Raw genomic sequence first — 57,671 nt, forward strand, 5'->3', positions numbered from 1 at the left:
ATTTACGCAGCATATCTTACCTCCATTTTCCAAAATTAAAAAGACTCTCTAAATGATAACTATTATCAAATAATTATTCAAGTTATCCGTCTATGAAACTGAAAATAAGCTTTGCGATAGTTGTCGTTATTGGCCGGAAAGTCGATATATTCGAATAATCGCCGATATATTTCGAGTTACGCTGATATATTTGCAAAATCGCCGATATATTTCAAGTTGCGCTGATATATTCCGATAATCGCCGATATAAATTTCATGTACTATAACTACCGCCCTGCTTACACAAAAAAAGGCATCACCACAAGGTGATACCTTTTCTTCTATTACATCGCTTCCGAATCCCACTCATGCTCCTGCTGAACAAACACAATACCTAATTCGTGATGTCCACCAGCGTATAATGCCGTTTGAGCAAGGCGAAGTTCTCCATTTGTATCTAATACTTCTAATTTACAAAATGCTCCTGTCGTCTTCGTTTGAAGCGCATCATAAAATTCCTCAGCACTTCTTGGAATGACTCCATTTACTTTCGTAATCATTTCTCCAGGCAGTAAATTCAGCTCTGCTCCAATTGTATTTGGAATTGTATCTAGTACAACGAGTCCATCATTACGTGCAGCGAAGTACGCTGGTCTTGTTTCATCCGCAATTTTCTCTTGCATGGAAATTGTAAAACGTCCAAGCATTGCAACGCCCATTGCAATAATGGCAAGTACGTGCCACCAATAACTTGCGATTCCTAAAACAAGCACAAGTCCTGCTAATCCGTACACACGTCTTCCTGTAAATAATAAAGCTTCCGTCGGCTCATAACTTCTAATCCTTCTCATAAATCCAATTAAAAATGGAACGAGGAATAGAGAATATGTATGTGAACCGATTGAAACGACAGGCCACCATGAAATAAACTGCGTTACTGCGTCACCTGGCACAAGAATAAAAATAGGAATGATCCATAAACGCTTTGATTCGTGTAAACCAATCTTTAATCCGCGCTTACCCTTCCTAATCTTCGGCGTCGAATATCCTACTGCATTTTTAGAAATCAACAAGCCCTCTACAACGAGCATGATGCCTAGCAAAATAGCAAGGGATACGATTGTATTCTCTTCACCTTCTCCAAGCTGTAAGAAAGAAACTGGTAGCTTAGAAGATAATAGAACACATACAATCGCGATACTAAACGTATAAGCCGCTGATAAATATCGATACATAGCAGTTAATCCAAATAGTAACGTCCAAAGTAAAATGGCCCATAAGCTCGCCTTAGAAACAACAAGTCCGAGCCCAATCGTAATGATAGATACGATTAATCCGTATTTAACTCCCGCCAATAAAGATGTTCGCAGTTCAAACCAAATATCATAAACTTTAAAAGAAAAATCTTTTCGTTCTCGTAACATACGTAAGTATCCAACGAAGATACTACTTATAAAAAATACATAGACAGCAGGGTGTAAGAAAAAACGTCCAACTGCCCGCATTATTTCAAAAATCCATGCCTCCACGAACCCATTCACCACCATTTATATCATTCTTTCTTTTTATATTATCATAACTGGACAAACGTTTGTTTAACACAAAAAAATACAGGCAGCAAACTGCCTGTATTTCTTTTTATTTCGCCATTAATTTTAATGCTGACTGTAATTGTAGATCATTTTCTCCAGAACGGATTTTTTCAATAATTTTCGTTTGAATCGCCTCAGCTGTCTTTTTATCGAGCTGTCCTGTCGCTTCCATCTTATTCGCATTTTGGAATGCTTTCAGTGCTGATTCTGTCTCTTTACTAAAGTAGCCATCTTCACGTCCTGGTACATACCCTAAACTCTTAAGCATTTCTTGGGCATGTTTTACTTGTACATCATTTGCATTGTATGAAAGTGTCTTTTCAATTTGAATTGGTGTCGCATGATAATAATCTGGTTGTTTCACTTCTACAGTTGGCTTGATTCCTTTTTTATGAATCCAGTTTCCATCCGGTGTTAACCATTTGAACATCGTTAATTTGATGTTGCTGCCATCTTTAAATGGAACAGCTTGCTGAACAGTACCTTTGCCAAACGTTTTTTCACCAATTAAATCGTATCCTTCTCCCTCTTTTAGCGCACCCGCTAAAATCTCTGAAGCAGAAGCACTTCCATTATCAATTAATACTGAAATCGGATATGGCTTTCTCTCTTTTAGTTCCGTAGAGAATTTCTTCTTCTCACCATTTCTTTGCTCTACTTGTAGCATCGGCTTTTTATCCGTCATAATTTCTCCTAGTATCTCTTCTACACTATTTAAGTAGCCACCTGGATTACCACGTACGTCAATAACTAAGCCTTTTATGTTTTTCTTCTCTAACTCTTTTAACTGATCCTTAAATTCTTTCGCTGTATTTTCAGCAAAAGAAGTGATTTGCATATAACCGATATCTTTTCCACTCTCTTGTTTCACAGAGCTAAACACTGTGAAGATTGGAATTTTTTCACGCTTAATTTTAAATACAATCGGATCAGCTACTCCTGCACGCTTAATTTCAATCGCAACAGTCGTTCCTTTTTTACCACGAATCTTTAATACTGCTTCTTCACGTGATAAATCTTTCACACTATTTCCATCTACAGATAAAATTTGGTCATTCGGTTTAATTCCAATCTTTTCTGCTGGTGAGCCTTTAATTGGAGATACGATAATAAGCTTACCGTCCGTTTTGTTCACCTCAGCCCCAATCCCTTCTAACTCGGGATCAAGTGATTCACTAAACTGTTTAGCCGTTTCTTTATCCATATACGTGGAATAAGGGTCCTTCAGCGTAGACAACATGCCTTGTATTGCACCTTCGACTAATTTTTCATCTTTCACGTCTTCCACATAACGTGAATCAATTAGTGCATACGCCTCATTAATTTTTGCCAAATTCCCTTGCGCAGTGCTAGCGTTTCCATTCGAAATTGTTTGCGTTACTTCTGCTGGGTTAACCCCAAATAAAGACATACCCGCAAACATTCCGCCAGCACCAATTAAAAATGCAACAACCATTCCAATAATTGCAACTCTACGTTTCAATGCGGAATTCCCCTTTCCAAAACACACAGGTGGTGTAGCAAAAGGCATCACACAGTGTGTGATGCCTTTACCTATTTCTACTATATGATAAGCTTGTACGAATTATGTTTGCAACTTTTTATACTTTTAAGAAGCGACGAATTGACATTACACTTCCCCACATACCGATTAAAGCCCCGATTAACACTAGTAAACCAGCTAATTGGAATACGAATGGGCTGTATGGTAGAAGTTCGAAAATTGTTCCGCCAAGTTTTTCGTTAAACACACCTTGCAACGAATTATACGTAACTAGAATTAAGCCAATTGGAATAATTGATCCTAATACTCCTAGGAATAATCCCTCTAATAAGAACGGCCAACGAATAAACCAGTTTGTTGCACCTACAAGTTTCATAATTTCGATTTCTGTACTACGAGCATAAATTGTAATTTTAATTGTATTAGAGATTAAGAACATCGCTGTGAATAAAAGACCAGCAATTAACACAATCCCGATGTTACGACCAGTTTTTACAGTATCAAATAATCGTTCAACTTGCCCTTTTCCGTACTGAACATTACTTACAAACTGCATTTTTTCAATCTTTTTCGCAATTGTTGCTGTATCTGTTGGTTCTTTTGCTTTTACAACGAATACGTTTTTAAGTGGGTTATCTTGTTCAAATAACTCAAATGTCTTTCCGCTATCGCCTAAGCTTTTAATTAAACGTTTTAACTCTTCTTCTTTAGAAGAATATTTAATAGAGTCTACTTTTGCAATCTTACTCATATCATCTTCTAATTTCTTTTGATCAGCTTCTTTTGCTGCTGGATCAATGTGTACACGAATTTCTACATCTTGCTCTACTTTCGTCGCAAAATGGTTCATATTCATAATCGCTGTTAAAAAGACACCTACAAGTAATAATGTAACTGTTACTGCACTAACAGAAGCAAACGTCATCCATCCGTTACGTGATAGATTCTTTACACCTTCTCGCAAATGTCGACTAAGGGTCTTAGCCTTCATATCCGTATCCTCCCTCCATCTCATCTCGAACAATTTTTCCGCCTTCAATCGCGATTACACGATGACGGATTGTATTTACGATATCTGCGTTATGTGTCGCCATAACGATCGTTGTACCACGCTCATTAATGCGCGTGAAAATCTTCATAATATCAAGAGCTGTTTCAATATCTAAGTTACCTGTTGGCTCATCGGCAATTACAACCTTTGGTCTATTAACAATTGCTCTCGCAATCGCAACACGTTGCTGCTCCCCGCCTGAAAGTTCGCTTGGAAGTGCGTCTGCACGATCTTCAAGACCTACAAGACCTAACACTTCTGTTACACGCTCACGAATTGCATCTGGCTCTTCTTCAATTACTTCTAAGGCAAACGCAACATTCTCATATACCGTTAATTTAGGTAGTAATTTAAAATCTTGGAAAATCACGCCTAATTGACGACGGAAATATGGAACGTCTCTTTCTGCTAATGACTCGATAGTAAGACCATTTACATTAATTGATCCTGTAGATGGCTTCTCTTCACGATACATCATTTTAATAAATGTAGATTTTCCGGCTCCACTCGGTCCAACTACGTATACAAACTCGCCTTGTTTAATGTTAACTGTGAGACCAGCAATGGCTTTCATACCATTCGGGTACTCCTTATAAACATTCGTCATTTTTATCATTATTTATCACCCAATACTTAATGATTTTTTTCGAAATACTTTTCTGTACATTTGAAAATAAAAGCTAAACCTTTATTCTCTTTTAAACCACTCTTGTTGAAGGTAGTCTACTTATACTCTTTTTCTAAGCAATACTACTCTATGTAATATATTTCAGCAAAATTCTACAAACCTCATTGTAACATCAAACGGTTTCCAGTTTGGATACATTTTTGTTACAGTTATGTTACATTCCAAAAAAAGGGAAACGAGTTGATTATATGAATCAACTCGTCCATTTTACCCCTTTTTATTTATGTTCAGCTAACCACTCAGCTACTTTTTTCGCATCTTCACCTTGAATAAGTCCTGGCGACATTGAACCGCGACCTTTTTTAATAATTTCTTCGATATCTGCAGCGTCGTACTTCCCGCCTACTTTTCTTAAATCAGGTCCAGTTGCTCCTGATAAATCTGTTGCGTGACACCCAGCACAACTTCTTTGGAAAATTTGTTCTGCACTGTCTGTACTTGCAGACTGGTTCGAAGACTTACTCTCTTCTTTATTTCCACACGCTCCTAAAGCAAAAACGACTGATGTTCCTAGCGCAATAGCCAATAATTTCTTTTTCACTTCTATCGCTCCCCATTGTTGATATTCTTTTCATTCCTAACACACTCATTTTCATTATAAGCATTATCTTTATATAGAAAAACTAAGGTGTATTTCATATTCTTCAAAAATAAAGTGAGAACCCTAATGATATAAAGCTTTTATAAGTTGTTTCAATTCTGTGAACAACTTATAAACTTCTATAAAGGATTCTTTTTGAACGGGAATTTAGAAAAATTCTGTAGAAAGCCTTACTCTATTGCCAATCTGTTTTACTATTTTCTACTTTTTACAAAACAATATACAACATTGTATGCTACATATAATCCCATCAAAAAGAGAAGTTGTCGTTTCCAACTTCTCTTCCTCTGTACTTCATCCATATAAATAAAATAGCACTCTTTATGTCCTCTATATCCTCAACGTGCGCCAACAATTTTGTTGGCTTTTTTTCACTTAGCTTATTAGATGCGAGAACGTAAGTAAGCATCAATAAACGGATCAATTTCTCCATCCATAACTGCTTGCACATTACCGACCTCAGTATTTGTACGGTGGTCTTTCACAAGAGAATATGGGTGGAATACATAAGAACGGATTTGGCTACCCCATCCGATTTCTTTTTGTTCTCCGCGAATTTCATCTAACTCCGCTTGTTGCTCTTCTAATTTCTTTTGATATAATTTCGCTTTTAACATCTTCATCGCATGCTCACGGTTTTTAATTTGAGAACGCTCTGACTGACACGTTACAACCGTATTTGTCGGTGTATGCGTAATACGAACTGCTGAATCTGTCGTATTAACGTGCTGTCCACCCGCTCCACTTGCACGATACGTATCAATTTTCAAGTCTTCTGTACGCACTTCAATTTCAACTTCATCATTGAACTCAGGTACAACTTCACAAGATACGAACGATGTATGGCGGCGGCCTGAAGAATCGAATGGTGAAATACGTACAAGACGATGTACACCTTTCTCAGCTTTTAAGTAACCGTAAGCGTTATGACCTTTAATTAATAAAGTAACGCTCTTAATACCAGCTTCATCACCTGGTAAGTAATCAACAGTTTCTACTTTAAACCCACGTTTTTCAGCCCAACGTGTGTACATACGTAGTAACATAGAGCCCCAATCTTGTGACTCTGTTCCACCAGCACCTGGGTGTAATTCTAAAATGGCGTTATTTTTATCATAAGGATCGCTAAGTAGTAACTGCAGCTCATACTCATTCATTTCTTGAATTAAGCCTTTTACTTCTGATTCAAGTTCCTCATGTAAATCTTCATCATACTCTTCTTTTAAAAGCTCATGCGTAATTTCTAGGTTTTCGAACGTCTCATCTAGCTGACGGAACTTTCCAACCATATCTTTCAGTGCATTTGCTTCGTTAATTACAGCTTGTGCGCCTTGTTGGTCATCCCAAAATCCTGCGCCCATCATTTTCTCTTCTAATTCTGCAATTTGTTTCTCCTTAGTAGGGAGGTCAAAGAGACCCCCTAAAAGCCGCTAATCTCTTAGCCATTTTCTCTAATTCCTGTCTAATTTCTACTAATTCCATTTCCTTCACCTCTATGTAATTGCTGTTACTTTCGTATGAAAACAAGGGAAACTCTCTCCACTTATGACGGAGAGAGTTTAATCCTTCTTAATTATACATTTTTGATGTAAAAGTTTGCAAAGCAGCCTGGGCTACCGCCCTATATTACTTCCCAATGCCACAGCAGTTTTTATATTTTTTACCGCTACCACATTTACATAAATCGTTGCGGCCCACTTGGTCACCTTTTACAACTGGTTTTTTCTTCGCCTCTTCGCCATCGCTAGATGGGTGAACAGCTTCACCTTGAACAACTTCTTGACGCTCTAAGTTTTGTTCAATTTCAGCTTTCATAATGTAACGAGAAATTTCCTCTTCAATAGAAGCAATCATTGACTCGAACATTGCGAACCCTTCCATTTGATACTCACGAAGTGGATCAATTTGACCGTAAGCACGTAAATGAATACCTTCACGAAGGTGATCCATCGCATCGATATGCTCTGTCCATTTCGTATCTACAACACGGAATACAACAACTTTTTCGAACTCACGCATTTGCTCTTCTGGCATAAGCTTCTCTTTTTCGTTGTAACGCTCTATTAATTTCGCGATAATTGGCTCGCTCATTTCCTCTGGAGCAAGGCGACGTAATTCTTCTTCTTTCACATCTCCTTCTTGCAGAAGGTTTGTATTTAAGTAGTCAACAAGACCTTTAATGTTCCAATCTTCTTCAATTTCCTCTTGTGTATGAAGTGCAACCGCACGCTCTACTGTAGATTTCATCATACCTTCAATAATACCGCGTAAGTTCTCAGACTCCATTACCTCTTGACGCTGTTTGTAAATAACTTCACGTTGCTGACGAAGTACATCATCATATTGTAGTAACTGCTTACGTGCATCATAGTTATTTCCTTCTACACGTTTTTGCGCAGATTCTACTGCACGAGAAACCATTTTACTTTCGATTGGCTGAGAATCATCCATACCAAGGCGATCCATCATCGCTTTCATATTATCAGAACCGAAGCGACGCATTAGTTCATCTTCCATTGATAAGTAGAACTGCGTAACACCTGGGTCCCCTTGACGACCAGCACGACCACGTAACTGGTTATCAATACGACGACTTTCGTGACGCTCTGTACCGATAACGGCTAAACCAACGTTTTTCACATCGTCTCCAAGCTTAATATCTGTACCACGACCTGCCATGTTCGTCGCAATCGTTACAGCGCCTTTTATACCTGCTTCTGCAATGATATCCGCTTCACGCGCATGGTTTTTCGCATTTAAGATGTTATGACGTACACCTTTACGCGTTAACATTTTTGAAATAAGTTCTGACGTTTCGATTGCAACTGTACCGACAAGAACTGGTTGCCCTTGTTTATGACGATTTACAATATCCTCAACAACAGCATTAAATTTACCTTCCATTGATTTAAAGATTAAATCTGCACGGTCATCACGAATAATCGGTTTGTTCGTTGGAATTACGATAACGTTCATATTGTAAATGTTACGGAATTCCTCTTCCTCTGTTTTCGCTGTACCAGTCATACCAGATAACTTTTCGTACATACGGAAGTAGTTCTGGAATGTAATTGTCGCAAGCGTCATACTTTCATTTTGAATTTCTACGCCTTCTTTTGCCTCGATAGCTTGGTGTAACCCTTCGCTATAACGACGACCTTTCATAAGACGACCAGTAAATTGGTCTACAATTACGATTTCGCCTTCTTGTACAACATAATCTGTATCACGATGCATAACAACGTGCGCACGAAGTGCCTGATTAATATGGTGAAGAAGCGCTACATGTTTTAAATCAAATAAGTTTTCAATATGGAAAGCTTTCTCCGCTTTCGTAATACCATCTTCTGTTAACATTACATTTTTCGTCTTCACATCAAATGAATAATCTTTTTCATTTTCTAACGTACGAACGAATGCATTTGCAAACATGTACAGCTCTGTTGATTTTTGAGCTTGTCCAGAAATAATAAGTGGCGTACGCGCTTCATCGACTAAGATAGAATCGACTTCATCGATAATAGCAAAGTGCAGTGGGCGTTGAACGCACTGCTCTTTATATAAAACCATGTTGTCACGTAAGTAATCGAATCCAAGCTCATTATTTGTGCTATACGTAATATCAGCAGCATAAGCCTCTTGTTTCTCTTCGCGTGACATACTGTTTAAATTAATTCCTACTGTTAATCCTAGGAACTCATGAAGTTGTCCCATTTCGCTCGCATCACGTTGTGCTAAGTATTCATTGACTGTAACAACGTGAACACCTTTTCCTGTTAAAGCATTTAAATATACAGGTAATGTAGATGTTAACGTTTTACCTTCACCCGTTTTCATTTCAGAGATATTCCCTTCATGTAAGGCAATACCACCCATTAACTGTACACCATACGGACGCATTCCAAGAACACGAGTCGCAGCTTCACGAACAACCGCAAAAGCTTCAGGTAGTAGATCATCTACTGTTTCACCTTTTGTTAGACGTTCTTTAAATTCAAGCGTCTTCCCTTTTAATTGTTCATCAGTTAATGGCTTAATAGATGGCTCTAATGCATCAATTTGCTCAACTGTCTTCTGCATACGTTTAATTTGGCGTTGATTTACATCAAATACCTTTTTTAAAATACCGATCATAGGAAATACGCTCCTCTTTTTATTAAAATAAAACTTCCGATTGTTTTTTCTTTTTCTCTATTACAATCAGTCGTTATAAAAATCAAATGTATGTTATGCCAATTTTTCTCCTAATTAAAAAAACTAAAATGTATATACCTAATGATAATTGTAACACTTGTCTTATAACTATGACAACAATCGGCCGAATGTCTCGTTCTAAATTGAGAAAACTTTTTTAAAAAATCTATTTTCAGCAAAAAAAGCGCAGCCATTTCGGCTGCGCTTTTGAATTATTATTTAGTTTCAATTAAACCATATTTCCCATCTTTACGGCCATATACAACGTTAGTTTCATTTGTATCAGCATTTGTGAAGACGAAGAAATTATGTCCTAGCATATCCATTTGTAGGATTGCCTCTTCAACGTCCATCGGTTTTAAATCGAATCGTTTTGTACGTACAAGTTCTAGTTCATCCTCTTCTACCTCATCCAGAACAGCTACTGCTTCTGGAAGGATAAAGTTCGTTTTCATAGAACCTTTCTCACGTAACTTACGATTTACTTTTGTTTTATGTTTACGAATTTGTCGCTCAAGTTTATCAACTACTAAATCGATAGCAGCGTACATATCGCTATTAGTTTCTTCTGCACGAAGTAATAAATCAGTAAATGGAATTGTTACCTCGACACGTTGCTTGTCAGAGTATACTTTTAAATTAACTTTAATCTCTGGGAATGTATCAAAATAACGCTCTAACTTACTTAGTTTTTTCTCTACATATTCCTTTAATGCTGGAGTTACTTCAATATTTTCACCACGAATGTTGAATTTCATAGATGAATTCCTCCTTTCAAGCCTATGTACTATAATTTCGACACCGGCTTAAAAACTCCTTCTAACTTTTTTAAAAAAATTAGTGGAATTGCGATTTTTTTATCGTTTTTTGTTGAAATGAAAAGATGCATCGTTTCTATCTTTATTTTATCCTATTAACATCGTGAATAACGAATATAACTGTGGACAATTCGTTACAGAAAAGAAACAACTTTTTGACAACTCATTTTATAACAAAAACCCCTTGCAAAAAAACAAGAGGTTCTACCATATATATAACGTTGCCACAAGCGCAGCTTTCTCTTCCCAAAAACAATATACCTACAGTTTTACAACATTAGCTGCTTGCGGTCCACGTGCTCCCTCTACAATATCAAACTCAACTTGTTGCCCTTCTTCCAATGACTTATATCCATCTTGTTGAATAGCAGAAAAATGAACAAACACATCATCACCGTCTTCACGCTCAATAAACCCAAATCCCTTTTCTGCATTGAACCATTTTACTCTTCCTTGCATGTTCATTCCATTCCCTTCACTCTAAAAATCAGGGCATTTGCCCCATAATTTCACTATAACGAATGACAACTTACGAAGTCAAAGAAGACTTATCGTCTTTTTATTATCTCTTTCGACAGTTACAGATCAACTTCTACAGAGCGTCAAACTAGAAACTTCGCTTGCTCCTTTATCATAGAAAAGGCTTCCAATTTGTCTCACTGTAATTCCTGTCGTATATACATCATCAACAAGTAAAATATGTTGACCATGAAACATCTCTTCTCTCTGAAAATAAAAAGGATTACTTCCCGAAAGCCTTTCTTTACGCGACTTCTTACTTTGCTTTTCTGTTTCCTTCCTTCCTAATGATGAATAAAAATTTTTGACAGGCAAACAAGCTGCTAATAACTCTGCTTGATTAAAACCTCGTTCATATTCCCGTTCCCTACTAAGCGGAACAGCAATAACAGTTGAAACGTCCGTAAAATACTTTTGAAATAACTCCCGAAAAGATTGATAAAAAATACGAACTAACTCCGCATCACCTCGAAACTTAAATTGCGCTAGTATACCTTTCATATCATCATTGTACACGTACAACGAACGATTTTTAAAAGGACGATATCCTTCCTCATTCCTCCATCTTACACAGTCCATGCAAATGTCATTTTCTTTATATCGAGTAGGTAAGTCATCTAAAGGACGACCACAATCCATGCAAATTCCTCCTATAATATAGGAAAGTTTTTGCTCACATCTATCACATACATATTTTTTTGGGGACTTTACAAAAAAGGTGTACCAACTAACTGTTTCCACCATATACTCATCACAAAGTAAACAATGCATTAATCGATCAATCCTTGTTCTTTCGCATTTTTGTTCATACTTTGAATATGTTTTTTCGCGCGTACCATTGCCTCTGTCTTACCGTAATGAAAATACATAACCTCACCATATGGCTCTTCAAAACTACGCCCCGCTCGGCCTGCAATTTGTACGAGCGCACTCTCTGAAAAAATTTCTTCTTCAGCTCCTAACACAGCCACTTGTAAGTTCTTCACAGTTACTCCTCTTTCTAAAATTGTCGTTGTAACTAATAACGGAATGTCTCCCTTTCTGAAAGATGCTACTTTTTCTTTTCTCATCGAATCTTCTGCATGCACGCCATCGATTCTATTATCCAACCCTTTCAACAACTGACTTATTTCTTCTATATATCGCACATGAGGAACAAATAAAAAAATAGGATACTTTTTGATTAAGTTCATTTTTAACCATTGTAGTAACACGCGAGGAATTTTTTTATGATGGAGGCTTTTCTTCCAATTTCCGCACCAACTAAATAGAGGAACTGGTAACGGGTGACGATGGTATCTTCCCGAAACAATGATACCTTTTTGTTTCCCTCTTCTGAAATTACGCTTCCACTTTTCATCAGGGGTTGCAGTTAAATAAATACGCGCTGCTTTCTCTTTCATTGCTTGCCTAACTGCATACTGTAACATTTGATCTGCATGATACGGGAAGGCATCAATTTCATCTACAATCATCACATGAAACGCTCTATAGTAACGTAACAGTTGGTGAGTCGTTGCAACGACTAACGCTGCATCTTTTTTATGATCTACACTCCCTCCGTATAAAGCAGCTACAGTTATACTTGGAAACACTTCTTGTAATCTCGGCGCTAATTCCAGTACAACGTCAGTCCTTGGCGTTGCGATACAAACTCTTTCTCCTTTTTGGAGCGCCTCTTCTATACCGTAAAATAACATTTCTGTTTTTCCAGCCCCGCACACAGCCCAAATAAAAAAAGATTCTTTCTGCTTAATCGCTTCTATAACTCCTTGCGCCGCCAACTCCTGACCAATCGATAAAGCCCCATTCCACTGTAATGGATTTAGCTCCCTGTCTCCGTTTCTTTCATGAATCCCGCGAACAAGTACAGCACATTCACTAACTCTCCCCATCGTGATACACTTCCGGCAATACGCGCATGCTTTACCGCACCTTTTACATAAAAATGATGCAAATAGCCGCTGCTCTATATTTCCGCAGCGCTGACATATATATTTAGAAGTATTCTTCGTTATACCTTGTACACATACAACCTCTCCCCTCTTTTTCAAATCACTTAATTCTCTCCGTAAATCTGAAGAGAGTTCTTCTAATAGCAACTGTTTTCCAGCAAGCATTAGCAATCACCTCCAGCACTACTATAAGCCTTTCTTATAATCTCGTAAAAACGCAAAAAAGCCGATAACCTACTTATAAAATAGTAAGCTATCGACTTTATACACGTTTTTTATTCAATTATAATCCTATAATCTACCGTAACCTAAGAAATGTTTTTGGTTGTAAGAGCTATTTACGCTACCGTAAGTAACACCTGTTGATTCATCAGCAGCATGAATCATTTGACCGCCACCAATATAAATACCAACGTGAGATACGCCTGTTCTGTAAGTACCTTGTAAGAAGATAAGATCTCCTGGTTTTGCTTCAGATGCGCTAATCTTTTGTACAGAGTTCCATAAACCTCTAGTATCTTGACGACCTAAACCGTAAACATAAGAGATTAAACCACTGCAGTCAAATCCACCATTTGAAATTGACGCACTACCCCATACGTATTTTAAACCTACTAAGCCTTTAGCTTTTTCAACAACATCATTTGTTGGTGCTGGTGCTGGTTTTGGTGCTGGTTTTTTCGCTTCTTCTTTTTTAGGCTCTTCTTTTTTAGATTCTTCTTTTTTAGATTCTTCTTTTGGAGCTTGTACAGCATTGTTTGCTGGTGCTGCTGGCTCTGCTTGTGCTGGTTGAGCTGGAGCTTGTTGAGCCTGAGCTTGCTGAGCAGCTTGTTCTGCTTGTTTTTGAGCAGCAACTTCTTGTGCTGCTTTTTCTTGTGCTTCTTTTTCAGCAATTTGCTGTAATTTTAATGCCTGTTGTTCAAGCTCCTTCAATTGTTCTTCCGTACTTGTCATTGAAGTTACAACTGTATCCATTTTACCGCTTAAATCGTTTACTGCCGCTGCTTTTTTCGCTTTTTCAACATCAAGTTCTTTTTTAGCAGTTTCAATTTGAGCTTGTGCTTCTTTTAATTCTTTTTGCTTTGTTTTTACCGTTTCAACATCTTTTTTCACGTTCGCTTGATCTTCTTGTTGTGTTTTCATGATGTCTTCGTCAGACTCAAGAATTTTAGAAACTGAATTTAAACGATCAACTAAATCTGCAAGATTTTTAGAGTTTACAAGAACTTCTGTTACAACGTTTGTGTTTGGTTGCTCTTGAAGTGCAACTAAACGTTTTCTTAATAACTCCTCACGTTTTGCAATTTTCGTTTGTAATTCTGCAATATCTTTATTTTTCTTTTCGATTAATTGCTCAGTGTCCGCAACTTTTTTCGTTGTTTCATCAAGCTTTGCAGCATTCTCTTGAACAGACTTATCTAAACCTTGAATTGTTTTGTTTAAGTCATTCATTTGTTTTTGTAATTCATCACGTTCTTGTTGTTGTTTATGTAAAGTGTCATTTTGTGTATTAATTTGTGATTTCACGTCAGAAATTTTATCTTCAGCAAATACATTTGGTGTTAGTCCTGAAAACATTAACCCTGCCACTAATGCGCAAGATGCCATTTTTAGCTTTTTCATTTTATTTTTTACACCGCTTTCTTTTTTCTTTTTCCGTATATAACCTATAAAATTTATACCATAATTCGGGATTTTTTTTGCTAATGTTACGCTTTTGTAAAACAAATGTAATATTATATGTAACACCATCGCAAAATATGCATATTTTTGTATATATGTGTAGAGTTTTAAAAGGTTTTTATAAGCAAAGAAAAAAACGCAAGGTTTCCCTTACGTTTTATTAAATATACTAATACGGATGAAATCAAAACGTTATTTCATCCATTTCTCAGCCCAATTTTGGACTTCATCCATAACACTTTCTAACGCTTTTCCCTTGTCCGTTAAGCCGTACTCGATTCGAACTGGTACTTCTGGATAAACATTACGAACTACAATGCCTTCGCTTTCCAATTCCTTTAAACGCTCTGATAACATACGATCGCTCATATTCGGTATAATATCTGCGATTTCTCTAAAACGTTTTGACTCTTCCAGCAAAGATTTAATAATTAAGCCAGTCCATTTCTTACTAAGCAAAGTAAAAGCTGACTCAAACTTTGGACATAAACAAGAATTATGCTCCATATGTTTCACCTCTCCTCTATTATAATATAGTTTCTTGTAAAAAGTAAGTTATAAAACTTTCCTCATTATTTTATTTTACGTACATTTTACCATTTCCAAATATTAACTTGTCAACTTCACGTAAAATATCCGTAAAAAAACCCTCTTCCGAAAGAGAGCTTTTTATATCTTTATTACTTCGTATACCATCCAAGACCTAATGCACCTTCACCTAAATGCGTTCCAATTACAGCACCGAAATAACCTGTGCGGATTGTAACATGAGGATATTTTGCTTCTAATTCTGCCTTCCATTCATTCGCTTCCTCTTCACGTTGTGCATGAATGATAACTGCTTCCATAGGTACACCCTTACTTGCTTGCTCATCAAAAATTTCAATGATACGTTTTAACGCTTTTTTACGCGTACGAATCTTTTCAAACGGGATAATGATTTTGTCTCTAAAATATAAAACCGGCTTTACTTGTAACAGACTACCGATGAAAGCTTGCGCACTATTTAATCGGCCTCCACGTTGTAAATGGTGTAAATCATCTACTACAAAATAAGCGTCCATCGTTTTCTTCATTTCATCAAAACGGGCGATAATCTCTTTTGGATCCTTCCCTTCGCTTGCTAGCTTTGCACCTTCACGCACGTAGAATCCTTGTACTTCACAACTAATTTCAGAGTCGTACGTATATACATCAATACCCTCTACCATTTGACCAGCTGTCGTTGAAGTTTGATATGTACCACTAATCCCACTTGAAAGATGAATGCTAATAACTGCATCATAATCCTTAGATAATTCTTCATATAGCTCAACAAACTTTCCGATTGCTGGTTGAGAAGTTTTTGGAAGTTCTTCTTGCTCACGTACTTTTACATAAAAATCATCTGCTGAAATTTCAGCTTCTTCTTGATAAGATTCCGTTCCAAACACAACGTTTAATGGAATCATATATATATTGAGTTCATCACGAATATGCTTCGGTATATATGCTGTACTATCAGTAACAATAGCTGTTTTCATTTTCGTACCTGCCTTATAAAAAAGTTTTTATTTCCTAATTTTACACGAAAACTAAAAATGGTGCATCCATACATGAAAATGCGGGTTTGAAATTATACTCATCATCTCGACAAATTACAACAAAAAGGTAAAACACTCACCAAAAATTTCAGCTTATTTATAAAAAATGTTTGAATATAAAAACGCCCGCTTTTAAAATGTAAAGTACTAGTCATTTTGATGGATAGGAGCGTATACAAGTGTTATTACAATATTTAACAATAAAAGACTACGGTGAACACGAAATTGTTATTCAAAAATCAAGATTCATCTGTTATGTTAGTCGTGCTACAACCGAAGAAGAGGCTCAAGAATTCATACAAAAAATCAAAAAACAAAACTGGAATGCAACACATAATTGTTCTGCTTATTTAATTGGCGAACAAGATCAAATTCAAAAAGCAAATGATGATGGTGAACCTAGCGGTACAGCTGGCGTACCTATGTTAGAGGTACTAAAAAAACGCGGTTTAAAAGATACCGTCGTTGTCGTTACCCGCTATTTTGGTGGCATCAAACTGGGCGCTGGTGGATTAATTCGCGCATATGGAAAATGTACAAGCGAAGGCATTAATCATGTCGGTGTTGTCGAGCGAAAATTAATGCGTGTTATGCAGACCGAAATTGATTACACATTACTTGGTAAAATTGAAAATGAATTACGCAATTCAAAATATGCTATTAAAGATATACATTACCTCGAAAATGTCACATTTGATACGTATGTAGAAGAAGATGGAAAACAACCATTCACGGATTGGATGATTGAATTAACAAATGGGAAATGTACAATTACAGAAGGAGATATGTTGTACTTAGAACAAGATGTTATCTAAGAATAAATACTGTATCGCCTTTAAAGATTAATGTAGTGAATTACTTTCCTACAAATGAACTAAGGAGATTATATATGGAAGAACGTTATTATCATCTCCAAAATAGCAGAATAAAAAAGAAACGAAGAAGAAAGTTTTTCTACTTCCTTATTTTCTTATTTTTATTTGGTAGTGTAGGACTTTATATATTAAATTCCTACTCTTCTCTCATGGGGATGTATAGTGGTTTTACTCGTGAAAAATCGGATTTGAGAACCGAAGATGTAGAAATTACAAAGGAGCCTTTTACACTCCTTATTATGGGTATAGAAGATTATGCAACAGACGGCCAAAATGGTCGTACAGATTCATTAATGTTTGCGACAGTCAATCCGAAAACGCAAAAGATTTCGCTTATGAGTATTCCTCGGGATAGTCGCGTTCCAATCGTCGGAAAGAATAAAGAGGACAAAATTAACGCTGCGCATGCTTACGGCGGAGAAGAAATGGCAATCAAAACTGTCGAAGGTTTTCTAAAAGTGCCTGTCGACCATTATCTTAAAATTGATTTCCAAGGCTTTAAAGGTATTGTTGATGCTGTTGGCGGTGTTACTGTTGATGTCCCCTTCGATTTTTGGGAGCGTTCAGACGTGGATTACTACAAAAAAATCGAATTTAAGCAAGGACAACAAGAATTAAATGGTGAAGAAGCACTCGCTTACGTTCGTATGCGAAAGCAAGATCCGAATGGTGACTATGGCCGGGCTGCTAGACAAAGACAATTACTAGCTGCTGTTGCTCAAAAACTAAATTCCACCTCTACCGTATTTAAAATTAAAGATTTGACAGCAGTCGTTGGAAAATATATAAAAACTGACATTCCTATTTCAGATGGCCTTGCTCTTTACAAGAAGCTTTCTGGGTTTGATCCTTCCACAATACAAACACTCAAACTTGAAGGAGAAGACAAAAAAATAGGTGGTATTTATTACTTCCTTCCAGATCCAAACGGTGTTGAGGCAGTACGTAACGAAATTAAAAAAGAACTAGGAGAAAAGGTAACCACGCAAGAAAATTCAACAACAAAAACGGAATCCACTCCTTCTTCAAATTCGAACTCTAACGAGAAAGCGAAGAAAGAAACGAATCAGAATCAGAACAAAACACCAACTGATCCCCCTCCTTCTACGAATGCTCATGCAGAGTGGATTATGAGAAATCAGCAATAAAACAGCCAAATCGCATGCGATTTGGCTGTTTTTTTATTTATTAAAATGTTTTAAGATTGCTTCTACAATACGCTCTGATGCGCGGCCATCACCGTACGGATTAGATGCTTTTGACATCTTATCATGAGCTTCTTTGTCTGATAACAACTCATCAGCAAGACTAAAGATTGTCTCTTCGTCTGTTCCCGCTAATTTCAACGTACCTGCTTCAATACCTTCTGGACGCTCTGTTGTATCACGAAGAACAAGAACCGGTACACCTAATGACGGAGCTTCCTCTTGTACACCACCAGAATCAGTTAGCATTAAGTATGAACGAGCTGCAACATTGTGGAAATCAATTACATCTAGCGGCTCAATTAAATGAATGCGGCCATGATCGCCTAAAATATCATTTGCAGTTTCACGAACAACAGGGTTCATATGAACAGGATACACAACTTGTACGTCTTCATGCTTATCAACAAGACGCTTAATTGCACGGAACATATTACGCATTGGCTCTCCTAGGTTTTCACGACGGTGAGCTGTCATAAGTACAAGACGATCACTTCCAAGTTTCTCTAGTACAGGATGACTATATGTTTCTTTTACAGTCGTTTTTAGTGCGTCAATCGCTGTATTTCCTGTTATGAAAATACGTGATTCATCTTTATTTTCTTTCTGTAAGTTCGTTGCTGATTTTGCTGTAGGTGAGAAATGAAGATCTGCCATTACACCTGTTAATTGACGATTCATCTCTTCTGGGTATGGAGAATATTTATCCCATGTACGAAGTCCTGCCTCGACATGACCTACTGGAATTTGATTATAGAAAGCAGCTAAGCTTGCGATAAACGTTGTCGTCGTATCACCATGTACAAGTACGATATCCGGCTTTGCTTCTTTCATTACTTTATCCAAACCTTCTAAACCACGCGTTGTAATATCGATTAAAGTTTGGCGATCCTTCATAATATTCAAATCGAAATCTGGTGTAATTCCAAAGATACTTAATACTTGGTCTAACATTTGACGATGTTGTGCTGTTACAGTCACAATCGATTCAATTTTCTCTGGATGCTTTTGCAACTCTAATACAAGAGGTGCCATTTTAATTGCTTCTGGACGTGTCCCGAAAATTGTCATTACTTTTAAACGTTCAGTCATTTCATTGCCTCTTTTCTTTCACTAGTTACAAATCCTATTATGACATATAAGAATATACATGAATACATACCTTTTTAACGAATAACGGAAAAATCCCTCTTATGAATACTTTCTCTTCCAACAGAATAATAATCTATTCCTTGTTTCTTAACATCCTCATTAGTATAACAATTTCTTCCATCAAATAAAATAGGTTCTCTCATAAGTTGTACGTACTTTCCTAACGGATACGTTCGGATAGCCTCCCATTCTGTCACGATAAAAGCCGCACTCGCTCCTCTAATCGATTCATCTATACATTCGCTATATTGTATAGCCTCTCCAAAGATATTTTTCATATTTTGAATCGCCTTCGGGTCATATAGCACTATGTCTGCACCTATATTCATTAATTCTTGTATCATAATAAGGGACGGTGCGTCTCTTATATCATCTGTATTCGGTTTAAATGCTGCTCCCAGCACTGCAATTCGCTTCTTGTTCATATTTATTACTTTCTTCGCTTTCTCAATCAATAATAGCTGTTGTTTATTATTTACTTCAATGACGGCTTTTAACAAACGAAAATCATGTGCCACATTCCCTGCAATTTGCACAAGCGCTTTCGTATCTTTCGGAAAACACGATCCCCCGTAACCAATGCCCGCATTTAAAAAAGACGACCCAATTCTCTTATCCATTCCCATTCCTTTTGCAACATCTAATACATTAGCTCCTACCTTCTCACATATATTTGAAATTTCATTGATAAAACTAATTTTTGTCGCTAAAAAGGCATTCGATGCGTATTTAATCATCTCTGCACTTTTTATATCTGTAACATACGTTTGCAAATGTAATTTACTATATAAATTCTCAACTTTTCGCGCCGCTTCCTCATTATCAGCTCCAATTACGATACGATCTCCCTGAAAAAAATCGTAAATCCCTGAACCCTCCCGTAAAAATTCGGGATTCGATACAATATGTAATTCATGCCTATTTTGTAATGTCTCCTCAATCCATCCCCTCATAGCACCATTCGTCCCTACAGGAACAGTACTTTTTGTAACAACAATAATGTCTTTAGTCGCATATGCTCCAATATCAAAACATGCATTTTGAATATATGTTAAATCTGCTGTCCCATCTAATAACGATGGCGTTCCAACTGCAATAAATATAAATTCTGCATCATGAAATGCTTCTTCTTTACTTGTTGTAAAAGTTAAACGATTATTCTCAAACGCATCATATATTAATTCATATAAGCCAGCTTCATAAATAGGCAGATCCCCTTGTTTTATCCGTTCAATTTTCTCATCATTTATATCAAAACATGTAACCGAATGTCCCAATACTGCCAATCCTACTCCTGTAATCAATCCAACGTATCCGGTACCTATTATCGTAATTTTCATTTCCTTTTCGCACAGGAATATACAATAGAAAATATACGAATACATAGAATTCCCCCTGTGCTTCCCCCTCTCACATTAAAAATGAGAAAACTCTTTTACTTCTTTATTATATGAATTGCTTTCTTCATTCTTTTTTAAGTTTTTGTAAAATTACATATTGTCCATAAAACAAATAGAAATTTTACCGAGATTAAAGTTGCACATTCAGGCTTGAAAAATTCCCACATTTTAACACGGAACTTACTCATTTCTACGTGTAACACTTATAATATTGAAATAAAATTATTCGCTATTAAAGAGAAAGAGAAAATGTCATATTCCAAAGCCCAATACGATTAACCTTCTCAAACGATTCAACATTCTGTATACCATTGTCATATATTCTATCTGCTTCCATTTACCATAAAACGAAAAAAAGATTGAATTCTAATCTTTTTGTGATACCATATGTTATGAGCCTGTAAATAAACATCATAATTTTCAGATAAATATATTTAAAAAAATTACGTTAGACTATAAAAGGGTGGGGTATTAATGGACTCACAAGTGATTTATGCCATTTTGGCATCTTTCATCACTGTACTCGTCGTTACTCCTTTAGTTATTAAGTTAGCTTTTAAAATAGGAGCAACAGATAAGCCAAACGCGCGTAAAGTGCACCAAAAGATTATGCCTCGTCTTGGCGGGTTAGCAATATTTATTGGTGTGGCTGTTGGATTTGTTGTCGGTGGCTTATATGAACAAAGAATGTTATCGATAACGCTAGGTGCGATTATCATTGTAATCATCGGTATTTTAGATGATATGTACGAGTTATCTGCGAAGGTAAAATTCGGTGGACAACTATTAGTTGCCATTATGATTGTAAAAAGTGGATTATTAGTGCAAGTATTATATATTCCAATCCTCGGGGATACTGAACTTGGATGGCTTGCTTACCCAATTACAGTATTTTGGATTGTAGGTATTACAAATGCAATCAACTTAATTGACGGCTTAGATGGATTATCCGCTGGTATTTCATCTATCGTACTGGCAACGCTAGCATACATGGCCTTCACTAGCCCATGGGGTACTGGAACGGCTATCATTTTACCGCTAGCACTAATTGCACTTGCAAGTACAATTGGATTTTTATTCTACAACTTCCATCCAGCAAAAATTTTCATGGGAGATACAGGAGCACTATTTTTAGGATACTGTATTTCTGTTATATCGTTACTTGGATTATACAAAAGTGTAACGTTATTCAGCTTTATCGTTCCAGTTATCATTTTAGGCGTACCTGTATTTGATACGGCATTTGCAATTATCCGTCGTATCGTAAATAAAAAACCTATTTCAGCACCAGATAAATCGCATTTACATCACCGTTTACTTGCAATGGGCTTCTCACATCGCAAAACGGTACTAATTATATACGCGTTTGGTATCTTCTTTAGCGTAAATGCTATTATTTTTACTAGTGCAACATTATGGTTATCCATTATTCTTCTTTTCGTTTTAATCTTCTTTACAGAAATTATTGCTGAAGTAATTGGACTTGTACATGAACGTTACAAACCACTTATTTCCTTTTATAAAAAAGTGAAAAAACGCGAAGACTAATTGTAGTATAGCCTTTACTATTATGAAATATTCAAATAGCATCCTCTTTCTTATAAGAGGATGCTATTTTTTATTCATTATTTTACATTTCCAAAATATAGCTTGTTTGAGAGTTCCACTATTGGAGAAAGATATACATAATAAGAAAAGGATTATATTTTCTTTTTTACATCTTGATTGTCAAACTGAGGGTGAATGTTATGATCAAGCGAGTATTTCAATACATTATTTTATTTTTAACGATTACTATGTACGCGTCATCTCATGCAGGAGCGACTACCATTCCCCCTGCTGAACATCATCCAAATACCGAAACTACCTCTTCTACCAAAAAAATCGCGTACTTAACATTTGATGACGGACCAAACAAATATACTACGCAAATTTTAAACATCTTAAAAGAAAAGAAGGGAAAAGCAACTTTCTTTGTTATTGGTGGAAAAGTGCCACATTATAAAAAGACAATGCAACGATTAATTAAAGACGGACATTATATCGGGCTTCACAGTATGTCACATGATGTAAAACGCCTTTACACCGGTGATCCATCTGCTTTAATTACAGAGATGGAACAAACACAAAGCATCGTTCAGCAAGTTACAAAATTAAATTCACATCTCGTTCGTGTCCCGTATGGTAGCATGCCTTATTTAAAAAAAAATTACCGTGATGCACTTGTATCAGCCCAGTATAAAATGTGGGATTGGACAATCGATACATACGACTGGAAAAGCTATGATAACCCTTCTGCCATACTAGAAAGGGTACGTAATCAGAGCGATGAACAAGTCGAAGTAATTTTAATGCATGATTCGAGTGTAACCGTACAAATACTGCCACAAGTAATTGATTACTTACAGTCACAAGGATACAAGCTTCTTCCCTATAATCCATCTTCTCATCTCGAAGTAAACTTTTGGAAAGACACAAGATTGTAACAGCTTTAGTGCCTATGTGCTAAAGCTGTTTTATTTTTCTCTTCCCACCCTTCCCATTTTTGTGTAAAATTTTAAATAGTGATGAAGTTTCGAGGTGAATAGAAATGAAACGAATAGATCTCATTTTTAACGCAATACAAAAAAGCAATTATACAGAAGGTGTAACTGCATCAGAACTCGCTACCCTGTTGCAGCTAGATCGAGCCAATGTAAGTAGCGACTTAAACAAACTCGTAAAAGATAAACGTTTATTAAAAACAAATACGCGTCCTGTTCGTTTTTATATAGAAACGAACACTTCGTTGGAAACGCATTCAAAAGAAGCAACTTCATTAGATACATTTGCAGTTGAAAATACGAGCCTTAAAATCGCAATCGAAAAAGCGAAAGCTTCTATTCTCTATCCTCCAAACGGTATGCATACTTTACTGCTCGGAGAAACAGGCGTCGGAAAATCCATGTTTGCTTCTTTAATGCACGAATATGCAATTGAAGTTGAACAGCTTCCTAAAAATGCACCATTTATCGTCTTTAACTGTGCTGATTATGCAAATAACCCACAGCTACTACTCGGGCAATTATTTGGGATTAAAAAAGGAGCGTATACAGGGGCAAGTGATCAAAAAGGGTTAATTGAAAAAGCACATGAAGGGATCCTTTTCTTAGATGAGGTACATCGCCTTCCTCCAGAGGGACAAGAAATGCTTTTCACCTTTATTGACCGCGGAGTATATCGCCGCCTTGGAGAAACAGAAAACGAACGTAAAGCACAAGTATTGATCATTACTGCAACAACAGAAGAACCAAATTCATTTTTATTAAAAACATTTACAAGACGTATACCAATGACTGTCACGCTGCCACCACTTCGTGAGCGTACACATAAAGAACGTTTTGCTTTACTGCAACTATTTTTCACAAATGAAGCAATTCGCTTGCGAAAAGAAATTCACGTTAGCCCAAATGCAATGCGTGCTTTCGTCTTTTACAATTGTCCCAATAACATCGGCCAATTAAAAACGGATGTACAAATTGCCTGTGCGAAAGCCTATTCTGACTTCGTGACAAAGAAACGTGATTCTGTCTATGTTTCAAGCACAGACTTACCTTGGTATATGAAAGAAGGACTATTCATTGAAAGAAAGAGCCGTCATCTATACCAAATACCGAATGAAACATTTATATTTACAGGTGATGAAGGTTGGAGTAATCATAAAATAGAAAATGAAAAACAGTCTTCTATTTACGATTATATTGACTATAAATATGAAGAACTTCAAGCTCGTGGTATTGAAGAGGAAGAATTAGAATTACTAATAGAAAATGATATTCAAAGCTTTTTCGTACAATATTTTAACCAAATGTCAAAAAAGACAAGTCATGAAAATGTTTTTAAAATTGTAGATCGTAATATCGTTTCCGTTTGTGAAAAAATTGCTGAACTTGCTGAAAAACATTTATCCAAAACGTTCGATGAAAAAGTATTTCTCGCTTTAAGTTTACATGTACAGACAACTCTACAACGTTTACAGGCCGGAAAACAAATTCATCACCCGCAATTAAATCAAATTCGTACGAAATATAAAGAAGCTTTTTCCGTAGCTATGCAATGCATTCAACTACTGGAAGACGAATTACAAATAACAATGCCTATCGATGAAGCAGGCTTTTTAACAATGTTCTTCGTTGTTGATCCAATTCCTGCCTCACAAACAGAAGTAAAAGTATTAATATTAGCGCACGGCAACGGCATAGCAACAGAAATGGCAAACGTCGCAAATGAACTGCTCGGCATTGACGAAGTAACCGGTATCGATATGCCGTTACATGAATCGCCGAAAGATTTCTTAGAGCGTGTGAAAGTGTATATGAAAACACTCCAAAATGTAAACGGGCTTCTCTTACTCGTTGATATGGGATCTCTCGCTTATATTGGTGATATATTAGAAACTGAGTTCAAAATTCCAGTGCGTGTTCTTTCCATGACAAGCACTCCACATGCACTAGAAGCGGCTCGAAAAGCTCAGCTTGGCTACTCGTTAGATGCATTATATGAAACGGTGAAGAACTTAACACCGTTTTACTTAAACGTACAAGAAGAAAAGAAAAAACCACTATCACCAATGAAATCTGTTATTTTGACAGCTTGTTTAACTGGGGAAGGCAGTGCTTTAGCTATTCAAAAAATGTTGGAGAACTATTTGCGATTTGACAAAGACTTAATTGAAATCATTCCGATTAGTATCGTCCATGAAAAGGATTTAACGAAAATGATTGAGAACATAAAAAAAGAGCGGAATATCATTTGTATTGTTACGAATTTTGATGTGCAAGTGCCATGCTTAACGTATCATTTCCAAGACATTGTAAACTACACAGCGATTCAGCCAATTCAAGAATTAATTACGTACGAAGAAACATATGCAAAAATGGCTGATATTCTTGAACAACAAATGCAGCGTAACGACGGAGCATTACTTATCAAAACAATTCGTTACGCATTAAATACAATTCAAGAATTAATTTCCTTACAGCTAACTCCTGACAGTTTAATGGGTGTTATTCTGCATATGAGCTGTATGGTTGACCGTCTTCAAAAGGGAGAAAGCCTTCTCCCTCATCCAGATAAAGAGAAACGAAGACAAGATGAATACTGGATGTATATGAAAGTAAAAAAAGCATTGCAGCCAATTGAAAATACATTTGAAATACAAATACCTGATGACGAAGTGTTTTATGTTATGGACTTCTTCATTAAAAATCAGCCTGTAAAAAATTAATCGTGGCAGTTTTTTAGTATATCGATCTTAACTCAGATTTTATCGGCGATTTTCAAAATATATCAGCGCAACTCGAGTTTTATCAGCGATTTTCAAAATATATCAGCGCAACTCAGGTTTTATCGGCGATTTTCAAAATATATCAGCGCAACTCGAGTTTTATCAGCGATTTTTCTAATATATCGATTTACCGTCAATAATCGCTAAAATTCGCACCTTATAACAGAAAAGGCTGTTCAATATGAACAGCCTTTTTGCTACTTCTTTACTTTCCTAATTCTCCCCCTTATTTCACCCTTCTTATGGGACTTCGTATAAACATTTACATATACATTCGCCTGAATGATTTCTTGCAGTAAGCTATCAAACGCTCGCCCCTGTAAAGGCCCTTCAAAATCCCCCACATTAACTACACCAGTGACGACTCCTTCATTAACACTAATACCTTGCTTTAATGGACCAAATAAACTTAAAACAATTGGACCAATTTGATTTGCTTTCCCTAAATGAATTTGGCATGATGTAACTTTTTCGATGTTTTTCAATATGACCCGATATTGCAACTTCTTTAAATCCTCACTAAATATAAACTCTGCTACGCCATAAGCTTCTGTATTTACAGGAGGTATTTCCCTCTTACCTGTTAACCTCGCAAAGAAATGTGTTGTCATACGGGCATTCTCCTTATATAAATTTCCCAGCACTACTTCTACTACTTTATGGTTTATACATAATCATTTATGACTTTTTCAAGTGTTAATTACGAAGAAAAGATTCACATAATCTTTACATTAGAATCGTTCCTTTTGCTTTACTACCTCTTGTATAATGCACTTAGAAAAACATTCTAGGAGGTCGTTTTGGAAAATAACAAATACACTTTTCACACATTATTAGAGATTTTTCTCGTCTCATTTAAATTAGGACTTACTTCGTTTGGTGGCCCCGTCGCCCATCTCGGCTATTTCCACCACGAATATGTACAAAAAAGAAAATGGATGGATGAACGAATCTATGGAGATTTAGTAGCACTATGTCAATTCCTCCCTGGTCCTGCTAGCAGCCAAGTCGGTATGGGCGTTGGATTATTAAGAGGCGGGGTATTCGGAGCTATTATTTCATGGATTGGGTTCACTTTACCGTCTGTGCTTGTTTTAGTTTTCTTCGCCTCATTCCTTAATCAGTTCGACCTTGGAAGTGCTGGCTGGATTCATGGGCTAAAACTTGTAGCAGTCGCTATTGTCGCTCATGCAATATGGGGAATGGCGCAAAAATTAACGCCAGACCGAAATCGTGCGACGATTGCAATTGCAACTGCCTCAATCGCCCTATTATGGCCAAGTAGCTGGACACAAGTCACTCTCATTATCATATCTGGCTTTATCGGCTGGCTTTTATATCGCAACGAACCAATTAGTCAATCTCAACATATAAAAGTACCTATTTCAAAAAAGATAGCAGTTTCTTATCTCGTCTTATTCTTCGGACTATTACTACTGCTACCAATATTAAGACCGTTCTCTTATTACATCGCTTTATTTGATAGTTTCTATCGCTCTGGCGCACTTGTATTTGGAGGCGGACACGTCGTCCTCCCCCTTCTTGAAGGTGAGTTCGTACAAAACGGAATGATGACGAAAGAACAATTCCTAGCTGGATACGGATTAACACAAGCAATGCCAGGACCACTATTTACATTCGCCTCTTATATAGGAGCAGTGTTAAACGGGACGCTTGGTGCCATACTTGCAACAATTGCGATCTTTCTTCCTGCTTTCTTACTCGTTATTGGTGTTTTACCCTTTTGGGACAGTGTGAGAAAAATATCTTTCATACAAGGCGCACTACTTGGAGTCAATGCGGCCGTTGTCGGTATTTTAATTGCCGCTTTTTATGACCCTATTTGGACAAGCACGATTAAGAACGCTGTAGATTTTGTTTTTGCATCTCTTCTATTTTGCTTGCTCGCTTTTTGGAAAACACCACCTTGGGTTATCGTTATACTTGGAGCCTTTGGCGGATATATTCTATCCATTTTGTAAATAAAAAAAGACGGCATAATGTAGCCGTCTTTTTTCTATTAAAACTTTATAAGCTCTATTCCTTCAGGCAACTCACTCTCTGTTAAAATACGCAATTCTTTCACGCGATCCATTACGTAAGAAGAACGCTTCACAAGCTCTGGGTCAATATAAGCTGGATGAACCATAATTTCTACCGTTTGTTCACCTTGTACTCTTTCTTTTAACTTCACGAAGTAATCTTCCGTCACACCATCTGCGTAAAAATCACTGTAAAATACGTCAGAAAATGGGCGTACTGCTCGCTCTTCTTCACAACGACGAATTGGAACATTATATTTAACAGCTAACCTTTCAAGAACATCGTGCAAAATTGGCAATCCATGCACGTGATGATGACTATCTAAATGCGTTGGTTGTAATCCGTAAGATAGGAATTTCTCAATTTGAGCAGTCCACTCTCTCTCAACTTCCTCTGGATTTACTTTCCCTTCCCATACGACACTTTGTTTATGAAACAATCCATCGCTACTTACAAGTGACGGTACATCTCCAAGAAGCGGTTTCCCTGCCGTTAATACGAGATGTACTCCTACCCCTAACGTTTTATACTCTTTTGCTAAGCGTACCGCATGCTCTGTTCCTGGCATATTCATCATCATCGTCGTTGAATTTACAAGTCCATTTATATGTCCATCAATAATGCCGTAATTTGTACCTTCTGTAAGACCGAAATCATCTGCATTTACAATTAACTTAATCATTGTAATACCTCCTAATAGGATAAAAAAAAGCGGGCTAAATAGCGCCGCTTTTATTTCTCTACCTTTTTGAAGAACTGCGGAAGATATTCTTTATGCGCTTCCAACATTTCATCTAAAATTTGTTTTGCCACTTTATCTGATGGTACAAGTGGGTTAATTGTCATAGCAAGCAGCGCTTTATGATAATCCCCTGTAACAGCAGCTTCAATTGTTGTGCGCTCAAATGATTTAATTTGTTGTACTAAACCGCGAACTGGTACTGGAAGATCTCCAACTGCAATTGGTTTTGGACCCTCTTTCGTAATAATACAGTTCACTTCAACAGCCGAATCATGTGGCAAGCTTGCAATTGTTCCGTTGTTTCGTGTATTAACAGGCTGGATATCACCTTTATTATTATAAATAGACGTAATTAAGCTACATGCTGCGTCACTATAATAAGCGCCTCCACGTTTTTCTAATTGTGGTGGTTTAATATCTAAATTCGGGTCTTTATATAACTCGAATAAATCATCTTCTAATTGTTTTACTACTTCTGCACGTGTACCTTTTTCAACCGAAGCTTCTTTCTCTTCTTCTAGCATTTCACGTGTTTTGTAGTAGTAACGATGGTATGGACATGGAATTGCACGAAGGCCGCGAATAAAGTCTGGCTCCCAGTTAAGCGCAGCGATATTTTCCATCGTAATTTGCTTTTCTGGATCTGTTACAAGTTCTAACACACGATCCATTACACTTACGCCATCTAAGTATACGTCTAATCCATATACCATGTGATTTAAACCTGCAAAATCAACGTGAACACGACTTGCATCTACTTCAAGCAATTTTGCAAGACCCATGCGGATTCCGATTGGAACGTTACATAGACCAACTACTCTTTGAATATTTGTATAACGAAGAACAGCTTCTGTTACCATACCAGCTGGGTTTGCAAAGTTAATTAACCATGCATTCGGACAAAGCTCCTCCATATCCTTACAAATATCTAAAATAACAGGAATCGTTCTCAATGCTTTGAATAAACCACCAGGACCATTCGTTTCCTGACCGATTACATCATATTTTAACGGGATTGCTTCATCTTTTGCGCGAGCTTCTAATAAACCTACGCGAAGCTGCGTCGTTACGAAGTCAGCATCTTTTAATGCTTCGCGACGATCAAGCGTTAAATGTACCTCAATTGGTAAACCAGATTTTTTTACCATACGTTTCGCTAAGTTACCAACGATTTCTAACTTTTCTTTTCCTGCCTCAATATCTACTAACCAAATTTCACGAACAGGAAGCTCATCATAACGTTTAATAAATCCTTCAATTAACTCTGGTGTATAACTAGATCCACCGCCGATTGTAGCAATTTTAATTCCAGTCATGCTTTATTCCCCTTTCGCTTCAAGCTTTTTATAAAGATCGATAAACTCTGTTGCTAATTCTTTTACTGTAATCGCATTCATTAAATGATCTTGTGCGTGAATTAAAAGAACACTAATCTCTGTTTTTTCTCCTCTTGCTTCTGATTGTATGAGCTCCGTTTGGAAATGATGCGCTTCATTAATCGCTTCTTTCGCCTTTACCATCGCTTCATCAGCCTCTGCCATTTTCCCCTGTTTGGCAAATTGAAGTGCCTCCATCGCAAAGCTTCGTGCATTACCACTATTTAAAATCAATTGGAATGGAATTTGTTCTGCTGTAGTCATCATAATTACCGCCCTCTCTATTATCGTTCAACCGACTTACATACCCCTTCAGTTTGAACATTTCTATTAAAATATTAATTTATGAATGATAGTTTGGTGTTCTTGTAGATGGATCTCATCTTTTTGAACATGATATAAAGGTGATTGTTCTCACAGATGGTGTTATCTGTGAGAACAATTACTGTGTTACATAGGTACAGAGTTGTTATTTCCTTGTGCTGCTGCTTTTTCAGTACGAACAACAGAACGATCGCATAATACAACGAATGGATAATAGATTACCATCGCAATTACAAAGTTGAATAACTGTAGAATTGCGCCTGAAAGATGCCCACCTGTTACAAGATAACCACTAATAATTGGTGGTGTTGCCCATGGAATCATCGCAACTGTCTTTGGTACCCAACCAATAGATATAGCTGTATAAGAAGTAATTACTAATACGATTGGTGTTATGATAAACGGCAAGAATAAAACTGGATTTAAAATAATTGGTGTACCAAAGATTACTGGTTCGTTAATGTTGAATGCACCTGGACCAATTGATAAGCGAGATACACCGCGTAATTGTGCACTTTTTGCTACAAGTAATACAACTACTAAGAACGCTAATGTTGCACCAGAACCACCAAGATATACGAAAGTATCAAAGAATGGTTTTGTAACAATGTTTGGAACATCAAATGCAGATGTACCACCTTGGAATAACTTCATGTTTTTCTCTAATGCCGGTAAGTATAATGGCTCAATAATACCACCAACGATATTCGGACCATGTAAACCGAAGAACCAAAGAAGATGAACAAGGAGTACAATGACAATTGCACTTGGTAATGTCCCTGCTAAACTTTGCAGTGGTGATTGAATCGTATTAAAGATAAATTCATGAACACTTGTACCAGCTAATTTCACTGCTAATTGAATACCTGCAACTACTGTTAAAATAACAAATGCTGGAACTATAGCTGCAAAAGATCTTAAAACTGCTGGTGGTACTCCATCAGGCATTTTAAAAGTAATGTTTCTTTGTACGAAGAAACGGAATACTTCAGTAACAAGGAGTGCCACAATAATTGCTACGAATAACCCTTGTGCACCTGTCCAAACTAAGTTCAATCCGCCTTCTTTCGGTGTTGTTGGCGTAAGAATAATTAACGCACCAAATGAAATAATACCTGCTGACAAACCATCAACGCCGTAAGATTTTGCTAAGTTATAACTTGTTGTAAATGCTATGATTAGTGCTAGAATCGCGAAAGAACCAGTCCACATTCCACCGCCAACTTGTTTCCACGTTTCACCAAACAAACCTTTCATGAAATCTTGGAAAGCTTCAGATGGAAAACCATTAATTAGTGATGCCAGTGCACCAACTAAAATAAGTGGCATAACTGCAATAAATCCATCACGGATCGCAGCTAAGTGACGTTGCGATCCGATTTTACCAGCGACAGGAACAATATATTTCTCCATAAATGCAATAAACTTTTGCATTTTGCTTCCCCCCTAATTATTTTTTAAGTGTTAATGCGTGATCTAAAACTGCTTCTCCATTCATCATGCCGTAGTGCATTGGATTGATAACGTCAATTCCAACGTTTTTCTCATCAGCAAGCGTTTTCATTGAAGACAGCATGTAACGAACTTGTGGTCCTAGTAATAATACATCTGCTTGATCGATATTTGTTTTTACTGCATCCCCAGATACAGCCCAAATCTTTCCTTCTAGACCGCGAGCTTTTGCAGCCGCTTCCATTTTTGTAACTAGTAAACTTGTAGACATCCCTGCTGAGCAACATAATAAAATATTCATTTGAAAATCCCCCTTGTGTAGTATAAAAAATTTATATTTTATTTATTTTTCTTTACGCTATTTATTAATGCAATTAGCATGCCAACTTTTTAAAACCACTAAAATCAGCACTTTTTCGACTATTTTCTTTGTGTGTTAACGCTTTCAATTAGTGTGTTGATCAAAAAACACACAGTGTGTTATAAAACAACACGCTTTTAACACATAACTGTATGAAAATAGATTAGTGTTTAGTTGTCTAGTTGTGTTTAAAACAAAAAAACACTAAAAAAATTTTTTTAGCGTGAAAATCTATTAAAAAAACTCCTCTATCTATTGTCCAAGCAAACTCTACTAAATCACATAGAATAGAGTAAAGTAACACAATTCGAAAGGGGATTCCTATGCCAAAACATAGAAAACAAAGCAAAATAAAGATTTATAGAATAACAAGCTATAAAAAAGACAAACGTTCTGAATTAGACTCTAACAAATTTGAACTAGAACAGCAGGAAATAGAAAATAAGCAGGACAAGCACGGTAAACAAGGCAAACAGGACAAGCACGACAAACAGGATAAACAGGATAAGCAAGCACAAACGGAAAATGTAGTCATAGTACCCACGGATTCACACAACCTAGATATATGGGATGAAATTTCTTTAAAAGAAATACAAGCTGGTGAACATACAAGTTTATTGAATGAAAAAAGCAATTATCAAAATATTCATTTGCTACAAGTAAGCGATATCCGTTTATATTTGGACAAGCAACTACAATTCAGTTCCGTCGATGAGCAAATTTATCATGAAGCACTTGTACATCCAATTATGTCAAAAGTAATTGATCCAAAACGTGTTCTCATATTAGGTGGTGGCGATGGCCTTGCCCTGCGAGAAGTTTTGAAATATGAAACTGTGCTACATGTAGACCTTGTTGATTTAGATGAGGCAATGATTAATATGGCACGTAATGTTCCAGAAATAGTATCTTTAAACAACAATGCATTTTTGGATAGTCGCGTGAATGTGCACGTATGTGATGCGAAAGAATTTCTAAATTCTCCTTCATCCTTATACGATGTAATTATTATTGATTTTCCTGATCCAGCAACAGAAATTTTAAGTACTTTATATACAAGCGAACTTTTTGCTCGGATAGCTACATTCTTAACAGAAGATGGGGCATTCGTCTGCCAATCTAATTCACCTGCTGATGCACCTCTAGTATATTGGAGTATCGGTAATACAATTGAACATGCGGGATTAACTGTGAAAAGTTATCATACAATCGTTCCTTCTTTCGGAACTGACTGGGGATTTCATATTGCCGCTAATTCTGCCTATGTACTCGATCAAATTGAGCAATTATATGTAGTGCCAACGCCTCGAACATTACCTTCCCTTCTTTCTCCTTTATTTCAATTTAGAGAAGAACATTTAGAACAACGTAATCTCGCTCTTTTAAACTCAGAATCGAATCTTATCTTGCATCAATGTTACAAACAGGAAATGGAATTTTAACAACATTATAGTAAGGAGCGCTACCTTATGGAATATTCTACTTTCGGTAAGCATATAATAGTAGATTTATGGGGAGTGGATTTTTCCCTATTAGATGATATTTACTTTTTAGAACATCATTTAGTTCACGCTGCTGATCAATCTGGTGCCCACGTTTTAAACGTAAGTACAAAAGAATTTAATCCGCATGGTGTTACTGTTTTAGTTTTACTATCAGAAAGCCACCTCTCTATTCACACTTATCCAGAAAAAAACTTTGCCGCCATTGATTGTTATACGTGCGGTACAACCGTTGAACCGCAAATAGCGATTGATTATATCGTAAGTATATTGAAACCAAATGAGATGCATATAAAAAAACTGATTCGTGGTATAGGAGAAATTGTTACTGTCGATTAAATACCACTCTTACTCATTTGTAAAAAGGAGGATTGTAAATACCATCAGTGGAACAAACACTCCACTGATGGTACAGACACATACATAAAAAACCTTGCATACGCAAGGTTCATTCAGCTACCGACATCTTCTTATATAATTCTACAAATTCACTCGCTAATTCCTTCACCGTAATTGCATTCATTAAATGATCTTGTGCGTGCACCATCAGAAGGGTAACTTCGGTCTTTTCACCACCGGCTTCTTTCTGTATGAGATCCGTTTGTACACGGTGTGCCTCTTTTAATTCCTCTAACGCTTCTTGTAATTTCGCTTCTGCTTCTGTAAACTCCCCACGCTTCGCGCAATCAATTGCTTCCATTGAACAACTTCTCGCATTTCCCCCATGCAAGATTAAGTGAAAGGCCTTCGTTTCTATCGTATCCATTTTAGTTCTTTACTCCCCCTTTTCTTCCGCCACTTTTTGTTTATCCCATATTTTTAAGAACGGTAAATAAATGAAGAATGCAAGCGCAAAGTTAACAAGTTGTAAAACAACACCTGAAATTTTCCCACCTGATCCTAAATATCCACTAAATAGAATTGGTGTCGTCCAAGGAACAGCAGCACCGCTCGGACGAGCAACTAATCCCCATTCCATTGCAAAGTAAGAAACAATTGTTAACACAACTGGAACCAATATAAATGGAATTAATAAAATTGGATTCATGACAATTGGCATCCCAAAAGTTACCATCTCATTAATATTAAATATACCAGGCGCAATTGACAATCTACCTATACTTTTTAATTGCTGACTTCGGGCAAATAATAACATTCCTACAACTAAAGCAAGCGTTGCACCAGATCCGCCCATATAAATCCATAAATCAAAAAACTGTGCAGTAATCGTATTTGGTATATCTTGCCCTGCTTGGTAAGCAATTCGGTTTTGATCCATTAACGACAACCAAACGGGACTCATTACACCACCAACAATAGTAGCTCCATGAATTCCACATGACCAAAGAACATGAACGAGAATAACAGCTATTATTGCGCCCCAAAGACTAGCACCAAGTACACTAAGTGGTTCCTGTAAAATTTGCCCTACAATATTATGGATACTGCCAAAAGAAGTATTTTCTATAATTAAGCGTAAAAGCCAAATAACCGTTACAACAATAAATCCTGGAACAAGCGCGGCAAATGAACGTGTCACAGCTGGCGGAACTGTCTCTGGCATCTTTATAATTATCTTTTTTTGTACAATAAACCGATAAAGTTCAGTAGATATAAGTGCAATAATCATTGCTACAAATAACCCTTGGCTTCCCATTAATACAGCTGGGATAGCACCTTCTACAAGTACACTCTCTTTTGTACTTGGTATAATATATGCAACTTGAAATGGTGTCGCAAGTAAAAACGTCACAAGCGACAATGCCCCGGATGCTAAAGCGTCCACTTTATAATATTCTCCAAGTCTGTAAGCGATTCCAAAAACAGCTATTAAAGCCATTATATTAAAAGTTGCACTAACTGGATACCCCAAAGCCCTCTGCCAATTCTCCCCAAACAAACCTGCCATAAAATCATTATAACCTGGTATTGGTAAAGCACTAATGATGAGGAAAAATGATCCTATAATTAAGAACGGCATCGTCAATACAAGTCCATCACGAATTGCTAGCAAATGCCTCTGCTCTGCAACCTTTCCTGCTACCGGCATTACATATTTCTCTAAAAACCGTATCATCTATCCCACTCTCCTCATGGTTTCATTGACAAAGCTGCTTGCAAGATAGCTTCCCCATTACAAAGTCCGTAATGAACGGATTGAATGACATCAACAGGTACCCCTTTCTCCTTACATAATTCCTTCATTTTCGGTAATAAATAACGTACTTGTGGCCCAAGTAAAAGTACATCAGCTTTATCAATATGGCTATTTACTTCAGAACCTGATACAGCCCAAATCTTTACCTCTATTCCTCTTGCCTCTGCTGCTTTCTCCATTTTAGTAACAATCAAACTGGAAGACATTCCCGCTGCACAGCAAAGCAAAATATTCATCTCGCTTCCCTCCCCCTTCTTCTCAACCTAAATGATGGCGCATCCCTTACCACAACTAGGTTACAAATATATATGTCTAGATTTCCTGCTGTATGCCGAGCTTAAAAACAAAAATTTCTCGGTTTTCACGCTATTCTATCTATCCGTATTCTCCTAGTAAAGAGGACTTTAACTCGCTATAATAATTCAGTATGATTTTTTTAATTGATAGGAGGATATATTTATGAAGGCATATCGCTTTCCACTTATTTTATTATCTTCTATCCTAATTGGTGGTTTCATTGGTTATTTCATGGGTGCCGATGCAGTTGCTTTAAAGCCGCTTGGTGACATTTTCTTAAACTTAATGTTTACGATTGTTGTACCGTTAGTGTTCTTTAGCATCGCGTCATCTATTGCTAATATGGATGGATTAAAACGTTTCGGTAAAATTATGTCTAGTATGGCTGGGACTTTCTTATTTACAAGTATTTTAGCTGCTATTTTTATGATTATTGTCGTGAAAGTATTCCCGCCAGCACAAGGTGTTGTATTAGAACTAACCCAACCTGACAAAGCTGAAAAAGCAGTTAGTGTTGCAGATCAAATCGTCGGTATTCTAACAGTATCTGACTTCTCGAAGTTACTATCTCGTGAAAATATGTTAGCTCTTATTTTCTTCTCTATTTTAATGGGGATTGCAACTTCAGCAGTTGGTGAAAAAGGAAAACCATTCGCTACATTCTTACAAGCTGGTGCAGAAATTTCAATGAAAGTCGTATCTTTCATTATGTACTACGCTCCAATCGGACTTGCTGCTTACTTCGCAGCATTAGTTGGTGAATTCGGACCACAGCTTCTTGGAACTTACTTCCGAGCAGCAATGGTATACTATCCAGCGTCTCTTATTTACTTCTTTGTATTCTTTACGTTCTATGCATACCTTGCAGGTCGCAAGCAAGGTGTACAAGTATTTTGGAAGAACATGGTCTCTCCTACAGTTACATCTCTTGCAACTTGTAGTAGTGCCGCAAGTATTCCAGCGAACTTAGAAGCAACGAAGAAAATGGGTATCTCTTCTGACGTTCGTGAAACAGTTGTCCTTCTTGGATCTACACTTCATAAAGACGGCTCTGTTTTAGGCGGCGTATTAAAAATTGCTTTCTTATTCGGTATTTTCAACATGGAATTCGAAGGACCAAAAACATTAGCAATCGCACTTGTTGTTTCTCTATTAGTAGGAACAGTAATGGGCGCTATTCCAGGCGGCGGTATGATTGGTGAAATGTTAATCGTTTCTTTATATGGCTTCCCGCCAGAAGCATTGCCAATTATCGCAGCAATTAGTACAATCATTGATCCTCCTGCAACGATGTTAAACGTAACAGCAGATAACGCTTGTGCCGTAATGACAGCTCGCCTTGTAGAAGGTAAGAACTGGATCAAAAACAAATTTGCTTAATAGATAGAAAGAGGATGCTCGTTTTGAGCATCCTCTTTTTGTCGTTATTTGTTGATAAGTCGATATCCCTTGTCGAAACGTCGATATATTGAAAAAATCGTTGATATATTTGAAGTTATGAACGATATATCCGAAAAATCGTCGATATAATCTATTCTGCCACAAATTTGTTAAAATCTTCACAAATATTCCACATCCATTATTCATTCTCCGTACTATAATCATGTATGGAAAAGGAGATGAACCTAATGACACAAAGCGCACCTGAATTTAAAGTTCTGCAAAGCATTGCATTTCTTGCTGTCGTTTTGCAAAGTTCGTTATTATATACAATGAATCAAGGAAATGTCTTACTTGAGCAATCCCTCATTATGGGCATGCTATTTAACCTTGCAAAATTTTCAGCACCTGCATTCATATTTATCGTCGGCTTCCACTTAATTCGTCACTATACAAAGCAATTAGTATACAAAGAATATATTTCTGAAAAAGCCGCACATTTACTCATTCCTTATCTCTTCTGGTCTATTCTTTACTTATTAACAACAAACGATATGATTACACTACAAAGCGGAATAAAAAGTTTATTACTCGGAACAGCCGCACCTCACCTTTGGTACGTGATTATGATGTTCCAAATTCACCTATTGTTCCCTTTGCTGTGCACACTATTTTATTGGTTTCAAAAACGAACAGAAAATAAAAAAGACATATATAAATATATGACTATCTTTGCTTGTTTATATTTCCTCTTAATGTGGTATTCTTCGCACTACATTTTTAATGGAGAGAAATTGACTAGCTCAACAATTTTACATTATACAGACCGTTCCTTCTTCTTCTACTCGTTCTATTTCGTCATGGGAGGAATCGCTGCTGTAGCACTAAAAACGTGGCGTACATTTGTTATGAAACATATCCCGCTTATCACAATATTATTTTTCGTCTTATTTTTATTCATCAATTATGAGTTATTTAGTTTTTACGGAGCAAACTCTATTCATTTAACCGTTTCGACTTATTTAAAACCGTCTATGTTTTTATATATCGTATGCGAAATTATCATACTTTACGTGCTTTCTATTACAATCGTACAGAGACGCGGTTTCTTATATAAAGCTTTACGATTTATCGGGAATTACACATATGGTGCTTATTTAGCTCACTTTTTCTTCTTGCAACTATGTACAAAGTTTCTTTCTTTATTCATACTGCAAGAAAACACAATATTGTATAGCTTATTATTATTTACAATAACGGCCACAATCTCGATTTCAGCAATGGTCATATGCAGTGCACTACCATTTCATACATGGATTACAGGACCTTCTCCTACGACAAATATGAGATGGGCGAAGATTGTACTTCGGAAAAATCACGAAAAGGTATTCAAACCATATCTTTGATATAATAGAATTCCATACACGAAAAGAAAGTAGGACACACCTATGATTAATCAAATTGGACAAATTATGCTATATGTAAATAATCAAGATGAAGCCATGCAATTTTGGACTGAGACAGTAGGATTCCAAATTATTGCGGAAGAAAATAACGGACAAGGTTTTCGCTGGATTGAAATTGCACCGTCAAAAGAAGCAGGAACAAGCATCGTTCTTCACGATAAAGAGTTAATTGCAAAGATGCAACCTGAATTAAACTTAGGTACTCCTTCACTTATGTTCTTCTCTAACAACTTAGATCAACTATATAAAGATCTTTCTAAGAAAAACGTTACTGTTGGACAAGTTGTAGATTTACCTACTGGCAGAGCTTTTAACTTTGCTGATAATGAAAACAATTACTTTGCGGTAATGGAACGCAAATAAAAAAGAAGCTATCCGAAAAAGTCGGATAGCTTCTTTCATTTTAAGAAACTTGTTCTGCATTCGTTTCCCTATGTTGTATATGGCTCGTGATCCAAGCAATTCCACCAGCAACAACGAGATAGCATAACAATATTAAAATTTGCATTTGTAATTGCGACCAATCTCCTAAAGAAATCACATCTTGCAATCCTCTAAGAGAATGGGACATTGGGAGAAATTGTCCAATCTTGCTAAGAACAGCTATATTTAATTCTCCTGGGAAAGTCCCACCGCTCGTCGCTAATTGCAAGACGAGAAGCGTTACCGCTAAAAACTTTCCAACAAGACCAAATACCGTTACTAACATAAGAATAAACGTCATGAACGTAAAGGAAATAACGATACTTGATAAAACAAAGAGTGGCACACTTGCAACTTCTAATTTCATAACTCCTAGCACAACTACATCTACAAGCAATGCTTGAATAAGTCCAATTACATATACTAAGCCTAATTTGTTAATAAAATGTACTGTTCCACTTACTTTCATATTTTGTCTACGGCCAAGCGGTAAAATATTCGACGCCATAATTCCGCCAACATAAAATGCAAGTGATAAGAAATATGGTGCAATACCTGAACCGTAATTAGGCACGTCAGAAACTGTTGACTTCACTAATTGAACTGGCTCTGAGAACATCGTATTGCGTGCATCATCATTGCGAACATCCGCTATCTTCTCTGCGCCCTCTCCCAATTTCGTAGAAAGTTCTTTCGCACCGTCGTCAAGTTTAACAAGTCCGTTCGTTAACTGATCAGCACCATGATTCAGCTCTGTTCCCCCGCTCGCAAGTTGATTTACACCTTCTTGTAATGATGTAAATCCAGTTCCCCATTTCGTAAATCCACTAGCTAAATTTGTAGCACCATCTGCTATCTTTTTCGTTCCAGCAGTAGCTTCATTTAACTTAACTCCGAATGTATTCATACCTTCTTCAACCTTATGCTGACCATCTGCAAGCTTCTGTGCACCTTGTGTCAATTGTTTCTGACTATTATTTAAAGTGTTTGTTGCTTGAGCTAATCCATTAGAAGTAGCGATAATCTTTTGAAAAGCAGGGTCTTGCTGCACCTCTGGATGACTTTTCACGTACTCTTCTAATTGTTGTTTTACACTATTTGCTGCATTGTCCGCTTTCACTTGCCCGTCAGCAAGTTTCTCACTTCCGTTCACCCATTCATTTGTACCAGCACTTAATTCACTAACCCCTGATTGTAAGTTTTTTTCACCTTGTGCTAATAACTCCATACCACTATGAAGGGATTTTGCCCCTTCACTCAGCTCATTCGCTCCATCAGTTAAAGCTGATTGACTAGAAGCAAGTTTTTCACTTCCCTCTTTCACTTTTGATGTCCCGTCACTTAAACGATGAATACCATCTGCAAGCTGATTTGCCCCATTTCTTGCATCTGTCGTTCCTTCATGTAACTTCCCAGCACCATTACTTGCATCACTCAACCCTTGTGCTAAGTCTTGAAACTTTGAAAAGACACCTTCTGTATAAGATTTCGTAATACTATTTGAAATTTTTGTTTTCATATTTTCAACAGCTGTCGTTCCAATTTGAGCTGCTACAAAGTTTTTACCCGGATTTACTTTGTACTGCAATTGTGCTGGTTCTGGTTTTTCATCCATAAGTGTACTTACCTTTTTAGAGAAATCGGCTGGAATCGTAACAACCATATAATACTTATCTTCTTTTAGCCCTTCCTCAGCATTTTTTTCTGATACGAAATGAAAAGCCAGTTCCTTATTCTCTTTTAAATTTTTTACAAAATCGTCTCCTGCATGAATTGTTTTCTCATCCATTGCAGCACCCTTATCTAAATTTACAATCGCAACAGGTAATTTATCTAATTTTCCGTATGGATCCCAATATCCAGCTAAAAAGAACCCTGAATAAATTAAAGGAACGATTAACAAAAAAATTAAAGCGATACGCCCATGTTTATGGTGCCACATCGCTTTCCAATCTTTAAATACAAGTTGAATTCCTTTCATGAAACATACTCCTTCTCCGAATTTCACACCATTAGAATGGTTTAACAGATTTACTATACACGTCCATTTCCATACTGTATAATACATCTTTAATTATCAATCCATTCCTTTTGGTCTATAGAAAGGAGAATCAAAATGGAACTTCTTCAACTAAAATACTTTCAAACAGTTGCACGATTAGAGCATATGACAAAAGCCGCTGAAGAATTGCATATCGCACAGCCTTCACTCAGCAAAACAATTGCTAGATTAGAAAAGGACTTGGGCGTTCCGTTATTTGACCGCCAAGGGCGACAAATTACATTAAACTCTTTCGGGAAAGTATTTTTAAAACGAGTAGAGCGCATTTTTCATGAATTAAGTGAAGGCGAACGAGAAATTAAAGATTTAGCTGACTTACAACAAAGCTCTATTACGTTGGCTGTTTCTATTCCAAGAATATTACCCGAACTAATTGGTTCTTTTTTACTAGAACATCCTAACGTTCGATTCCAACAATTTCTCGCATCTACTCCTTCTATGAAACGACAACTAGATAATATAGAAATTGACTTTTGCATTTCTTCTGTGCCAATTGAAGGCGAAGAGATTATTTGGGAACCACTTATTACAGAAGAAATTTTCTTAGTCGTCCCTTCAGGGCACCGTTTATCAGAACGTGAAAGTGTATATTTGCATGAAGTAAAAGACGAACCGTTCATTAGTATGAACACCGGTTACGGATTTCGGCACTTAACAGATGAATTTTGTAAAGAAGCTGGCTTCACTCCACATATTGCTTTTGAAGTAGATGAACCAACCGTGATTAGCGACCTGATTAAGCAAGGCCTCGGCATCGCCTTTGTCCCAAGTTTAACTTTATTAAAAAACTCTACTTTAGCATTAAATAAGTTACGTATTATTGAACCAAATTGTGAGCGAACGATTGGGTTAAGCTGGTCAAAAAAACGTTACTTATCGAAAACTGCTCAGAAATTCCGTGAATTCGTAATTGATTACTTCTCCAATATTAGGACTTAAAATGATATTAAACAATAAAAGATGCCATCCCCATAGGGTGGCACCTTTTATTTTTCACTCTTCTCTAATTCTATTTCAGCTAAAAGCGGCAAAACATTATCAAAAATATGCGTATTGTTATTTTCGCCTGTTACATATCCACCGTAGTATCTACTAAATACGTTGTCATTTCGGAATGTGGCCATATGATCATATAATTCCTTTGCGAAATTTGTATCACCTGTTTGTAGTACGTACAAAATCGTTAATCCGTAAGCGGCTGGCGATTCATAATTCACAGTTTGTTTTCCCGTTTCTAAATTGTAACGACCGTATAGCTTTCCATCCTCCTGAAATTTCTTCTTTATAAATTCCAAATAAGCATCTGATGAAAGACCACCTAAACTACGATGATATGCAACGTATGATTGGTCAATCAGATTCACTTCTTTGTCGTACGTAAATGTACCATCTGCTTTATACTCTTTCGGGAATGCCCATCCATGCCTTGGATAATCCGCTAAAAATTGAACGACTTCCTCATATTGCTGAGCAGAAACTTTTCCATACTTTTTCATATAGGAGAATGCATGCGGATTTACATATGACGTTGTTGCAAAATCATTTTGTTTCCTTGCATCTGCATCATAATAATCAACATAATAATTATCTTTCTTATTATAACGAATTACAGCATCACTCAATTGATCTGCCAAGTTTTTATAGCGCTCTTCCTTGTACATTTCATAAGCGCGATATAACTGTTCTATAATACGAAGATCATCAATAAGTGCATTTGTAGCTGACTGCATTTCTCCCTTTTCAGAGATTTTCCATAAAACAATTTGGTTCTTATGTACAAAGTTATTTTGAATAACCTTAACTTGTTCATCGAATAACGCTTGATCGTCTTTATCGAGTGTATATTGCAGCCATAGTCCTGCTGATTCCGATAAAGCTTCACGGCCTTTCGCTTCACCAGTACCTGCTTTTGTATCCTCTAAACGATATGTAGCAAGCGTCCCATTTTCATTCACCATATGTCTTAAAATAAAATGTTCCGTACGGTTTCCTTGCAAAGCTGACCAAAATACAATTCCACCTAAAGCGATTAAGAGAACAACCCCAACCCCTATATATAAACGTTTCCGCAATCCTTTCACCTCCCTATTAAGGCTAACCTTAATTTTACCAGAACATACACAAATTTAAAAAAGACAATCTATTAGATTGTCTCCCGTTCCTTTATCATCCCTCACAAGCCTCTTTAGAAGGTCTATATAGCGATTCTACGAGTCGATCATACTCACTACGCGTAATCTCTTTATTATACAGCTTCAATAATAAATCTCTATGCTCTTTTGAAAATGCCATCTTTTTAATGACTTCAGGATACATAAAACATCCTCTCCATTTCACATAAACTTCTTCACTCCAAAAACAGAACTTATGTTCGCATAAAAGATTATAAAATATTCCTCACTAAAAAACAAACAAAATATTAACTTCTTTCTATTTAGAATATTCAAACATTATATTACCATATCCACTTTTTAAATACATATATATTTTTGGTAGTTTTTTTGAATAAATCTTCCAATTCAATCAGAAAATAATGGCAAAAAAGAAGAGGAGTTTACATATGGATACGGTAACATTAGCAAGAGCATTTTTCGGTTCTTCACTAGCATTCCACATTATCTTCGCAACACTTGGTGTCGGACTTTCATTAATGATTTTTATAAGTGAAATACTCTATCACTGGAAGAAAGATTCCGACTACGCCATTATGGCGAAAAGATGGACAAAGGCTTTTGCCATCCTTCTCGGTGTAGCAATTCCAACTGGAACAATCGTTGGTGTGCAAATCTCACTGCTTTGGCCGGGTTTTGCCAAAATTGTTGGGCAGGTTATTTCTGTTCCCTTTCAAATTGAGATTTTCGCCTTCTTTTTAGAGGCTTTGTTCATGTCCATTTATGTATATGCAGCTGACAAACTACCTCCATTCATGAGATTAATCTCGCTATTCTTCGTCATGATTGGTGCCACGGCATCCGCCGTGCTTATTACATCGGCAAATACATGGATGAATACACCCGCGGGCTTTTCAATGGGACCAGATGGATCAGTTTTTAACGTTGATCCGTGGAAAGCTTTCTTTAATCCGAGTTTTGGCACGAGCGCATTCCACGTTGTGATTACAGCCTACGCAACTGGAGCTGCCGTCATTGCCTCTATCGCCGGATTTAAATTATTAAAGAAGAATGTAAGTGAACGTGAAGTGGCATATCATAAAAAAGGACTACTGTTAGGACTCGTCGTGACATTTATTACAGGCGCTACAATGTGGCTTTCGGGACACGAATCGGCAATTGCTTTACATAAGCATTCCCCTGAAAAACTGGCATCTGCTGAAGCTCTATTTGAAACGACATCACATGCACCGTTATCAATTGGCGGCGTTGTAGATCCTAACACACTTGAACTAAACTATGCACTAGAAATCCCGAACATGCTTAGCCTACTAGTAGGACTAGACCCTAACACTGTCGTAAAAGGACTAAAGGAATTTCCACAAGAAACATGGCCACCATTTTACACGCATACACTGTTCAATTTAATGGTTGGCACTGCTGCCTTTACCTTTGCAGTTGCAGCAATTGCCCTCTTATATTGGTACTTTGTTTACCGAAAAAAAGGAACAGAGCTACCGAAATGGCTTCTTTGGGGAGCTGCCGCATGTGGACCAGTTATGATGCTCGGCATTGAATTTGGTTGGATTTTCAGCTGTAGCGGTCGTCAGCCATGGACCATTTACGGTATGCAACGTACAGTCGATGCTTCTACACGCGCCGATTTTGTCGGTCCTTTATTTATTCTATTCATCATTTTATATATTGGACTCGGTATTTTAACAGTTTTTGTACTACGGACATTCTTTAAGAAACATCCGCTTACAAATGATTTACATCACGAAGGAGGCGATTCTCGTGCATGAGGAAAGTATTGCAATCATCATCTTATGGGCTCTTATTTTCGTATACAGTATATTAGGGTCCATCGATTTTGGAGCAGGTTTTTGGGGCATGGTATACGCAAAACATCCAACGCTAGCTGCCAAGCTTGCCAACCGATACTTATCACCGACTTGGGAAGTAACAAATACATTTCTCGTCTTTGTCGTTGTCGCTTTTCTTGGCTTCTTTCCGAAAGCCGCTTTTACCCTAGCAACGGTAATGTTCGTACCCGTTATGTTAATTCTAGTACTCGTGGCAATTCGCAGTACATTTATGGTATTTGCTTATTCCCTGCCGAAGTACCAACACCTTCTTCGTATTATTTCAGGTATTACAGGACTCTTAATTCCAGCCCTATTAATTACCGTTTTACCTGTTACAGAAGGTGCCTATATTACAATGTCTGAAGGAAAAGAAGTACTCCTATATGGAAAACTTCTTTCTAGTCCTGTTATTTATTGTTATATGCTCTTCGGACTAACTTCGGAACTATTTCTTTCCTCTCTCTTTCTTGCTGATTTTGCGAGAGAACAAGGTTCAGAAGATGCATATAGAATTTATAGAAGAAATGCGATTATCCTTGGTCCTGCAACGCTCGTTACGGCGATTATTGCCCTCGTTGTAATGGATCCGGAAACACACTGGCTTATGCAAGGGCTAATAAAGCAATTCACATGGTTTACAGTTTCTATCGTTTTATTCATTATCGGATACTCTTCTCTTTGGTGGACAAACAAGAAGTATGACACACTAGGATACCCTCGCATCGCTGTTTTAGCAGTCGTCGCTCAATATGCATTTGCAAGTTATGCTTACGGCGTTGCGCATTTACCGTATATTATTTATCCTGATGTAACTGTATTTACAAGCTTTACAACGGTCGAAACATTCTATGCATTGCTTATTCTATATGCAATTGGGATTGCAATTTTATTACCAGGATTTATTTTCTTCTGGAATTTATTCTTGAAGGATCGAACTTTTTTGAAGGAAAAATAATATTGTAGGGCCTGTTCCAAAAGGTATTTTGGGGTGGGCTCCTTTTGTCATGTTTTGTCGATAAGTCGATATAATTTAAAAATCGCTGATATATTTTGAGTTGCGCCGATATATTTCAATAATCGCTGATATATTTTGAGTTGCGCCGATATATCTCCATAATCGCCCATATAAATTTCATTTACTATCTTACTGCCCCATTAATTTCTAGACTCCTCTCACAATAGTTATTTCACTAAGAGAGATACTTGTCCCATAACTTGAAAAACACATATTTATTGCACTCCGTTATACGTCTAGTTCTTCTTATTTTTTGCTGAATATACTACCAATACAAACCTTAAGACAAGCTACATTACTTTAAGGAAAAGTAGAAAGGTAGGTAAAATATGAGCATTGAAATATGGATTACTATTATTGTATTCTTCTTAACAATGATTGTTATCTTTTGGCGACCTCGTGGTTTAAATGAGGCGTGGCCGGCAGCAATTGGCGCTGGCATTATCCTGATTACTGGACTTGTATCAAAACCAGACGTCATGGACATTATTAGTAAAATTGGCGGTGCCTCCATAACAATATTAGCGACCATCGTTATGGCGGTTATATTAGAAAGCTTCGGCTTCTTCCACTGGTCCGCAGCGAAACTTGCAAACCTAGCAAAAGGCTCCGGGCGCCGCTTATACTGGTATATTCAATTATTATGTTTCCTTATGACTCTTTTATTTAATAACGACGGTAGTATTTTAATTACAACGCCAATTTTAATTCTTCTCCTAAAAAATCTTCAATTAAAACCGCATCAACAAATCCCTTATTTATTAAGCGGTGCTTTAATCGCTACTGCATCTAGTGCACCAATTGGTGTAAGTAATATCGTAAACTTAATCGCATTAAATATCGTGAATATGACTCTTTATATGCATACCGCTATGATGTTTGTACCTGCAACATTAGGACTATTGTTTATGTCATGGCTTATGTATACGGTTTTGAAGAAAAAACTTCCGAAAAAATTGCCTGTTTCTTCATATGATATTGAAGAAATATTCTTCACGAAAAACTTTCATCCGTTAAAAGGAAAAAATTCAGTTGATACGAAACAAAAACGGACAAGGTTCATGCTAAAAGTATTAGGCTTCGTCTTCCTTATGCGCTGTCTTCTATTCGTTGCATCCTTCTTATCCATCCCAATCGAGATTGTTGCCGTACTCGGTTCACTCGTTCTTCTTATTTGGAGATGGTACTACTTACGAACGAACCCTGTCGACATTTTGAAAAAGACACCTTGGCACATTTTGATTTTTGCTTTCTCTATGTATGTCATTATTTACGGGCTCCACAACGCAGGATTAACAGCAGCGCTTGTCCAATGGCTTGAACCAGTTGTAAGTCAACATCTGCTTTATGCTAGCTTTGCAATGGGTGGACTCGTTTCTCTCCTCTCCAATGTCTTCAATAATCACCCTGCACTTATGATTGGGACCATTACGTTAACAGAAATGGGATTAGATCCAGTCACATTAAAAACTATCTATCTCGCAAATATCATTGGTAGTGACATCGGTTCACTATTATTACCAATCGGTACGCTAGCTTCTCTCATTTGGATGTATATCCTGAAACAAAACAAAATTAAAGTAAAATGGAAAGACTATTTAAGTGTATCCCTTATCGTTATTCCACTCACAACAGTCGTTACATTATTCCTCTTATTCTACTGGGTACATCTCTTCTTCGCCTTATAAAGTGAAACTTTAATCAGCCCTAACTAATCGGGCTTTTACGGGCAGTTGCCCCCCACCTAACTTCTTTGCTTCCGCTGAATTTTGAGGCGGGGGTCTTACTGCCCACAAATAGCGGAATAAACAACAGAAGCCCGCTTTGCTACCGTCTTAGCAAAGCGGGCTTCTTCTATATTTAAGTTAGGTACTACAGTGTGATCAATCAAGTAAAGAGGTGTAACGTGTTATTGGTATAAATGACTACCTGTTTCTTTAAATTCTTTCGCTTTCTCTTTCATTCCTTTTTCAATTGCTTCTGTCGTTTCTAAATCATTTTCTTTTGCATATTCCCGAATATCATGTGAAATTCTCATACTACAAAACTTCGGTCCACACATGGAACAGAAATGAGCCGTTTTCGCACCTTCTGCTGGCAACGTTTCATCGTGATACTCCATCGCGCGTTCAGGATCTAAAGATAAATTAAATTGATCGCGCCAACGGAATTCAAAACGAGCTTTTGAAAGTGCATCATCACGCTGATGAGCCGTTTTGTGCCCTTTCGCCAGATCAGCTGCATGCGCAGCGATTTTGTACGTAATAACACCTTCGCGTACATCATCTTTATTCGGTAAACCTAAATGTTCTTTCGGCGTTACATAACAAAGCATCGCTGTTCCAAACCAGCCAATCATCGCAGCTCCAATTGCGGATGTAATATGGTCATAACCTGGTGCAATATCTGTCGTTAACGGTCCAAGTGTATAGAATGGTGCGCCCTGGCAAATATCAAGCTCTTTCTCCATATTTTCTTTAATTAAATGCATCGGTACATGCCCAGGCCCTTCAATCATAACTTGCACATCATGTTTCCAAGCAATCTTCGTTAATTCACCAAGTGTTTCAAGCTCAGAGAACTGCGCTTCGTCATTTGCATCTGCAATCGAACCTGGACGTAATCCATCTCCAAGAGAGAACGAAACATCATACTGCTTCATAATTTCACAAATCTCTTCAAAATGAGTGTATAGGAAGTTTTCTTTATGATGGTATAAACACCACTGCGCCATAATTGAACCACCGCGCGAAACGATACCTGTCGTACGCTTTGCAGTAATCGGAATGTAACGAAGTAATACGCCAGCGTGAATCGTAAAGTAATCTACGCCTTGCTCCGCTTGCTCAATTAACGTATCACGATACACTTCCCACGTTAAATCTTCTGCAATTCCGTTTACTTTTTCAAGCGCTTGATAGATCGGTACAGTTCCAACTGGTACAGGCGCATTACGAATAATCCACTCACGCGTCGTATGAATGTTTTTACCTGTAGATAAATCCATAATCGTATCTGCACCCCAGCGAGTAGCCCACGTCATCTTCTCTACTTCTTCTGCAATAGAAGAAGATACAGCAGAGTTTCCGATATTTGCATTCACCTTCACGTGGAAATTACGTCCAATAATCATCGGCTCTGCTTCGGGATGGTTAATATTCGCTGGTAAAATAGCGCGACCTTCCGCAATTTCCTTACGAACAAACTCAGGTTCTACCCCTTCACGAATCGCAACATATTCCATCTCAGACGTAATGATGCCATTACGTGCATAATGCATTTGCGTAACATTTGCACCTTGCTTCGCTCTAAGTGGTTTACGATCCATTTGCGGGAAAACAGGTGTATGTTTCGAAGCCACCTTCACACCGTCATCCTCTGGTTTCACTTCGCGCCCTTCGTATGCTTCTACATCATTACGCTCCAGTATCCAAGAGTGGCGTGGCGTTGGAATCCCCTTTTCCAGCTCCACTTTATACGCGGGATCCGTATAAGGACCGCTCGTATCATATACGCGAATTGGCGGATTCGGAACGCCGTTTGTATCACTTTGTTCAATCTCACGCATCGGCACCTTCATACCTTCTCGTGGTCCATCCACATACACTTTCTTACTTCCTGGTAAACTCGATTTCAATTCAATTTGCTCAGCTGAAACAGACTGTTTCATAACCTTTGTTGCCCCCCTGTACGTGACAAGGACGAGATATGGCCAGCGTATGCCAAAATAAAAAGAGCCAGGTCCATAAAAAAATAAGGACCTGGCTCATAAAGACATCATTATGTAAAGCCGTTAACTTCCCTACGCTGGTACGAGCCAGATCAGGTCCAAAGGGTTAAGAAGTTCACGCGCTTCTCTCTCAGCCTACGCATACGTTAGGCACCCCTAGTTTATCACTGATTTAATTTTCAATACTTTCTCATCATACACGATAATCTGAAAAATGCAAAGTTTATTTCTTTTGTTGTTTATGGAATCATCCACGTTAAATAATATGCCTGTACATACGTCATAATACCAACAATAATTACGAAGAATAAACTATGCTTCACTGTAAACCGGAATAAATCTGATTCTTTTCCAGCAAGTCCAACTGCTGCACAAGCAATGGCAATCGATTGCGGAGAAATCATTTTTCCGGTTACACCGCCCGTTGTATTCGCTGCAACGAGAAGTACTTCAGATACACCGACTTGCTGCGCTGTAATTGCTTGTAAATTTGAAAATAATGCATTCGCTGAAGTATCAGACCCTGTTAAGAATACACCAATCCATCCTAAGAATGGTGAGAAGAACGGGAATAGTCCGCCAGTTCCTGCTAGTGCTAACGCTAGTGTAGAAGATAGCCCAGAATAGTTTGCGATAAATGCAAATCCTAATACGAATCCAATAGATAGAATTGGCATTTTAAGTTCACTTAAAGTTTCTTTAAATGTTACCACTGCATCTTTTACACTCATTTTCAAAATAAACATGGAAATGAGACAAGCAATTAAAATTGCTGTTCCCGTTGCTGATAATACATCAAACTTCAAAATTGCCTCGTAAGGCGTCGCTTTATTTACAATAGGCTCTGCTTTCATTACTAAATTGTGCAAGCCTGGAATTTCAAACTTAAATACAAGGCTTTCTAACGCGCCTCCTGGAGCAAATAATGCTTTAAAGAAACTTTGACTCCAAATGACTACCATAACCGTTAATACGATAAATGGAGACCATGCCTTTACTACTTTTCCTAACGTTAATTTCGGCATCGATGCCGCTGTTGTTGCAGCTACTTCTCTATTTGCTTGCCCTGATTGATAAATTTCTTTTGGTTGCCATACTTTTAAGAACAGCGCTAAACTAACTAAACTTACAAGTGCCGACGTAATATCCGGAAGTTCTGGTCCTAAGAATGTCGCTGTTATGAACTGCGTAATTGCAAATGAGCTACCTGCTACAAGTAAAGCAGGCCACGTTTGTCTTACTCCTTTCAACCCGTCCATTAAAAATACGATAAAGAATGGAACAAATAATGATAAGAACGGTAATTGATGTCCAGCCATTTGTCCAATTTTATGTGGATCAATACCTGTTACTTGTCCAGCAACTGTAATCGGAATACCCATCGCTCCGAACGCTACTGGTGCTGTGTTTGCAATTAAACAAAGACCTGCCGCATATAAAGGATTTAGCCCAAGGCCTGCAAGAAGCGCTGCCGTAATCGCTACTGGTGCACCGAATCCCGCTGCCCCTTCTAAAAATGCTCCGAATGAAAAACCGATTAAAATAACGAGTAAACGATGGTCATTCGTAATGGATAATACAGATGCACGAATCACATCGAATTGACCTGTTTTCACAGATATTTTATATAAAAATACCGACATAATGATAATCCAAGCAATTGGCCATAGTCCGTATAAAAAACCATATCCAGTCGCTGCCATTGCCATCGTGAACGGCATCTTATAAGCGAATAATGCCACTAAAATTGTAAGTACAACTGTAATAAATCCTGCCACATACCCCTTCATGCGGAAAACTGCTAAAGCTAAGAAAAAAAAGATAATCGGAATAAGTGCGACCGCCGCCGAAATCCAAATGTTTCCGAACGGATCATAAACTTGTGTCCATGTGTTCATTGTTCTCTCCCCCTAAAGAATCCCCTTTTAAGTAGAATAACCTCATCAATAGACTATCAGGTCATCATACCTTTAAGTCTAAAAATAAAAAAACGTTTAAGAAAACGTTTTCAATAACTTTCATTTATACTGTACCATAACAATTTCCATTTAAAAAGATTTTTTTGAAAATTTTATTATTTAACAAAAAAATCTTACAAAACCGTCATGTTCTTGTAATGTTCATCGATAGAAAGCTTGCCAAAACTATTGCATAATAATAGTATAACAACGGACATTATTTATGAGGTGATATATATGAATGGAAACAAAATATTAGCAGCTTTATCATACTTTAGTGTATTATTTGCCCCTATCTTATTCCCTATTATTGTGTGGATTGTAGGCGATGCTGAAACGAAACCACATGCAAAACGTGCTCTATGGACACACATTATCCCAAGTATCGCTACATTCATTGGCGTAACTATTTTAGGAATTATGGGTCTTGGATCTGATCAACCGGATGTAACACTGGGCATCGGTACAATGATTGTCTTATGTATTTGCGGAATCATTAGCTTATACTACTTCATTTGGAACATCGTGAAAGGTATTAAAGTACTGAAAGCTTAATTTTAAACAAACGTTTGATTAATAAGAAAAAACCGTCCCAAAATACTTTTTGGGACGGTTTTTTTATCTTCTGCGTTTCTTCTTTTTTCTCATCATTTTCTTACGGCGCGTATTCACTTTATCCGCTATAATGTGAAGCGTGCTTGCCACAACAATTCCCATTACGAACGTTACAATTTCAACCTCATGTTCCTTCGCCATTTCTATTAAATTCCCGTCAAGCGCGATTACATTTAATAGGAATAAAAACGGAGAAAACACAATTAACATGTATGCAATACGAATCACATCACCAAGTATAATTGTGTGTGTAAAGAAGGAGCGATGCGGCATCACCTTCTTATACGGATACCAAAATATACGCAGGAATCCCCATTTATTATACGCATTACTATACGTATCTAAATCCGGTGTTAAAAATGTAGTACCTACTAAAAAGCCAATTGCAAAAGTTAATAAAAAATCAAAATTTGTTAGTCCATACGAAAAGAGCATAAACAAAACAACCGGAAGGGATATTAAGTTTATTTTCGTATGCGTTCTTCCTGACGGCATAATGCACTTCCTCGCTTACGTTCGCCCTGTCACCATGTGACAGTTCTCACCTATTGATCTAATTTTTGATCGATAAAGGATGTGTCTATATCCGAACCAAACCATTCTGTCAACTTCACTCGTGCCTTATCTTTCACATCATCATTAACGTATAACGACGCTTGTAATAGCGCAGCCATTAACGCCCCTAAATCATCCGTATAACCAATTCCAGCAACGAAATCTGGAATCGCATCAATCGGTGCAATAAAATAAGCAAGTGCTCCAATTACAATAATTTTCACTCGCTTTGGAACATCTGGTTTCTGCAAAACGTAAAACAATAATAAACTTGCATAAATGACCGACTGCCCTGCTTGCTTTGCGACATGTTTTACTTTCTTCCAAAATGCTTCAACTGAAAATTTTTGTTTCATGTAAAAGCCTCCCTATTTTTTTAAAAGAAATAAGCTACAATATGTTTTCAGTAAAAGTTCATCAAAATTACACATAATCTATCAATGAACTTTCATTGTAACAAACAAACCAAAAAAGAACAAGTGTTCGTTAATTTTTACATACTTCCCTTCATATAATAGGTTTCTAGATAACCACTTACCCATTGTCATTTCTTATTTCTCAACAAAGAAAATTTTCACTTTCACTTAACATTCTGCTCTACCTTTGTTATATTTTCTAGTTGACGGACATATAAACGAATGTTAAAGTTTTCTCTGGTAGTGACAAATCTCATACAAAAAATGTAAAATGTTATAGTGTTTCTCAGAAATGAATTTTGTTGTATAATACAGAAATGACGTTATGCTTATGAGTAACACAAGAAACTAAAAGGGTATGCATAGTTATAGTCGTATATGGGTGAATATAGAACCTCTAATTATGGCCAAGAAAACTATGTATTTTTTATTTTAGCATTTTTCGCTCCAAAATCGACCAAGCCTGATAGAGAAAGGGTGGAAATGAATGAAAGAAACCTTGAAATCACAATTTCAAAATGTGCGTTTCACTGCATTCGTAGCTTTAGCCTTATGGTTGAAGACATATCTTATTACACGCACAAGCTTTGATTTAAAACTTGAATCTTTCATGCAAGAATTCATTTTATTCCTTAGCCCATTAGCAGCATCATTACTGCTTGTTGGTCTTGCATTATTTGCAAAAGGGAAAAAACGTAACTATATAGCACTTGGAATTAATTTTGTCTTAACAATCGTTCTTGTTGGTAACGTAATGTTCTACGGATTCTACAATGACTTCGTTACTTTACCAGTACTAGGACAAACATCTAACTTCGGAAGTTTAGGTTCTAGTGTAAAAGAATTGTTTAACTACAAAATTATCCTCGCATTTGCTGATATTATCGTATTCTTCATTTTATTGAAGAAGATGAAGAATTTTGCACCGACAGAACGTGTAGCACGCCCAATGCGTTCCCTATACTTCGTGTCAACAATTGCTATTTTCTTCGCAAACTTAGGATTGGCAGAAGCTGAGCGTCCAGAACTATTAACACGTTCATTCGACCGCGTTATGCTTGTTAAAAACTTAGGTTTATATGTACACCAAGTATATGATCTTGGCTTACAAGCAAAATCAAGTTCACAAAAAGCATTTGCTGACGGTAGTAAGTTACAGGAAACAGAGAACTACGTAAAAACAACGCAAAGCAAACCAGATCCAAATATGTTTGGTACTGCAAAAGGGAAGAACGTAATCGTTGTCTCTCTTGAGTCATTACAAACATTCTTAATCGGTGCAACAGTTAACGGACAAGAAGTTACACCATTCTTAAACCAATTTACGAAAGAAAGTTATTACTTTGATAACTTCTTCCATCAAACTGGGCAAGGAAAAACATCTGATGCTGAATTCTTAGTAGATACTTCAATGTATCCACTAGACCGTGGTGCTGTATTCTTCACACACGGTAACAACGAATACACAGCAACTCCAGAAATTTTACGTCAGCAAGGATACTACACTGCAGTATTCCACGCAAACAACGCAACATTCTGGAACCGTAACATTATGTATCCGGCACTTGGTTATGATCGTTACTACAACGAGCTTGACTATAAGATTACGCCAGAAACGAAATTAAACTGGGGATTAAAAGATATCGAGTACTTTGATCAATCTATCGATATGTTAAAACAAGTGAAGCAACCGTTCTATACTCGCTTCCTTACTTTAACAAACCATTACCCATTCACTTATGATGACAATACAAAATTAATTGATGAATACAATTCTGGTGATGGCGTATTTGACCGTTACATGGTAACAGCTCGCTACTTAGATGAAGCAATGAAACACTTTATTGAACGTCTAAAAGCAGAAGGTATTTACGACAACTCAGTTATCGTATTCTACGGTGACCACTACGGTATTTCTGAAAACCATAACCGTGCAATGGCACAGTTCTTAGGAAAAGAAGAAATTACTGCGTTTGACCATATGAACTTACAAAAAACACCAATGTTTATTCACGTTCCAGGTCAAAAAGAAGGTAAAACAATTTCAAAACCAACTGGTGAAATTGACATTAAACCAACTATTCTAAACTTACTTGGTGTAGATTCTACGAATGACGTTCGATTCGGTCATGACGTATTCTCACCTGACAATAAAGGATTCGTTGTTCTTCGTGATGGTAGCTTCGTTACAGATAAGTACATGTACACGAACAGTACATTCTACGACCGTGCTACTGGCGAAGTTGTACAACTACCAAAAGAAGAATCTCAACCACTTATTGATCGTGCCCAAAATGAATTGAGCATGTCTGACAAAATCATTGAGGGTGATTTACTTCGCTTCTCTGAAAGCAACAAGATCAAAACTGGTGAAGTAAAGACAGCTATTAAAGAAGAAAAGAAGAGCGCTGAGTAATCTCAGCCTCTTTTTTTATATTCCTCCATACAATTACTTATATTCATTAACTTTAACATTACATAACCTTTACCAAATATTCATATAAAATTAATGAAGTATCTCTATAATAAAATATGTAAACGAGGTTCTATATATTTCTTATCTCTCATCTGTAATAAGATCCCTTAAAGAAATATGTGAATCGTTTATTTCTACTTTCTTATAATTGTCTTTCAATATGTTTTGTTTCCATACACAAAACATTCAATAAGACGATGTCCCTATGAAAGATAGCTACCCTCCTTGTGCAGCATTCCATAAGAATGTTGCTTTTTTTTATTTAAAAGCAGGATTCTTATTTCTTATTTTCGAATTTGTATATACGAAATGCTGTAAATCACTACCACTTCTCTACCATTTACAAATACATATACGTCATATGTAAAGAATTACTCACATAAAAATTACTGTAGTGATTTTTATTCCAAATGAATGAAAACTTCACTTTACTTATGCACTTACGAAAGGATGGGACGAAAATTGGCATATGAAAGATTTGTACTTTGGAATGATGCAGTTATTGATACAACGAAACAAAAAACGTACATAGACCTTGAGGAAAGAGGCTTGCAGTTTGGGGATGGTATCTACGAGGTTATTCGTCTATATAAAGGGAACTTTCACTTATTAGATCCGCATATCACAAGATTATATCGCTCCATGGAAGAAATAGAATTAACACTCCCTTTCTCAAAAGCGGAACTGATTACCCTACTTTATAAACTAATCGAAAATAATAATTTCCACGAAGATGGAACGATTTATTTGCAAGTATCTCGTGGTGTACAAGCTCGTACCCATACGTTCTCATATGACGTCCCTCCAACAATCTATGCCTATATTACAAAGAAAGAAAGACCAGCGTTATGGATTGAATATGGTGTACGTGCCATATCAGAACCGGATACGCGCTGGCTACGCTGTGATATTAAATCATTAAACTTATTACCGAATATATTAGCTACTACGAAAGCGGAACGAAAAGGTTGTAAAGAGGCCCTTTTCGTACGAAATGGTACTGTAACTGAGGGCAGCCACTCTAACTTCTTTCTCATTAAAAACGGAACTCTTTACACACATCCAGCTAATCACCTTATTTTAAATGGCATTATTCGTCAATATGTTCTTTCTTTAGCGAAAACCCTTCGTATTCCAGTACAAGAAGAGCTTTTCAGCGTTCGTGATGTTTATCAAGCGGATGAATGCTTTTTTACAGGAACGACGATTGAAATTT

The 57,671-nt window shown here is 37.0% G+C and carries 51 protein-coding genes and 1 riboswitch (2 of these 52 only partly in view); of the genes, 18 read left to right on the forward strand and 33 right to left on the reverse strand.

Annotated elements, in window-relative coordinates; translation table 11 throughout:
- The 15 genes from ACTFR9_RS17170 to ACTFR9_RS17240 all read right to left on the reverse strand — a co-directional run.
- On the reverse strand, positions 1 to 13 hold the 5' portion of the coding sequence (locus tag ACTFR9_RS17170) for an ABC transporter ATP-binding protein (RefSeq protein WP_000944619.1). Its footprint begins 1,703 nt before the window's first position; only the first 13 of its 1,716 coding nucleotides appear in the window; the start codon lies at positions 11 to 13; its stop codon lies off the left edge, out of view.
- Between the two features lie 310 nt (positions 14 to 323).
- Positions 324 to 1,526 (reverse strand): PDZ domain-containing protein, encoded by a 1,203-nt coding sequence (locus ACTFR9_RS17175; protein WP_033688294.1) that lies wholly within the window; start codon positions 1,524 to 1,526, stop codon positions 324 to 326.
- 91 nt (positions 1,527 to 1,617) lie between these two features.
- A complete protein-coding gene (locus tag ACTFR9_RS17180) occupies positions 1,618 to 3,054 on the reverse strand; it encodes a S41 family peptidase (RefSeq protein WP_000830290.1) in 1,437 nt (478 codons plus the stop codon).
- 118 nt (positions 3,055 to 3,172) lie between these two features.
- Positions 3,173 to 4,066 carry a permease-like cell division protein FtsX gene (ftsX, locus tag ACTFR9_RS17185; RefSeq protein WP_000645019.1) on the reverse strand — a complete coding sequence of 298 codons (894 nt, stop codon included), beginning with the start codon at positions 4,064 to 4,066 and terminating at the stop codon, positions 3,173 to 3,175.
- Positions 4,056 to 4,742: a cell division ATP-binding protein FtsE gene (ftsE, locus tag ACTFR9_RS17190; protein ID WP_000594318.1), complete on the reverse strand. Its 687-nt coding sequence runs from the start codon at positions 4,740 to 4,742 to the stop codon at positions 4,056 to 4,058. Before ftsE ends, ftsX begins: the two co-directional genes overlap by 11 nt.
- Before the next feature lie 289 nt (positions 4,743 to 5,031).
- Complete coding sequence (gene cccB, locus ACTFR9_RS17195; RefSeq protein WP_000727972.1) at positions 5,032 to 5,355, reverse strand: cytochrome c551; 324 nt, start codon at positions 5,353 to 5,355, stop codon at positions 5,032 to 5,034.
- 443 nt (positions 5,356 to 5,798) lie between these two features.
- Positions 5,799 to 6,897, reverse strand: a protein-coding gene (prfB, locus tag ACTFR9_RS17200) for a peptide chain release factor 2 (protein WP_096001716.1) whose coding sequence is annotated in 2 segments (ribosomal slippage) — positions 5,799 to 6,824 and positions 6,826 to 6,897 — 1,098 coding nt in all. Because the reading frame shifts where the segments join, the coding sequence is not laid out codon by codon here.
- 144 nt (positions 6,898 to 7,041) lie between these two features.
- On the reverse strand, positions 7,042 to 9,549 hold the full coding sequence (gene secA, locus ACTFR9_RS17205; protein ID WP_000579366.1) for a preprotein translocase subunit SecA: 2,508 nt from the start codon (positions 9,547 to 9,549) through the stop codon (positions 7,042 to 7,044).
- A gap of 275 nt (positions 9,550 to 9,824) precedes the next feature.
- A complete protein-coding gene (gene hpf / locus ACTFR9_RS17210; protein ID WP_000671190.1) occupies positions 9,825 to 10,367 on the reverse strand; it encodes a ribosome hibernation-promoting factor, HPF/YfiA family in 543 nt (180 codons plus the stop codon).
- Positions 10,368 to 10,688: 321 nt separating this feature from the next.
- On the reverse strand, positions 10,689 to 10,886 hold the full coding sequence (gene cspC, locus ACTFR9_RS17215) for a cold shock protein CspC (RefSeq protein ID WP_001162041.1): 198 nt from the start codon (positions 10,884 to 10,886) through the stop codon (positions 10,689 to 10,691).
- Between the two features lie 126 nt (positions 10,887 to 11,012).
- Positions 11,013 to 11,717 carry a ComF family protein gene (locus ACTFR9_RS17220; RefSeq protein ID WP_025991713.1) on the reverse strand — a complete coding sequence of 235 codons (705 nt, stop codon included), beginning with the start codon at positions 11,715 to 11,717 and terminating at the stop codon, positions 11,013 to 11,015.
- Complete coding sequence (gene comFA, locus ACTFR9_RS17225; protein WP_214328440.1) at positions 11,717 to 13,066, reverse strand: ATP-dependent helicase ComFA; 1,350 nt, start codon at positions 13,064 to 13,066, stop codon at positions 11,717 to 11,719. The genes ACTFR9_RS17220 and comFA overlap by 1 nt, the downstream gene beginning before the upstream one ends.
- Positions 13,067 to 13,192: 126 nt before the next feature.
- A complete protein-coding gene (locus ACTFR9_RS17230; RefSeq protein ID WP_229136644.1) occupies positions 13,193 to 14,629 on the reverse strand; it encodes a C40 family peptidase in 1,437 nt (478 codons plus the stop codon).
- Between the two features lie 147 nt (positions 14,630 to 14,776).
- A complete protein-coding gene (locus ACTFR9_RS17235) occupies positions 14,777 to 15,091 on the reverse strand; it encodes a winged helix-turn-helix transcriptional regulator (protein ID WP_000400857.1) in 315 nt (104 codons plus the stop codon).
- A gap of 173 nt (positions 15,092 to 15,264) precedes the next feature.
- Positions 15,265 to 16,107 (reverse strand): DegV family protein, encoded by an 843-nt coding sequence (locus ACTFR9_RS17240; protein ID WP_000844764.1) that lies wholly within the window; start codon positions 16,105 to 16,107, stop codon positions 15,265 to 15,267.
- Positions 16,108 to 16,346: 239 nt separating this feature from the next.
- On the opposite strand from ACTFR9_RS17240, the gene ACTFR9_RS17245 reads away from it, so the two are divergent.
- Both ACTFR9_RS17245 and ACTFR9_RS17250 read left to right on the forward strand, forming a co-directional pair.
- Positions 16,347 to 16,982, forward strand: coding sequence for a YigZ family protein (locus tag ACTFR9_RS17245; protein WP_000926683.1), 636 nt, complete (start codon positions 16,347 to 16,349; stop codon positions 16,980 to 16,982).
- A gap of 74 nt (positions 16,983 to 17,056) precedes the next feature.
- On the forward strand, positions 17,057 to 18,190 hold the full coding sequence (locus ACTFR9_RS17250; RefSeq protein WP_000392770.1) for an LCP family protein: 1,134 nt from the start codon (positions 17,057 to 17,059) through the stop codon (positions 18,188 to 18,190).
- 33 nt (positions 18,191 to 18,223) lie between these two features.
- On the opposite strand, the gene wecB is transcribed toward ACTFR9_RS17250, so the two are convergent.
- Both wecB and ACTFR9_RS17260 read right to left on the reverse strand, forming a co-directional pair.
- The gene (gene wecB / locus ACTFR9_RS17255) at positions 18,224 to 19,339 is read right to left on the reverse strand and encodes a non-hydrolyzing UDP-N-acetylglucosamine 2-epimerase (protein WP_000140134.1); all 1,116 of its coding nucleotides are present in this window, start codon (positions 19,337 to 19,339) and stop codon (positions 18,224 to 18,226) included.
- A 74-nt stretch (positions 19,340 to 19,413) separates the two neighbouring features.
- Positions 19,414 to 20,784, reverse strand: coding sequence for a UDP-glucose dehydrogenase family protein (locus ACTFR9_RS17260; protein WP_229136628.1), 1,371 nt, complete (start codon positions 20,782 to 20,784; stop codon positions 19,414 to 19,416).
- A 489-nt stretch (positions 20,785 to 21,273) separates the two neighbouring features.
- Between ACTFR9_RS17260 and ACTFR9_RS17265 the strand changes: the two genes are divergently transcribed.
- The 3 genes from ACTFR9_RS17265 to ACTFR9_RS17275 all read left to right on the forward strand — a co-directional run bounded on the left by ACTFR9_RS17265 (position 21,274) and on the right by ACTFR9_RS17275 (position 26,065).
- Positions 21,274 to 22,347: a glycosyltransferase family 4 protein gene (locus ACTFR9_RS17265; RefSeq protein WP_000378309.1), complete on the forward strand. Its 1,074-nt coding sequence runs from the start codon at positions 21,274 to 21,276 to the stop codon at positions 22,345 to 22,347.
- Between the two features lie 200 nt (positions 22,348 to 22,547).
- Positions 22,548 to 23,285 carry a polysaccharide deacetylase family protein gene (locus ACTFR9_RS17270; protein ID WP_229136627.1) on the forward strand — a complete coding sequence of 246 codons (738 nt, stop codon included), beginning with the start codon at positions 22,548 to 22,550 and terminating at the stop codon, positions 23,283 to 23,285.
- A 104-nt stretch (positions 23,286 to 23,389) separates the two neighbouring features.
- Positions 23,390 to 26,065, forward strand: a complete 2,676-nt coding sequence (locus ACTFR9_RS17275; protein ID WP_000820982.1) for a PRD domain-containing protein — start codon at positions 23,390 to 23,392, stop codon at positions 26,063 to 26,065.
- A 257-nt stretch (positions 26,066 to 26,322) separates the two neighbouring features.
- Here ACTFR9_RS17275 and exsM read toward each other — a convergent pair whose 3' ends face one another.
- A complete protein-coding gene (gene exsM / locus ACTFR9_RS17280; RefSeq protein WP_000207029.1) occupies positions 26,323 to 26,736 on the reverse strand; it encodes an exosporium regulatory protein ExsM in 414 nt (137 codons plus the stop codon).
- A 189-nt stretch (positions 26,737 to 26,925) separates the two neighbouring features.
- Here exsM and ACTFR9_RS17285 point away from each other — a divergent pair, with 189 nt between their 5' ends.
- Positions 26,926 to 28,107 carry a chromate transporter gene (locus ACTFR9_RS17285; RefSeq protein WP_229136626.1) on the forward strand — a complete coding sequence of 394 codons (1,182 nt, stop codon included), beginning with the start codon at positions 26,926 to 26,928 and terminating at the stop codon, positions 28,105 to 28,107.
- 38 nt (positions 28,108 to 28,145) lie between these two features.
- Here ACTFR9_RS17285 and chbG read toward each other — a convergent pair whose 3' ends face one another.
- The 5 genes from chbG to ACTFR9_RS17310 form a co-directional block, all read right to left on the reverse strand.
- Positions 28,146 to 28,850: a chitin disaccharide deacetylase gene (gene chbG / locus ACTFR9_RS17290; RefSeq protein ID WP_061131817.1), complete on the reverse strand. Its 705-nt coding sequence runs from the start codon at positions 28,848 to 28,850 to the stop codon at positions 28,146 to 28,148.
- A 50-nt stretch (positions 28,851 to 28,900) separates the two neighbouring features.
- The gene (gene celF / locus ACTFR9_RS17295; protein WP_000145749.1) at positions 28,901 to 30,226 is read right to left on the reverse strand and encodes a 6-phospho-beta-glucosidase; all 1,326 of its coding nucleotides are present in this window, start codon (positions 30,224 to 30,226) and stop codon (positions 28,901 to 28,903) included.
- Positions 30,227 to 30,229: 3 nt separating this feature from the next.
- Positions 30,230 to 30,553 (reverse strand): PTS lactose/cellobiose transporter subunit IIA, encoded by a 324-nt coding sequence (locus ACTFR9_RS17300; protein ID WP_000989053.1) that lies wholly within the window; start codon positions 30,551 to 30,553, stop codon positions 30,230 to 30,232.
- 183 nt (positions 30,554 to 30,736) lie between these two features.
- Positions 30,737 to 32,044 carry a PTS cellobiose transporter subunit IIC gene (gene celB, locus ACTFR9_RS17305; protein WP_001168828.1) on the reverse strand — a complete coding sequence of 436 codons (1,308 nt, stop codon included), beginning with the start codon at positions 32,042 to 32,044 and terminating at the stop codon, positions 30,737 to 30,739.
- A gap of 16 nt (positions 32,045 to 32,060) precedes the next feature.
- The gene (locus ACTFR9_RS17310; RefSeq protein WP_001023567.1) at positions 32,061 to 32,363 is read right to left on the reverse strand and encodes a PTS sugar transporter subunit IIB; all 303 of its coding nucleotides are present in this window, start codon (positions 32,361 to 32,363) and stop codon (positions 32,061 to 32,063) included.
- 383 nt (positions 32,364 to 32,746) lie between these two features.
- Here ACTFR9_RS17310 and ACTFR9_RS17315 point away from each other — a divergent pair, with 383 nt between their 5' ends.
- Both ACTFR9_RS17315 and speD read left to right on the forward strand, forming a co-directional pair.
- Complete coding sequence (locus tag ACTFR9_RS17315; RefSeq protein WP_001123973.1) at positions 32,747 to 33,865, forward strand: polyamine aminopropyltransferase; 1,119 nt, start codon at positions 32,747 to 32,749, stop codon at positions 33,863 to 33,865.
- A 27-nt stretch (positions 33,866 to 33,892) separates the two neighbouring features.
- Positions 33,893 to 34,264 (forward strand): adenosylmethionine decarboxylase, encoded by a 372-nt coding sequence (speD, locus tag ACTFR9_RS17320; protein ID WP_000456819.1) that lies wholly within the window; start codon positions 33,893 to 33,895, stop codon positions 34,262 to 34,264.
- Positions 34,265 to 34,373: 109 nt separating this feature from the next.
- On the opposite strand, the gene ACTFR9_RS17325 is transcribed toward speD, so the two are convergent.
- Genes ACTFR9_RS17325 through ACTFR9_RS17335 form a run of 3 tightly spaced genes read right to left on the reverse strand, consistent with a single transcriptional unit; the run spans position 34,374 to position 36,319 of the window.
- The gene (locus ACTFR9_RS17325; protein ID WP_000379634.1) at positions 34,374 to 34,691 is read right to left on the reverse strand and encodes a PTS lactose/cellobiose transporter subunit IIA; all 318 of its coding nucleotides are present in this window, start codon (positions 34,689 to 34,691) and stop codon (positions 34,374 to 34,376) included.
- 9 nt (positions 34,692 to 34,700) lie between these two features.
- Positions 34,701 to 36,002 (reverse strand): PTS cellobiose transporter subunit IIC, encoded by a 1,302-nt coding sequence (gene celB / locus ACTFR9_RS17330; RefSeq protein WP_000617774.1) that lies wholly within the window; start codon positions 36,000 to 36,002, stop codon positions 34,701 to 34,703.
- Between the two features lie 14 nt (positions 36,003 to 36,016).
- Positions 36,017 to 36,319: a PTS sugar transporter subunit IIB gene (locus tag ACTFR9_RS17335; protein WP_001023546.1), complete on the reverse strand. Its 303-nt coding sequence runs from the start codon at positions 36,317 to 36,319 to the stop codon at positions 36,017 to 36,019.
- Positions 36,320 to 36,542: 223 nt separating this feature from the next.
- On the opposite strand from ACTFR9_RS17335, the gene ACTFR9_RS17340 reads away from it, so the two are divergent.
- From ACTFR9_RS17340 to ACTFR9_RS17350, 3 genes are all read left to right on the forward strand, one after another.
- Positions 36,543 to 37,760, forward strand: a complete 1,218-nt coding sequence (locus ACTFR9_RS17340; RefSeq protein ID WP_000649370.1) for a dicarboxylate/amino acid:cation symporter — start codon at positions 36,543 to 36,545, stop codon at positions 37,758 to 37,760.
- 248 nt (positions 37,761 to 38,008) lie between these two features.
- Complete coding sequence (locus ACTFR9_RS17345) at positions 38,009 to 39,166, forward strand: acyltransferase (protein WP_000194314.1); 1,158 nt, start codon at positions 38,009 to 38,011, stop codon at positions 39,164 to 39,166.
- Between the two features lie 42 nt (positions 39,167 to 39,208).
- Positions 39,209 to 39,589: a VOC family protein gene (locus tag ACTFR9_RS17350; protein ID WP_000609840.1), complete on the forward strand. Its 381-nt coding sequence runs from the start codon at positions 39,209 to 39,211 to the stop codon at positions 39,587 to 39,589.
- Between the two features lie 40 nt (positions 39,590 to 39,629).
- On the opposite strand, the gene ACTFR9_RS17355 is transcribed toward ACTFR9_RS17350, so the two are convergent.
- A complete protein-coding gene (locus tag ACTFR9_RS17355; protein WP_000676362.1) occupies positions 39,630 to 41,630 on the reverse strand; it encodes a YhgE/Pip domain-containing protein in 2,001 nt (666 codons plus the stop codon).
- Between the two features lie 135 nt (positions 41,631 to 41,765).
- Here ACTFR9_RS17355 and ACTFR9_RS17360 point away from each other — a divergent pair, with 135 nt between their 5' ends.
- Positions 41,766 to 42,650, forward strand: coding sequence for a LysR family transcriptional regulator (locus ACTFR9_RS17360; RefSeq protein ID WP_000421916.1), 885 nt, complete (start codon positions 41,766 to 41,768; stop codon positions 42,648 to 42,650).
- Between the two features lie 47 nt (positions 42,651 to 42,697).
- Here ACTFR9_RS17360 and ACTFR9_RS17365 read toward each other — a convergent pair whose 3' ends face one another.
- Positions 42,698 to 43,783, reverse strand: coding sequence for a hypothetical protein (locus ACTFR9_RS17365; RefSeq protein ID WP_001231693.1), 1,086 nt, complete (start codon positions 43,781 to 43,783; stop codon positions 42,698 to 42,700).
- 94 nt (positions 43,784 to 43,877) lie between these two features.
- The gene (locus ACTFR9_RS17370; RefSeq protein ID WP_000283184.1) at positions 43,878 to 44,027 is read right to left on the reverse strand and encodes a hypothetical protein; all 150 of its coding nucleotides are present in this window, start codon (positions 44,025 to 44,027) and stop codon (positions 43,878 to 43,880) included.
- A 244-nt stretch (positions 44,028 to 44,271) separates the two neighbouring features.
- On the opposite strand from ACTFR9_RS17370, the gene cydA reads away from it, so the two are divergent.
- The 3 genes from cydA (at position 44,272) to ACTFR9_RS17385 (ending at position 48,393) form a co-directional block, all read left to right on the forward strand.
- The gene (cydA, locus tag ACTFR9_RS17375; RefSeq protein WP_061131825.1) at positions 44,272 to 45,627 is read left to right on the forward strand and encodes a cytochrome ubiquinol oxidase subunit I; all 1,356 of its coding nucleotides are present in this window, start codon (positions 44,272 to 44,274) and stop codon (positions 45,625 to 45,627) included.
- Positions 45,620 to 46,645 carry a cytochrome d ubiquinol oxidase subunit II gene (locus tag ACTFR9_RS17380; RefSeq protein WP_000544181.1) on the forward strand — a complete coding sequence of 342 codons (1,026 nt, stop codon included), beginning with the start codon at positions 45,620 to 45,622 and terminating at the stop codon, positions 46,643 to 46,645. The genes cydA and ACTFR9_RS17380 overlap by 8 nt, the downstream gene beginning before the upstream one ends.
- A gap of 389 nt (positions 46,646 to 47,034) precedes the next feature.
- A complete protein-coding gene (locus ACTFR9_RS17385; protein ID WP_000021134.1) occupies positions 47,035 to 48,393 on the forward strand; it encodes an arsenic transporter in 1,359 nt (452 codons plus the stop codon).
- A gap of 221 nt (positions 48,394 to 48,614) precedes the next feature.
- Here the strand turns inward: ACTFR9_RS17385 and thiC are convergent, their stop codons facing one another.
- Together thiC and lldP are read right to left on the reverse strand one after the other, a co-directional pair.
- Positions 48,615 to 50,375 carry a phosphomethylpyrimidine synthase ThiC gene (gene thiC, locus ACTFR9_RS17390; RefSeq protein ID WP_000814470.1) on the reverse strand — a complete coding sequence of 587 codons (1,761 nt, stop codon included), beginning with the start codon at positions 50,373 to 50,375 and terminating at the stop codon, positions 48,615 to 48,617.
- Between the two features lie 112 nt (positions 50,376 to 50,487).
- Positions 50,488 to 50,603: riboswitch (TPP riboswitch) on the reverse strand.
- 71 nt (positions 50,604 to 50,674) lie between these two features.
- Positions 50,675 to 52,333, reverse strand: coding sequence for an L-lactate permease (lldP, locus tag ACTFR9_RS17395; RefSeq protein ID WP_001099319.1), 1,659 nt, complete (start codon positions 52,331 to 52,333; stop codon positions 50,675 to 50,677).
- A gap of 297 nt (positions 52,334 to 52,630) precedes the next feature.
- On the opposite strand from lldP, the gene ACTFR9_RS17400 reads away from it, so the two are divergent.
- On the forward strand, positions 52,631 to 52,948 hold the full coding sequence (locus tag ACTFR9_RS17400) for a DUF4870 domain-containing protein (RefSeq protein ID WP_001014100.1): 318 nt from the start codon (positions 52,631 to 52,633) through the stop codon (positions 52,946 to 52,948).
- Positions 52,949 to 53,011: 63 nt separating this feature from the next.
- On the opposite strand, the gene ACTFR9_RS17405 is transcribed toward ACTFR9_RS17400, so the two are convergent.
- Both ACTFR9_RS17405 and ACTFR9_RS17410 read right to left on the reverse strand, forming a co-directional pair.
- A complete protein-coding gene (locus ACTFR9_RS17405) occupies positions 53,012 to 53,503 on the reverse strand; it encodes a metal-binding protein (RefSeq protein WP_001139083.1) in 492 nt (163 codons plus the stop codon).
- Between the two features lie 50 nt (positions 53,504 to 53,553).
- Positions 53,554 to 53,919 carry a YkvA family protein gene (locus tag ACTFR9_RS17410; protein WP_000810368.1) on the reverse strand — a complete coding sequence of 122 codons (366 nt, stop codon included), beginning with the start codon at positions 53,917 to 53,919 and terminating at the stop codon, positions 53,554 to 53,556.
- A 547-nt stretch (positions 53,920 to 54,466) separates the two neighbouring features.
- Between ACTFR9_RS17410 and ACTFR9_RS17415 the strand changes: the two genes are divergently transcribed.
- Both ACTFR9_RS17415 and ACTFR9_RS17420 read left to right on the forward strand, forming a co-directional pair.
- On the forward strand, positions 54,467 to 56,395 hold the full coding sequence (locus tag ACTFR9_RS17415) for an LTA synthase family protein (RefSeq protein WP_000665331.1): 1,929 nt from the start codon (positions 54,467 to 54,469) through the stop codon (positions 56,393 to 56,395).
- Between the two features lie 510 nt (positions 56,396 to 56,905).
- Positions 56,906 to 57,671, forward strand: partial view of a D-amino-acid transaminase gene (locus ACTFR9_RS17420; RefSeq protein ID WP_229136624.1) — the 5' portion only. 119 nt of this gene lie beyond the right edge of the window; 766 of the gene's 885 nt are visible here — the first part of the coding sequence; its start codon is at positions 56,906 to 56,908; its stop codon lies beyond the right edge, outside the window.

Origin of the sequence: Bacillus cereus group sp. MYBK222-1 (assembly GCF_051916425.1) — a bacterium.
GTDB lineage: Bacteria > Bacillota > Bacilli > Bacillales > Bacillaceae_G > Bacillus_A > Bacillus_A paranthracis.

Bases quoted from the DNA above. Each gene is read 5' to 3' on its own strand.
- ACTFR9_RS17175 (WP_033688294.1), bottom strand. From the start codon at position 1,526: ATGGTGGTGAATGGGTTCGTGGAGGCATGGATTTTTGAAATAATGCGG.
- ftsX (WP_000645019.1), bottom strand. From the start codon at position 4,066: ATGAAGGCTAAGACCCTTAGTCGACATTTGCGAGAAGGTGTAAAGAAT.
- ftsE (WP_000594318.1), bottom strand. From the start codon at position 4,742: ATGATAAAAATGACGAATGTTTATAAGGAGTACCCGAATGGTATGAAA.
- secA (WP_000579366.1), bottom strand. From the start codon at position 9,549: ATGATCGGTATTTTAAAAAAGGTATTTGATGTAAATCAACGCCAAATT.
- hpf (WP_000671190.1), bottom strand. From the start codon at position 10,367: ATGAAATTCAACATTCGTGGTGAAAATATTGAAGTAACTCCAGCATTA.
- cspC (WP_001162041.1), bottom strand. From the start codon at position 10,886: ATGCAAGGAAGAGTAAAATGGTTCAATGCAGAAAAGGGATTTGGGTTT.
- ACTFR9_RS17220 (WP_025991713.1), bottom strand. From the start codon at position 11,717: ATGCATTGTTTACTTTGTGATGAGTATATGGTGGAAACAGTTAGTTGG.
- comFA (WP_214328440.1), bottom strand. From the start codon at position 13,066: ATGCTTGCTGGAAAACAGTTGCTATTAGAAGAACTCTCTTCAGATTTA.
- ACTFR9_RS17235 (WP_000400857.1), bottom strand. From the start codon at position 15,091: ATGGAGCATAATTCTTGTTTATGTCCAAAGTTTGAGTCAGCTTTTACT.
- ACTFR9_RS17240 (WP_000844764.1), bottom strand. From the start codon at position 16,107: ATGAAAACAGCTATTGTTACTGATAGTACAGCATATATACCGAAGCAT.
- ACTFR9_RS17250 (WP_000392770.1), top strand. From the start codon at position 17,057: ATGGAAGAACGTTATTATCATCTCCAAAATAGCAGAATAAAAAAGAAA.
- wecB (WP_000140134.1), bottom strand. From the start codon at position 19,339: ATGACTGAACGTTTAAAAGTAATGACAATTTTCGGGACACGTCCAGAA.
- ACTFR9_RS17260 (WP_229136628.1), bottom strand. From the start codon at position 20,784: ATGTATTCGTATATTTTCTATTGTATATTCCTGTGCGAAAAGGAAATG.
- ACTFR9_RS17265 (WP_000378309.1), top strand. From the start codon at position 21,274: ATGGACTCACAAGTGATTTATGCCATTTTGGCATCTTTCATCACTGTA.
- ACTFR9_RS17270 (WP_229136627.1), top strand. From the start codon at position 22,548: ATGATCAAGCGAGTATTTCAATACATTATTTTATTTTTAACGATTACT.
- ACTFR9_RS17275 (WP_000820982.1), top strand. From the start codon at position 23,390: ATGAAACGAATAGATCTCATTTTTAACGCAATACAAAAAAGCAATTAT.
- exsM (WP_000207029.1), bottom strand. From the start codon at position 26,736: ATGACAACACATTTCTTTGCGAGGTTAACAGGTAAGAGGGAAATACCT.
- chbG (WP_061131817.1), bottom strand. From the start codon at position 28,850: ATGATTAAGTTAATTGTAAATGCAGATGATTTCGGTCTTACAGAAGGT.
- celF (WP_000145749.1), bottom strand. From the start codon at position 30,226: ATGACTGGAATTAAAATTGCTACAATCGGCGGTGGATCTAGTTATACA.
- ACTFR9_RS17300 (WP_000989053.1), bottom strand. From the start codon at position 30,553: ATGATGACTACAGCAGAACAAATTCCATTCCAATTGATTTTAAATAGT.
- celB (WP_001168828.1), bottom strand. From the start codon at position 32,044: ATGCAAAAGTTTATTGCATTTATGGAGAAATATATTGTTCCTGTCGCT.
- ACTFR9_RS17310 (WP_001023567.1), bottom strand. From the start codon at position 32,363: ATGAATATTTTATTATGTTGCTCAGCAGGGATGTCTACAAGTTTACTA.
- ACTFR9_RS17315 (WP_001123973.1), top strand. From the start codon at position 32,747: ATGCCAAAACATAGAAAACAAAGCAAAATAAAGATTTATAGAATAACA.
- speD (WP_000456819.1), top strand. From the start codon at position 33,893: ATGGAATATTCTACTTTCGGTAAGCATATAATAGTAGATTTATGGGGA.
- ACTFR9_RS17325 (WP_000379634.1), bottom strand. From the start codon at position 34,691: ATGGATACGATAGAAACGAAGGCCTTTCACTTAATCTTGCATGGGGGA.
- celB (WP_000617774.1), bottom strand. From the start codon at position 36,002: ATGATACGGTTTTTAGAGAAATATGTAATGCCGGTAGCAGGAAAGGTT.
- ACTFR9_RS17335 (WP_001023546.1), bottom strand. From the start codon at position 36,319: ATGAATATTTTGCTTTGCTGTGCAGCGGGAATGTCTTCCAGTTTGATT.
- ACTFR9_RS17340 (WP_000649370.1), top strand. From the start codon at position 36,543: ATGAAGGCATATCGCTTTCCACTTATTTTATTATCTTCTATCCTAATT.
- ACTFR9_RS17345 (WP_000194314.1), top strand. From the start codon at position 38,009: ATGACACAAAGCGCACCTGAATTTAAAGTTCTGCAAAGCATTGCATTT.
- ACTFR9_RS17350 (WP_000609840.1), top strand. From the start codon at position 39,209: ATGATTAATCAAATTGGACAAATTATGCTATATGTAAATAATCAAGAT.
- ACTFR9_RS17355 (WP_000676362.1), bottom strand. From the start codon at position 41,630: ATGAAAGGAATTCAACTTGTATTTAAAGATTGGAAAGCGATGTGGCAC.
- ACTFR9_RS17360 (WP_000421916.1), top strand. From the start codon at position 41,766: ATGGAACTTCTTCAACTAAAATACTTTCAAACAGTTGCACGATTAGAG.
- ACTFR9_RS17370 (WP_000283184.1), bottom strand. From the start codon at position 44,027: ATGTATCCTGAAGTCATTAAAAAGATGGCATTTTCAAAAGAGCATAGA.
- cydA (WP_061131825.1), top strand. From the start codon at position 44,272: ATGGATACGGTAACATTAGCAAGAGCATTTTTCGGTTCTTCACTAGCA.
- ACTFR9_RS17385 (WP_000021134.1), top strand. From the start codon at position 47,035: ATGAGCATTGAAATATGGATTACTATTATTGTATTCTTCTTAACAATG.
- thiC (WP_000814470.1), bottom strand. From the start codon at position 50,375: ATGAAACAGTCTGTTTCAGCTGAGCAAATTGAATTGAAATCGAGTTTA.
- lldP (WP_001099319.1), bottom strand. From the start codon at position 52,333: ATGAACACATGGACACAAGTTTATGATCCGTTCGGAAACATTTGGATT.
- ACTFR9_RS17400 (WP_001014100.1), top strand. From the start codon at position 52,631: ATGAATGGAAACAAAATATTAGCAGCTTTATCATACTTTAGTGTATTA.
- ACTFR9_RS17405 (WP_001139083.1), bottom strand. From the start codon at position 53,503: ATGCCGTCAGGAAGAACGCATACGAAAATAAACTTAATATCCCTTCCG.
- ACTFR9_RS17410 (WP_000810368.1), bottom strand. From the start codon at position 53,919: ATGAAACAAAAATTTTCAGTTGAAGCATTTTGGAAGAAAGTAAAACAT.
- ACTFR9_RS17415 (WP_000665331.1), top strand. From the start codon at position 54,467: ATGAAAGAAACCTTGAAATCACAATTTCAAAATGTGCGTTTCACTGCA.